At 70.9% G+C, this 41,146-nt stretch carries 37 protein-coding genes and 2 pseudogenes; 26 read left to right on the forward strand and 13 right to left on the reverse strand.

Annotation, left to right across the window (positions count from 1 at the left end; all coding sequences use genetic code 11):
- Positions 1-197: 197 nt before the first annotated feature.
- Positions 198-2,906, reverse strand: coding sequence for an AAA family ATPase (locus I8N68_RS33755; protein WP_200216003.1), 2,709 nt, complete (start codon positions 2,904-2,906; stop codon positions 198-200).
- A gap of 227 nt (positions 2,907-3,133) precedes the next feature.
- On the opposite strand from I8N68_RS33755, the gene I8N68_RS29375 reads away from it, so the two are divergent.
- The 7 genes from I8N68_RS29375 (at position 3,134) to I8N68_RS34385 (ending at position 6,732) form a co-directional block, all read left to right on the forward strand.
- The gene (locus tag I8N68_RS29375; RefSeq protein ID WP_200216004.1) at positions 3,134-3,376 is read left to right on the forward strand and encodes a hypothetical protein; all 243 of its coding nucleotides are present in this window, start codon (positions 3,134-3,136) and stop codon (positions 3,374-3,376) included.
- A gap of 33 nt (positions 3,377-3,409) precedes the next feature.
- Positions 3,410-3,631 carry a heavy-metal-associated domain-containing protein gene (locus I8N68_RS29380; protein ID WP_234040829.1) on the forward strand — a complete coding sequence of 74 codons (222 nt, stop codon included), beginning with the start codon at positions 3,410-3,412 and terminating at the stop codon, positions 3,629-3,631.
- 35 nt (positions 3,632-3,666) lie between these two features.
- The gene (locus tag I8N68_RS29385) at positions 3,667-4,419 is read left to right on the forward strand and encodes a DUF4386 family protein (RefSeq protein WP_200216005.1); all 753 of its coding nucleotides are present in this window, start codon (positions 3,667-3,669) and stop codon (positions 4,417-4,419) included.
- A gap of 528 nt (positions 4,420-4,947) precedes the next feature.
- A complete protein-coding gene (locus tag I8N68_RS29390; RefSeq protein WP_200216006.1) occupies positions 4,948-5,181 on the forward strand; it encodes a heavy-metal-associated domain-containing protein in 234 nt (77 codons plus the stop codon).
- Between the two features lie 26 nt (positions 5,182-5,207).
- Positions 5,208-5,663 carry a hypothetical protein gene (locus tag I8N68_RS29395; RefSeq protein WP_200216007.1) on the forward strand — a complete coding sequence of 152 codons (456 nt, stop codon included), beginning with the start codon at positions 5,208-5,210 and terminating at the stop codon, positions 5,661-5,663.
- Between the two features lie 126 nt (positions 5,664-5,789).
- Complete coding sequence (locus I8N68_RS29400) at positions 5,790-6,263, forward strand: GNAT family N-acetyltransferase (RefSeq protein WP_200216008.1); 474 nt, start codon at positions 5,790-5,792, stop codon at positions 6,261-6,263.
- 160 nt (positions 6,264-6,423) lie between these two features.
- Positions 6,424-6,732 (forward strand): heavy-metal-associated domain-containing protein, encoded by a 309-nt coding sequence (locus I8N68_RS34385; protein WP_200216009.1) that lies wholly within the window; start codon positions 6,424-6,426, stop codon positions 6,730-6,732.
- Here the strand turns inward: I8N68_RS34385 and I8N68_RS29410 are convergent.
- Entirely contained in the window at positions 6,669-7,016 is a 348-nt protein-coding gene (locus tag I8N68_RS29410) for a histone-like nucleoid-structuring protein Lsr2 (protein WP_200216011.1), read from the reverse strand. The two genes, I8N68_RS34385 and I8N68_RS29410, sit on opposite strands and share 64 nt — an antisense overlap.
- A 128-nt stretch (positions 7,017-7,144) precedes the next feature.
- On the opposite strand from I8N68_RS29410, the gene I8N68_RS29415 reads away from it, so the two are divergent.
- Positions 7,145-8,113, forward strand: coding sequence for a leucine-rich repeat domain-containing protein (locus I8N68_RS29415; RefSeq protein WP_200216013.1), 969 nt, complete (start codon positions 7,145-7,147; stop codon positions 8,111-8,113).
- Positions 8,114-8,253: 140 nt separating this feature from the next.
- Here I8N68_RS29415 and I8N68_RS29420 read toward each other — a convergent pair whose 3' ends face one another.
- Positions 8,254-8,907, reverse strand: a complete 654-nt coding sequence (locus I8N68_RS29420) for a hypothetical protein (RefSeq protein WP_200216015.1) — start codon at positions 8,905-8,907, stop codon at positions 8,254-8,256.
- Positions 8,908-9,026: 119 nt separating this feature from the next.
- Between I8N68_RS29420 and I8N68_RS29425 the strand changes: the two genes are divergently transcribed.
- Positions 9,027-9,494, forward strand: coding sequence for a hypothetical protein (locus I8N68_RS29425; RefSeq protein ID WP_200216017.1), 468 nt, complete (start codon positions 9,027-9,029; stop codon positions 9,492-9,494).
- A gap of 50 nt (positions 9,495-9,544) precedes the next feature.
- Here the strand turns inward: I8N68_RS29425 and I8N68_RS29430 are convergent, their stop codons facing one another.
- Positions 9,545-9,742 (reverse strand): hypothetical protein, encoded by a 198-nt coding sequence (locus I8N68_RS29430; RefSeq protein ID WP_200216019.1) that lies wholly within the window; start codon positions 9,740-9,742, stop codon positions 9,545-9,547.
- A gap of 712 nt (positions 9,743-10,454) precedes the next feature.
- Between I8N68_RS29430 and I8N68_RS29435 the strand changes: the two genes are divergently transcribed.
- Positions 10,455-11,534: an ATP-dependent DNA ligase gene (locus I8N68_RS29435; protein ID WP_307813022.1), complete on the forward strand. Its 1,080-nt coding sequence runs from the start codon at positions 10,455-10,457 to the stop codon at positions 11,532-11,534.
- Positions 11,535-11,636: 102 nt separating this feature from the next.
- On the opposite strand, the gene I8N68_RS29440 is transcribed toward I8N68_RS29435, so the two are convergent.
- The gene (locus tag I8N68_RS29440) at positions 11,637-12,584 is read right to left on the reverse strand and encodes an endonuclease/exonuclease/phosphatase family protein (protein WP_200216021.1); all 948 of its coding nucleotides are present in this window, start codon (positions 12,582-12,584) and stop codon (positions 11,637-11,639) included.
- A gap of 270 nt (positions 12,585-12,854) precedes the next feature.
- Here I8N68_RS29440 and I8N68_RS29445 point away from each other — a divergent pair, with 270 nt between their 5' ends.
- Positions 12,855-13,526 carry an HNH endonuclease family protein gene (locus I8N68_RS29445; protein ID WP_200216023.1) on the forward strand — a complete coding sequence of 224 codons (672 nt, stop codon included), beginning with the start codon at positions 12,855-12,857 and terminating at the stop codon, positions 13,524-13,526.
- Between the two features lie 64 nt (positions 13,527-13,590).
- Here the strand turns inward: I8N68_RS29445 and I8N68_RS29450 are convergent, their stop codons facing one another.
- Complete coding sequence (locus I8N68_RS29450) at positions 13,591-13,842, reverse strand: hypothetical protein (protein ID WP_307813023.1); 252 nt, start codon at positions 13,840-13,842, stop codon at positions 13,591-13,593.
- 33 nt (positions 13,843-13,875) lie between these two features.
- On the reverse strand, positions 13,876-16,080 hold the full coding sequence (recD2, locus tag I8N68_RS29455) for an SF1B family DNA helicase RecD2 (protein WP_372433900.1): 2,205 nt from the start codon (positions 16,078-16,080) through the stop codon (positions 13,876-13,878).
- Positions 16,081-16,486: 406 nt separating this feature from the next.
- On the opposite strand from recD2, the gene I8N68_RS29460 reads away from it, so the two are divergent.
- Complete coding sequence (locus I8N68_RS29460) at positions 16,487-17,131, forward strand: IS5 family transposase (RefSeq protein ID WP_307813024.1); 645 nt, start codon at positions 16,487-16,489, stop codon at positions 17,129-17,131.
- Between the two features lie 193 nt (positions 17,132-17,324).
- Here the strand turns inward: I8N68_RS29460 and I8N68_RS29465 are convergent, their stop codons facing one another.
- The gene (locus I8N68_RS29465; protein WP_200216027.1) at positions 17,325-18,038 is read right to left on the reverse strand and encodes a GntR family transcriptional regulator; all 714 of its coding nucleotides are present in this window, start codon (positions 18,036-18,038) and stop codon (positions 17,325-17,327) included.
- A 290-nt stretch (positions 18,039-18,328) separates the two neighbouring features.
- On the opposite strand from I8N68_RS29465, the gene I8N68_RS29470 reads away from it, so the two are divergent.
- From I8N68_RS29470 to I8N68_RS34095, 9 genes are read left to right on the forward strand one after another with little or no spacing between them, the layout of a single operon-like run.
- A complete protein-coding gene (locus I8N68_RS29470) occupies positions 18,329-19,444 on the forward strand; it encodes a mandelate racemase/muconate lactonizing enzyme family protein (RefSeq protein WP_200216029.1) in 1,116 nt (371 codons plus the stop codon).
- Positions 19,445-19,499: 55 nt separating this feature from the next.
- Positions 19,500-21,059 carry an ABC transporter substrate-binding protein gene (locus I8N68_RS29475; RefSeq protein ID WP_200216031.1) on the forward strand — a complete coding sequence of 520 codons (1,560 nt, stop codon included), beginning with the start codon at positions 19,500-19,502 and terminating at the stop codon, positions 21,057-21,059.
- 3 nt (positions 21,060-21,062) lie between these two features.
- On the forward strand, positions 21,063-22,064 hold the full coding sequence (locus I8N68_RS29480) for an ABC transporter permease (protein ID WP_200216033.1): 1,002 nt from the start codon (positions 21,063-21,065) through the stop codon (positions 22,062-22,064).
- Positions 22,061-22,951, forward strand: a complete 891-nt coding sequence (locus tag I8N68_RS29485; RefSeq protein ID WP_200216035.1) for an ABC transporter permease — start codon at positions 22,061-22,063, stop codon at positions 22,949-22,951. Before I8N68_RS29480 ends, I8N68_RS29485 begins: the two co-directional genes overlap by 4 nt.
- The gene (locus I8N68_RS29490; RefSeq protein WP_200216037.1) at positions 22,948-24,819 is read left to right on the forward strand and encodes a dipeptide ABC transporter ATP-binding protein; all 1,872 of its coding nucleotides are present in this window, start codon (positions 22,948-22,950) and stop codon (positions 24,817-24,819) included. Before I8N68_RS29485 ends, I8N68_RS29490 begins: the two co-directional genes overlap by 4 nt.
- A 2-nt stretch (positions 24,820-24,821) precedes the next feature.
- Entirely contained in the window at positions 24,822-25,937 is a 1,116-nt protein-coding gene (locus I8N68_RS29495) for an aminotransferase class V-fold PLP-dependent enzyme (protein WP_200216039.1), read from the forward strand.
- Positions 25,934-26,926, forward strand: a complete 993-nt coding sequence (locus I8N68_RS29500; protein WP_200216041.1) for a C-terminal binding protein — start codon at positions 25,934-25,936, stop codon at positions 26,924-26,926. The genes I8N68_RS29495 and I8N68_RS29500 overlap by 4 nt, the downstream gene beginning before the upstream one ends.
- Positions 26,926-28,038: a zinc-binding dehydrogenase gene (locus I8N68_RS29505; RefSeq protein ID WP_200216043.1), complete on the forward strand. Its 1,113-nt coding sequence runs from the start codon at positions 26,926-26,928 to the stop codon at positions 28,036-28,038. Before I8N68_RS29500 ends, I8N68_RS29505 begins: the two co-directional genes overlap by 1 nt.
- Positions 28,031-29,869 carry a S9 family peptidase gene (locus I8N68_RS34095; protein WP_200216045.1) on the forward strand — a complete coding sequence of 613 codons (1,839 nt, stop codon included), beginning with the start codon at positions 28,031-28,033 and terminating at the stop codon, positions 29,867-29,869. The genes I8N68_RS29505 and I8N68_RS34095 overlap by 8 nt, the downstream gene beginning before the upstream one ends.
- Positions 29,870-29,880: 11 nt before the next feature.
- Here the strand turns inward: I8N68_RS34095 and I8N68_RS29515 are convergent, their stop codons facing one another.
- On the reverse strand, positions 29,881-30,753 hold the full coding sequence (locus I8N68_RS29515; RefSeq protein ID WP_200216047.1) for a fumarylacetoacetate hydrolase family protein: 873 nt from the start codon (positions 30,751-30,753) through the stop codon (positions 29,881-29,883).
- A gap of 260 nt (positions 30,754-31,013) precedes the next feature.
- Here I8N68_RS29515 and I8N68_RS29520 point away from each other — a divergent pair, with 260 nt between their 5' ends.
- Entirely contained in the window at positions 31,014-32,144 is a 1,131-nt protein-coding gene (locus I8N68_RS29520) for a zinc-binding dehydrogenase (RefSeq protein ID WP_200216050.1), read from the forward strand.
- Positions 32,145-32,334: 190 nt separating this feature from the next.
- Here the strand turns inward: I8N68_RS29520 and I8N68_RS29525 are convergent, their stop codons facing one another.
- Positions 32,335-32,607 (reverse strand): hypothetical protein, encoded by a 273-nt coding sequence (locus tag I8N68_RS29525; RefSeq protein WP_200216052.1) that lies wholly within the window; start codon positions 32,605-32,607, stop codon positions 32,335-32,337.
- A gap of 154 nt (positions 32,608-32,761) precedes the next feature.
- Positions 32,762-33,370 carry a TetR/AcrR family transcriptional regulator gene (locus I8N68_RS29530; RefSeq protein ID WP_200216054.1) on the reverse strand — a complete coding sequence of 203 codons (609 nt, stop codon included), beginning with the start codon at positions 33,368-33,370 and terminating at the stop codon, positions 32,762-32,764.
- Positions 33,371-33,493: 123 nt separating this feature from the next.
- Between I8N68_RS29530 and I8N68_RS29535 the strand changes: the two genes are divergently transcribed.
- A complete protein-coding gene (locus I8N68_RS29535) occupies positions 33,494-34,240 on the forward strand; it encodes an SDR family oxidoreductase (protein WP_200216057.1) in 747 nt (248 codons plus the stop codon).
- A 55-nt stretch (positions 34,241-34,295) separates the two neighbouring features.
- On the forward strand, positions 34,296-35,195 hold the full coding sequence (locus I8N68_RS29540; protein WP_200216059.1) for an SDR family oxidoreductase: 900 nt from the start codon (positions 34,296-34,298) through the stop codon (positions 35,193-35,195).
- A 490-nt stretch (positions 35,196-35,685) separates the two neighbouring features.
- On the opposite strand, the pseudogene I8N68_RS29545 reads toward I8N68_RS29540, so the two are convergent.
- A pseudogene (locus I8N68_RS29545) lies at positions 35,686-36,476 on the reverse strand (sugar nucleotide-binding protein).
- Positions 36,477-36,486: 10 nt separating this feature from the next.
- Between I8N68_RS29545 and I8N68_RS29550 the strand changes: the two are divergent.
- Positions 36,487-36,651, forward strand: a pseudogene (locus I8N68_RS29550) (oxidoreductase); the annotation flags it as partial.
- A gap of 392 nt (positions 36,652-37,043) precedes the next feature.
- Here the strand turns inward: I8N68_RS29550 and I8N68_RS29555 are convergent.
- Positions 37,044-38,132, reverse strand: coding sequence for an MBL fold metallo-hydrolase (locus I8N68_RS29555; protein WP_200216061.1), 1,089 nt, complete (start codon positions 38,130-38,132; stop codon positions 37,044-37,046).
- A gap of 225 nt (positions 38,133-38,357) precedes the next feature.
- On the opposite strand from I8N68_RS29555, the gene I8N68_RS29560 reads away from it, so the two are divergent.
- Positions 38,358-41,051, forward strand: coding sequence for a helix-turn-helix transcriptional regulator (locus I8N68_RS29560; protein WP_200216063.1), 2,694 nt, complete (start codon positions 38,358-38,360; stop codon positions 41,049-41,051).
- Positions 41,052-41,146 lie beyond the last annotated feature (95 nt).

The raw sequence follows: 41,146 nt of genomic DNA on the forward strand, positions 1-41,146 counted from the left end.
TAACGCCCTGATCATGCTCGGACGTGCTAGCGACTCGCCGCCGCCGCCGCCGCCGCCGCTGCTGCAGCATCGGCTCGCCACCCGCCACACCAAGATCACCGAGTTTCTGGCCCATCACACCCAAGCCGAGCCCTCATGAAATACCGCGACCCGTTACCCAGCATCGACACCGCCAGGCGGCGGTCTTCACGTGTCGGTCACAGGTCGAGCGGGAGAGCGGTGAGCTCGGCGCGGGAGCTGACGCCCAGTTTGGAGTAGCAGTTTCTCAAGTGAAAGTCGACGGTGCGTGGACTGACGAACAGCTGCGCGGCCACGTTCCGGTTCGACAGGCCCTGCCGGACCAGGGCGGCGACCTGGCGTTCCTGCGGGGTCAGCTCGTTTGCGGTGGTGACGTCGCGGCGGCGGGCGGTTTCCCCGGAGGCGCGTAGCTCCTGCGCGGCCCGCTCTGCCCACGGGGTGGCGCCGAGGTCCTCGAACAGCGCCAGCGCGGTGCGCAGGTGCTCGCGGGCGTCGACCCGGCGGCGGGCGCGGCGCAGGTGTTCGCCGAAGGCCAGGTGGGTGCGGGCCCGGTCGGGCAGCCGCGGCGAGTCGGCGTGCGCGGCGAGTGCCCTCTGGAAGTGGGTCTCGGCGCCGTCGCCGGTGAGCAGGGCGCGGCCGTGCTCGACGATAGCGATCGCGGCCGGCAGACCGGTGCCAGCGGCGAAATGCTCCAGCTCGGCCAGCCAGGTGCGGGCGAGGTCGGGGCGGTCGCCGCGGACGGCGGCGTCGAACAGGTCGAGGGAGGCCAGGCGGCGCCACGCCGGCCCTTCGATCTGCTCGAGGTGGTGCAGCGCGGTCGCTGGCTGCGCGGCCGCGCGCAGTCCGCGGGCCCAGTGCGTCAGGTCGGCGACGAGTCCGTCGGTGATGCCGATCGGGTGTTTGTCCCGGATCTCGGTGACCCGATCCAGGTGGCAGTCGGCGGCGTCGTCTCCGCGCAGCGCCGCGACCAGGGCGAGTTGCGCGGTGGGCAGCGCGGTCAGCCCCGGGTGGCCGGTGTCGGCGGTCAGCGGCAGCGCTTCGGCGGCGGCACTGGCGGCCTTCGACCAGGCGCCGGTCGCGATCTGGAAGTGGACACCGCGGGTGAGGGCGTGCTCAACCATGTTCAGCGCGCCGGCGCGGCGGGCGGCGGTCAGCTGCTGTTCGTGCAGCCGCAGTCCGCGCTCGTCGTCGTCTATCAGCATCGCGGCGATGCCCAGGTTGGGCTGCAGCATGTGGTCGTCGACCGGGTCGGCGTCGGTGAGGAGGAACGCGCACCCGAAGGATTCCGCGGCGGCCGCCCAGTCGCTGCGGGCGGCGGCGCCGAACCCTTGCAGCAGGGCCCAGGCGGCCTGCACCCGGGGCGGCGCGTCCGGTGCCGGCTCGGCCACCAGCGCGGTCGGGTTCACCGGGCGCGGGGATCGGGCGCCGAACGCCGCCAGCGACGCGGCGAGCATCGCCAGCTGGGCCGTCAGCGCCGCGTCCACGGCGGCGGCGACCTCGGCGGCCTGCAGGATGAGGTCGTAGCCGTCGTGCAGCGAGCGGGTGTTCCATTCGATCTGTCCCTGCAGCGCGAGCAGCTGCGCCCGCAGCAGCGGATGGGTCACGTCTGCCGCGGCGGCCTGGGCGAGTGCCGAGGCGCGCGACGGGTGCGCGCCCAGCCAGGCCGAGGACGCGGCCAGGTACATCCGCCGGCCGCGGGCCTCACCGCCGGCGGTGAGCTCGGCGGCGCGGGCCCACGCGGCGGCCGCCGCCTCGTGGCCACCGCGGGTCGCGGCGCGCTCGGCGACCCCGTCGAGGGCGGCGACGACGTCCTCGTCGGGACGGTCGGCGGCGGCGGCCATGTGCCAGGCCCGCCGCTCGGGGTCGCCGGTCAGCACGTCGGCGAGCACACGGTGCGCGGCGCGGCGCTGCGCACTGGTGGCCGCCCGGTAGACCGCCGAGCGCACCAGCGGGTGGTAGAGGGCGACCGCCTCGCCGTCCACGCGCAGCAACCCGGACCGCTCCACCGCATCCAGGGCGGTTTCAGCGGCGTCGAGGCGCTCGGCGGCGTCGCGGACCACGGTCAGGCGGGCGGTGTCGTCGGTCGCGGCGACCAGCAGGAACCGCTGCGCGGGCTCGTCGAGGCGGCGGTAGCGGTCGAGGAAAGCTCGCTCGACGCCGCCGGTCAGCGGCAGCGGGGTGGGCAGCGACGCCCGGCCGGCCAGCTGGTCGGCGGTGAGCACCCCGGCCAGCTCGACCAGCGCGAGCGGGTTGCCGCCGGTGCCTGCGACCAGCTGGTCGCAGACCCTCGGGTCGATGTCGATCCCGGCGCGGGCGGACAGCAGCGCGTCGGCGTCGGCGCCGGTCACCCCGCCGAGCACGACGGTGGGCAGGTCCCCGGCGTCGAAGCGGCGGGCATCGCCGTCGCGGGCGGCAAACAGCAGCGCCACGCGCTCGGCCTGCAGCCGGCGGGCGGCGAACAGCAGCGCCGCAGCCGATGCGTCGTCGAGCCAGTGCGCGTCGTCGACGACGACCAGCAGCGGCGCCTGTTCGGCGGCGTCGGCGAGCAGGCTCAGCGTGCCGAGGAACGCTAGGAAGCGGTCGCCCTCGCCCTCGGCCTCTCCCATCGCGCGCAGCGCCGCGGCCTGCGGCACCGGCAGGGCGTCGATGCGGGTGCGCAGCGGCCACAGCAGCCGTTGCAGCGCGGCGAAGGCCAGCGGCGATTCGGACTCCACGCCGGAGGTGCGTAGCACCCGCAGGTCCGACGCGGTTGCCAGCGCGTCGGCCAGCAGCGTCGACTTGCCGACCCCGGCGACGCCGCGCACCACCAGCGCGCCGCCGCTGCCGGTGCGGGCGGCGTCGAGCAGGGCGGCGGTCGCCGCGCGTTCGGGGTCCCGTCCGGCCAACATGAGTCCGACGGTACCGAGCGCGCGGGGCAGGTCCCGGATCAGGACCCGGCGAAATCACCGGCGTGAGTGATCATGCCGGCGGCGAACGTGGCAGCCGGCCACCACCCCCGCTTCCGAGTGGGAGCCATGTCGGCCGACCTCGCCGCCGAACCGGCGGCCCCCGCCCACGGGCACCAGTCGCCGCATGCGCCCGTGGCGCACAGCTCGGTTGCTACGGCGCCCGCACCGTGATCCTCGGCGGCCTGGTCGCCATGGCCGTACGCGTCCTTGCCGCCCTGTTCGTCCTCACCGCGCTCGCCGTGCCCGGTGGCAAGCCCAGTGCCGCCGTCACCGGCCACGGCACGGGCACGGGGCGCACCGTCACTGACCGAGCCGATCCCGGGACGGTGCGCCCCGTGCCCGTGCCGTCGGAAAACCCGGCGATTTTCCCGGTGAGACGCACCCACCCCCGCGCCGACCCTTGTACCTGACCGCACCAGCATCAGCACCTCAAGGAGTTGCCCTTGCAGCCCAGCACCTTCATCGGTTCGACCACCTTCGAGGTCGAGGGCATGACCTGCGCGCATTGCCAGCGTCCGGTCACCGAGCAGATCGCCGCCGTCGACAGCGTCGGCTCCGTCAACGTCGATCTGGCCGCCGGGACCGTCACCGTCACCGCCTCTCGCCCCGTCGACCGCGCCGACATCGCCGCCGTCGACGAGGCGGGCTACGTCCTCGCCCCGTGACACCGTCCATCCCTCACGCAACCTGGAGGCCTGCCGTGTCCAGCACATTTCCCGCCCTCAGCGCCACCCCCGCGCACACCGAACCCCTGGCGCGTCGCACGTCGCTGCGCCTGTCCGCCACGCTGCTGCTCGTGGGACAACTCCTGTACATCGTGGTCACCCAGTTCCACGCCGCTGGGGACGCTAATAACCACTCCGCCGTGTTCGCCGAGTACGCCGGCAGCGGGATCTGGACAACCGTGCACCTCGGCCAGTTCGCGGGCATGGCGATCTTCCTCGCAGGGTTGCTCGCCCTGTTCTTCGCCCTGGACGTTCAGGCTGGAACGGCGAGATGGGCGGGTCGATTCGGTGCCGCTTCGGCGGTGGCGACGCTGGCGCTGTACGGCGTCCTCCAGGCGGTTGACGGGGTCGCCCTCAAGCAGGCCGTGAACGCGTGGGCGAGCGCCCCGGACGCCGAGAAGGCGGCGCACTTCGCGAGCGCCGAGGCAATCCGCTGGCTCGAGTGGGGGGTGAGAAGCTACCAAAACTTCGCACTGGGCCTCGCTTTGCTCCTGCTCGCAGCCGCAGTCATGCAGACGGCATGGCTCCCGCGGCCGTTAGCCCACCTGATGGGGCTTTCCGGCCTCACCTACCTGGTGCAGGGCTGGGTAGTCGGCTCCGCAGGTTTCTCGCAAACGGAGACGATCGCAATCGTGCTGGCCTTCGTCCTGGACGTAGCGTGGATGATCTGGCTGGTCGTGGTCGCCTGGCGGATTCAGGATTCGCAGGCCCCGTCGCCTGGCCGATGAAGCCAGGGCCCGCGCGGCGCTGGTCACCTTCGGCATCGCCGGCGATCGCGCCGACACGAAGGCGACGATCGGCCCCATCGAGGACATGGCATCCGTGGGCTGAGCCCCCACCCAGCCTTCGACCAGCCGCGGACCGCGGTGGCCGCCCCACCTGGGCGGCCACCGCGACGCCGGACCCCCCGGCTCAGCACCTGCGAACGCTCAGAACGACCATGCCCGAGGCAGCTCGGTTGCCTCGCCACCCCTTCCATGAGAAGCCGAGCACGTCCATGCCCATCGCTGCCCGACCCCCGCGCCCGGCCAACCCGACCAAGTCAGCGGTCGAAGGCCAGCCGCCCCCCATCCTCACCCCGCTCGCCGTGCTCGCTGGCAAGCCCGGCACCGGCGCCAGCGGCCACGGTCCCGGCGGGCAGGGCCACTGACCTGGCCGATCCCGGCGAAAACCCGGCCATTTCCCCGGTGAGACGCACCCACCCCCGCGCCGACTCTTCTACCTGACCGCACCACCAGCACCTCGAGGAGTTCCCCATGCTCTCCGGCACGCCCCGCACCTTCATCGGCTCGACCACGTTCGAAGTCACCGGCATGACCTGCGCGCATTGCGTCCGCTCCGTCACCGAGAAGATCTCGAGTGTCTCCGGCGTCGAGTCCGTCACCGTCGACCTGGCCACCGGCAACGTCACCGTCACCGCCTCCCAGCCAGTCGACCGCGCCGACATCGCCGCCGCAGTCGACGAGGCCGGATACCCCCTCGTCCCGTAACCCACGCCCATCCCTGGAGACATGCCATGCACAGCCAACCCGGCACCCCAAGCACAGCCCCCGCGCCCACCGACGCCATGGCGCACAACGACCACCGCCTGAGCGCCAAGAAGTTCGCCCGGCACTTCGCCGAGATGGTCGTGGCGATGGCCGTCGGCATGGTGGTCCTGCACCCGGTGTGGATGTTCGTCCTCGACGCCCTCGGCGCCGCCGCACTGATGCACAACCCGTACACCGGCGCGCTGATCATGGCGACGAACATGACGGTGGCCATGTCCGCGTGGATGAAGTTCCGCGGCCACCGCTGGCGGCCCATCGCTGAGATGGGCGCGGCCATGTACGTGCCCTTCCTGGTGCTGTTCGTGCCACTGACACTCGAGCTCATCGACACCGGCACCCTGATGCTGTGGGGCCATCTGCTCATGCTCCCGGCGATGGCCGCGGCCATGCTGCTACGCCCGCACGACTACGCCCACTGCTGACGCCCCCGCCCGGCGACGTCGGTGACACCTGCAGCGTCGCGTAAACCCGACCGCGGCGGCGGTAGCCGTCCTGCCCGCTCCCGCCGACGTGTCCGCCCCCACCCCACCCCACGACAGGAGCCCGCGATGACCGAGGTCACGATCCGTCGGGCCACGCCGGATGACGCCGCCGACGTGGCCACGATGGTCCGCGAGATCGCCGCCCACGAGGGCCAGGCGGCGCAGGTACACGTTACCGATGAGCAGTGGCGCGCCCTGCTCGCACGCCCCGAGGTGATCGTCCTGCTGGCCGAGCGCTGCGGCCGGGCGGTCGGCTACGTCTCCTCCGTCCGCCAACTGCACCTGTGGACCGGCGGTGAGATGCTCAACCTCGACGACCTCTACGTCCGCCCCGGGCACCGCGACGCCGGCGTCGGCCGGCAGCTCATGGCCGCCCTCGCCGCACTGGCCGCACCCGCGCAACTACTCATCCGCTGGGGCATGGAGGTCGACAACGTCGACGCGCAGCGCTTCTACCACCGCCTCGGCGCCACCCTGCGACCCAAGATCCTCGCGGTCTGGCCCCCGAGCGCGTACGCCGACCTGGCCACCGGCCACTGACCCCGGCCGCGAACCTGGCGAAATCGCCGGTTCGGGGCCGGTCCCCGCCCCCGAACAATCAGCCATAGCCCCCGTACCCGGCCCGAACAGGAGACCGCAATGACCATCACCGCGTCGACCGCCGCCGCGGCGACCGCCAGCTGCACCCTCGATCGGCAGCATGACATGCACCTCATGTGTCGGCCGGGTGGAGAAGACGCTTCGCCGCGTCGGCGGGATGACAGCCGCGGAGGTCGACCTGGCCACCGAGGTCGCCACCGTCCGCTCTGACCCGGCACAGGCGGCGGCGACAGAACGGGCGTGTGAACAGTTCGGCCGGTGCGGTACACCCCCAAGTGGCCGGCCCTATGCCGTAGACGTCAACGCCTGGTTGGCTACATCCCAGGCGCGTGAGCGGGCGACGGCTCAGCGATTGTTGTATGCCTCGATCACGGAGACGGGGATCCGGCCCCGCTCAGACACCTCGTAGCCGTTCTTCGCTGCCCACTCCCGGACTGCCTGATTGTGGCTGCGGGCGACGCGAGTAGTCGCGGGAGGCGCAGCCCGACGGTTGGTGCTGCCCGTCGCAATGCCTCCTCGTCCGACGCGCCGAGCGGCGCCGATGTAGGCGTCCAACGCCTTGCGGAGTTTCCCCGCGTTCTGATCGGAGAGGTCGATCGCGTACGACGCGCCGTCGAGGCTGAACTCCACGGTCCGGTCTGCGGTGCTGCCGTCGAGGTCGTCGGTCAGCATCGTGATTACCTTACGAGCCATGGCGGTAACTCCTTGCTCGTGTATGTCCGGCTGTCGTCATTGACGTTGAAGAGGATATGCATCGACGCCCGAGGCGTGATGCTGCCGCCCTATGAACGAATGACGGTCGTGCGGGACGATGGTCAGCGATGAAGGGTTTGGTGGAGGTGTCGAGCGCGGTTGACCTGCGCCGGCTTGGCGTCGGGCTCCGTGATGACGCGGTGGTGCAGTTCAGCCGGCCGCTCGCCGAGCCGGACTACAGATCACTTGCCGCGTTCCTGACCGACCACCCAACGGTCACCCTCCGCGTGTACGGCTCCGACGAGGACCTGGCCGGGCTGCGGTTCCTGCGCTGGTTCCCCCGCCTGCGTCGCTTCAGCGTCGCCGGCCTCTATCACCTGGCGGACCTGGCCCCGCTGCACCAGCTGAGCCCTGATGTGGAGGCCCTTGACGTTGGAGAGAGCCGGAAGCTTCTCGACCTCACGCCCGTGGCCGCGTTCCGCGGTCTTCGCCGGCTGCGGGTCGTCGCTCACCGGCGCGGCCTTGCGGACCTCCTCGCCGCCAATCCCGGCCTACAGGGACTCGCGTTGTGGCGGCTTGCCGTCGACCGCGTCGTTCCCGATGTCGTTCTGCCTCGACTGCAGTCATTGGCGTTGACTCTCGGCTCGCTCACGGCCGCTGAGTGGCTCACCCGGATTCCCTCCCTCCGGTACCTCGCGCTCCGCACGGTGCGCAAGCTGACCGATCTCGCCGTGGTGACGCGTCTGCCGGCGCTGCAGTGGCTGTGGTTGGACGCCCTCCCTGTTGATCGGCTTCCCGACCTCAGCTCCTGCGCCGCGCTCCTGCGCGTCGACTGCACGGCCATGCGGCACCTTCGCCACCCGGCCGCTGTCCGCGGCCTCGCGGCCGCGCCACGGCTGCAGGATTTGATGGTCACCGAGTCGCTGCTGCCGGTAGAGGCGTTCACACCCTTCGTCGGCCACCCCACCCTCGAACACGTCGGCGTGGGTTTGGACAGTGAGCGCCGCAACCGCGAGGCCGGGCGCCTGTTGGCGCGGACACCGCCTCGCTCCGACACGGCAATCGCCGCAGCGTACGGCCTTCTCCGCATGCTCTAGCCTCAGCCGCTGGATGGACGGGCGTGCGGGTGGAGACCACGCTGATCATGGGACAGCTGCGGTCATCGGATTCGTACCGGTCGGCACCGGGTTGTGCGCCCGCGTGCGTCTGGGCCTCGGACAGTAGGCGGCCCGGCAGGTTAGGTTGGCGGTTCGACCTCGGTGATGCGGGTGCGGAGTTGTTGTTCGGCCGCATCCAGGGCGGTCCAGAGGTCGAACCATGCCCGGCTGCGGGCACGCGCGCCGGATTCAAGACCGACGACGGCGATGCTGTGGACGCCCCACAGGATGTCGTAGCGACCGGACGGTGAGTCGACACCAATGGCGAAAGACGCGGCCAGGGCGGCACGAGTAACGATCAGGCTGTTCGGGTCATCGGGGGCAGGCCGTCCAGCGGTGAGGTGCCGCGGCTCCTCGGTGATCTTCATCCACCGCACGGTTGCTCCCGGTACCTGCTGATCGATGATCTCGGCCACGGATCCTCGGATCGTCGCAGCCGGATCGTGTCCGAGCCAGTCGAGCCAATGATCGGTGGCGATGAGCTTGGTGAAGTCGTCCCGGGCAGGCCCGTAGCTCGGGTTGGGCTGGAACTCACCGGTGAGCTGGCCGGTGGCGTCGACCTTCCACATGCCTCGAACGGCTTCGCCGGGGATGTAACCGTTTGGGTCACTGATCAGCGTGCGGTCGATCTCGGCAACTGAACCTCCCGGGTGCCGCGCTGCCTCCGCGATGAGCCCGGTTGGCGGCGTCGCGCGTCGCCCGGGTTCGTCGCCGGGTTCTGTGGGTGTAGTCATGATCACCATCCTGTGAGTCTTGCCGTCGACGCCGTCACCAGCGCAGAGTCGCCAGCTGCTCGGCGCGGCAGGTGAGCCTGTGGGGTATCGAGGCGTGTCGCGGCAGTACCGTGCGCGCCATGATCCGCAACGCCATGATCGTAATGCCTCTTCTCGCTCTGCCTCTGACCGCTTGCGCGGGCAACGCCGACAAGCCAGACGCCGCTGCGTCCTCGACATCCGCGGCTCCTTCCGCGACCGCGTCGTCAAGTGCCGCTGCCAACCCGACCGCTCAAGCGCCTGCCGGGCAGGAGGAGCTTCGCCAGGCGGTGGTGGCGTACTCGGACGCCTTCCTCGACGCGAAGCCCACGGTCGGGTACGACCTGTTCTCGGCTAGGTGCAAGGAGCGCGTGACCCTCAGCGAGTTCACCGGCATGTTGACTGCGGCCAAGCAGATGTATGGCAAGGCGATGCCGCTCAAGACCTTTGATGCAGAGGTTTCGGGTGATCTCGCTCGAGTGACCTACACGTACGACGTGCCTGCGCTGAACCAGACCAAGGAGCCGTGGGTGCGGGAAGACGGCAAGTGGAAGCAGGACGACTGCTAGGAAAACGAGCGGCGAGCGCTCCACCTGGGGTGCCCCAGGAGGTCTATGAGCTACTCGCAGCGGTCTTCGGAGCCTCGCCCGTATGGCTCGCAGCAGTCGGGTCGGTGGTGGTACACGCGCAGGTCCCGTCCGTGCCGGTGTTCCACCGCCGGCGTGATCTCGTACAGGCAGGCTCTCCACACAACAGTCTCCCCGCCTCCCGGGGCGACCTGACCGTCGCCTGGCCCGCCCCGCAGCAGCACATCCACCCGCTTGAGGGTATGTGGCCTTCGGGCAGGGAGTGTGCAGTACGAGCGCTCGCCTCCCGGGTGGGAAAGGCTGTGAGGCAGGTTCGGCCTCATCGGCTCCGGCCCCTGCGGGGTCCAGGAGGCAGCCGGTCCCCAAGCCGTGTCATTGGCGCGGGGACCGGTTGTCGGTGGCCTGCGGCAGCAGCTGCTCCACCTGCGCGTGGCCGTGGCCAGCAGCCGGGCGGGGGCCTCGCCGACTGGATCACCTTCGTCGTCGAGCCCGTGGACGCGCCACACTGCGGGCCCGAGCTGTGGACAACGTGGGCGGCTGGGGAAAACGCCCTGATCATGGTCGAATCTGCTAGCGCCCCTGGGATGCCCGGTTGTCGCCGAGCTTGCGGACGAGGTTCCACGAGCGGGTAGCGCCCGAACTACCAGGCGGTCCGTCGCGGCCTGCTGCTGACGTCACGGCGGGGGAGTGGCTGACCGTGGGCGGTCCACGCAGGTTGCCGATCCTCTGAGGTGGGTGGGGGTGAGGGCGGGGTGCAGGTGGCCCGAGGCGCTGCAGGCGGCGACGTGATCAGCGTCCTTCCTCGCTGGCTGGTTCGAGCGCCATTTGATGCCACGAGCCCGGGGTTGGATTCGTTGTCGCGGATCTCCGCACGAGACGGCCTCTTTCGTACCCAAGATGACGTGGGGGGCGAATGATGAGAGTCGTTCACGGTCAGCGTGGGTGGGACTGGAGGTGAGCGCCGCCCGTCCGCGGGCCAGCGCGGCGGCACCGGTGTTGCGTCGGCCGGTCGCGCCGATGCTCGCGGCGCCGGTCGACGCGGTGCCGGAGGGCCCCGGCCTGGTGCACGAGCCGAAGTGGGACGGGTGGCGGGGGATCGCTTTCCGCGAGACCGGCGGGGTGTATCTCCAGTCGCGGGCTGGCCGGAATCTGACTACCTACTTCCCGGACATCACCCGCGCGATCCGGGCGGCCATTCCGCCGGGCGTGGTCCTCGACGGTGAGCTGATCGTCTGGGAGCGTGGCCGAACCAACTTCGCGCAGCTGCAGCGACGTGTCACCGCCGGCCGCGGCCTGCTGCGTATGGCACGGGAGTGCCCCGCCCACTACGTGCTGTTCGATCTGCTTGCGGACGCCGGCGGACAGGTGATCCTGGACCTGCCGCTGTCGCAGCGCCGGGCCCGGCTGGAGCAGCTGCTCGTCGACGCGCCGGCGCAGCTCACGCTGACTCCGCAGACGGCCGACATGCGGCAGGTGTCGGACTGGTTGGTGAACTGGACTGTGGCGGTGGGCATCGAGGGTGTGGTGAGCAAGCGCGTGGGCGGTCGGTACGAGCCCGGCCGGCGAGGCTGGTCGAAGTTCCGGACCCGGATCGTCACGGAGGCCATCGTCGGTGGGGTGACCGGCAGCATCAGCCGTCCGGAAACGGTGCTGCTCGGCCGATTCGACCGGCGGGGACGGCTGCGATACACCGGCCGCACCCACTCGCTGACCGCCCACCAGGCCGTGGAGCTGGCGTCGCTGCTCGTGCCGCCGCGGATGCCGCGCCGCGGCGCGGTTGCCCACCCGTGGCCGGAGCCGCTGCCCGCGTCGTGGTCCGGGCAGCTGGACCGGCCCGAGCCGCTGCGGTACGTGCAGGTGGAGCCGACCATGGTGGCGGAAATCGACGCCGACGTGGCGTTCGAGCACCAGCGGTGGCGCCACCGGGTGCGGTACGCCAGGGCCCGGCCGGACATGTCGGTCTACGACGTGCCGCTGCTCCTCGGCGACGGCGAAGACCCGTTCGGGACGCCGATCGGCTGACGGGCGGAACCGGCAACGGTCCAGGGCTTGCAGGCTCCACACCCTCAGTCACCCAGGTTGAGGACAGCCGTCTATGCCCTCGGCGACCGCCGGCCGTCCGTTCTACGGCCCGGTGAAGCGAGCGATGACCGGTGCGTGGTCCGGAACGATCGCGGCCTGGCGGCTTCGGGTGGACGCGCCGATCGAGGTGATGTCGTCGACCAGGGAGTCGATGCTGATCAGGCGCAGTTGGAGGTCGCGGGTGGCGAGGATGTGGTCGATGAGCTCTCCCCGGCCTTGGTAGATGCGTGAGTAGGCGCGGGCGGGGGGCAGGCGGCGTCCGAGGTTGTACAACCGGACCGCGTCGCCCTTGTCGGGGCGGTGAACATCCCCGTCGGCGGGTCCCTCGAGCAGGACGGTGGTGACGGCGTCGGGTCCGTCGTTGAGGTCCCCGCACAGGATCGTCGGCGTACCAGGCTGTCCGTTGACAGCGGCTTCGGCGAGGACGTCGTTGAGGTGGACGCGCAGGGCGACGGCTTCGGCGGTGCGGCGCAGCAGGGCGTAGCCGGCGCCGCGGGCGCGTTCGTTTTCGTTGCGGGGGTAGCGTCGTCCGCCCGGGTAGGTGAGCAGCTTGCTCTTGAGGTGAGCAGTCAGCAGCCGCAGGCCGGGGCGGCCGCAGTCGACGTGGACCTGAACCGCTCCGCGGCCCAGGTGCGTGAGCGTGTCGCCGTCGATGTCGGGGACCGCCGGCATGCCGGACTGGGGCAGCGCGGTGATCTGCGCTTCCTCGGTGAGGGCGTGCCGGGCGAGGACGGCGACCCGGATTCCACGGCGGTCCGGGTGGGTGGACACGACCGCCTGCCAGGGATCGCCGAGGGCGGCCCGGAGATCGTCAGCGGCCGCCGGTGAGCCGACCTCTTGCAGCGCGACGACGTCGGCGCCGGTGCCGGAGATGAGCCCGGCGAGATAGGCGAGCTTCGCGGCGTAGGTGTCCGCGGCTGAGGGGTCGGTGTCGTGGGGCCGGAACAGGTTTTCCACGTTCCAGGTCATGACGATCAGGTCGTTGGCCACCGTCGCTCCCTGCATACAGGTCCGCTACCAGCCTCAACGCCGCACTGTAGGCCGCCGGGAGAGCCTGGACTGCCGCTACGTCGCCATGCCGACAGCCACGAACAGGCCGGCTACGTGAGGGCCGTCCTGGTCCTGACGGCGTGGTGCGGGGGACCGGTGTATGGAAATCAGTCTTCGCGGAAGCGTCTCCACCCCTTCACAAGGACGACCTTCGATGGACATGATCGTTGGAGATGGTCGCTGTCCACCACGGTTGCCCAGGAGGCCCCCATGCGAGACACCCAACTCTCCACCCGATCCCCATGGCGGGGACGTATCGCCGCGACGGTCGTCGCCGCGCTGGCCGGCGCGTGCCTGGTGGCCGTGAACGCGCAACCAGCCATGGCCACGCCTCCGGGAATCCCCTCCAAGTCGACCGCCCAGTCGCAGCTCAACGCCCTGACGGTGGCGGCGCAGGGTTCGACCACCGGCTACTCCCGCGACCTGTTCCCGCACTGGATCACCATCAGCGGCACCTGCAACACCCGCGAGACCGTCCTCAAGCGCGACGGCACCTCCGTCGTGGTCGACAGCTCCTGCGCGGCCACCTCCGGCCGCTGGTACAGCCCCTACGACGGCGCCACCTGGTACGCCGCCTCCGACGTCGACATCGACCACGTCGTGCCCCTGGCCGAGGCATGGCGCTCCGGCGCCAACTCCTGGACCACCAGCCGCCGGCAGAGCTTCGCCAACGACCTCACCCGCCCCCAGCTGATCGCCGTCACCGACAACGTCAACCAGGCCAAGGGCGACCAGGACCCGTCGACCTGGCAGCCGCCGCTGTCGTCGTACCGGTGCACCTACAGCAAGATGTGGATCACCGTGAAGTACAGCTGGGCCCTGACCCTGCAGTCGTCCGAGAAGTCCGCGCTGCAGAGCATGCTCAACACCTGCAGCTCCTGAAATGCGTGGATCCGGCCGGCGGCACCGCCCTATGGGACGGGACCGCCGGCCGGGTCGTGAGCCGTCACTGAGGCGGGGACGAGGTGGCGTCGCCGGCTTGCTTGCGCCAACTGCCGCCAGCGTCGGCGGCGAGGAGACGCTGGACCAACGCGAGGGCCTCGGGCTCGGTGTCGAACTCCCACCGCAGCACCCGGCCCGTCTCGGCGTCCCCGGCGCGGGCGACGACCTTCCATCGGACCTCGCGGGCCAGCCACACGTCGCGGCGGCCCAGGCGCCCCCAGATGCCGTTCCACCATCTTGCCGCCACGTCCTCCACCACGACATCGTACAAGTGTTCGATTGGCCTGTGTCAGCTAAGTCGGTGGTCGAGGGCGGTGTGGCGGCGGCCGGCGCCGACGGTGCGCACGGCGGCGGCGAGGGCGCGGCGGGAGCCGACGAGGACGACGAGTTTCTTGGCGCGGGTGACGGCGGTGTAGAGCAGGTTGCGTTGCAGCATCATCCACGCGCTGGTGGTCAGGGGGATGACGACGGCGGGGTATTCGGAGCCTTGGGAGCGGTGGATGGTCATGGCGTAGGCGTGGGAGAGCTCGTCGAGCTCGTCGAAGTCGTAGTCGATGCTTTCGTCCTCGTCGGTGCGTACCGTCAGGGTCTGTTCGTCTGGAGAGAGGGCGGTGACGATGCCGAGGGTGCCGTTGAAGACTCCGGCTTGGCCCTTGTCGTAGTTGTTGCGGATCTGGGTGACCTTGTCGCCGATGCGGAACACCCGCCCGCCCATGCGCCGCTCGGGCTGGCCCTCGCGGTGGGGGGTGAGGCGCTGCTGGAGCAGGGTGTTGAGGGCGCCGGCGCCGGCGGGGCCGCGGTGCATGGGGGTGAGGACCTGCACGTCGCGGCGGGGGTCGAGCCCGAAGCGCGCCGGGATGCGGGTGCAGGCGACGTCGACGGTGAGCGCGGCGGTGGCGTCGGTGTCGTCGCAGGCGAACAGGAAGAAGTCCGGCAGGCCTTGCAGGAGGGGTGGGCGGCCGGCGTTGATGCGGTGGGCGTTGGTGACGACGCCGGACTGGGCGGCCTGGCGGAAGATCTGGGTCAGCCGTACCCGGGGGATCGCCGGGGCGGTGAGCAGGTCGCGCAGGACCTCGCCGGCGCCGACGGAGGGGAGTTGGTCGACGTCGCCGACGAGGAGCAGGTGCGCGCCGGGTGGGACGGCTTTGACGAGTTTGTTGGCCAGGATCAGGTCGAGCATGGAGGCCTCGTCGACCACGAGCAGGTCCACGTCGAGGGGGTTGTCCCGGTCGTAGGAGGCGTCCCCGCCGGGGCGTAGCTGCAGCAGCCGGTGCACGGTGGCCGCGGGGTGGCCGGTGAGCTCGGACAGGCGTTTGGCGGCGCGTCCGGTCGGGGCGACGAGGGTGACCTTGGCTTTCTTGGCGGCGGCGAGTTCGACGATCGAGCGGACGGTGAAGCTCTTGCCGCAGCCCGGCCCCCCGGTGAGCACCGCCACCTTCGAGGTGACCGCGAGGCGCACGGCCTGTTCCTGTTCGGGGGCCAGGTCCGCGCCGGTGCGCGCCTTCAACCAGGCCAGGGCCTTGCCCCAGTCGACGCCTGCGAAGTGGGGCAGCCGGTCGGCCCGGTCGTTGAGCAGGCGCAGCAGGGAGCCGGCGAGGGACTGCTCGGCGCGGTGGAACGGCACCAGATACACCGCCTGCACCGGCTCTCCGTCGCCGCCGGGCAGCGTCTCGCGGACGACGCCCTCGTCGGCGACCAGGCTGTCGAGGCAGCCGGTGACGAGGTCGCCGGGCACGTCGAGGATCTTCGTGGCGTCGGCGACGAGCTGCGCGGCGGGCAAGTAGCAGTGGCCGCTGTCGGTGGCCTCGGACAGGGTGTACTGCAGGCCGGCCATGACCCGCTGCGGACTGTCCTGCGGGATGCCGACGGCCTGGGCGATGGTGTCGGCGGTCTTGAACCCGATACCCCACACGTCCGCCGCCAGCCGGTACGGCTCCTTCGTGACCACGCCGATGGACGCGTCGCCGTACTGCTTGAAGATCCGCACGGCGAGGGACGTCGACACCCCGACACCTTGCAGGAAGACCATCACCTCCTTGATGGCCTTCTGCTCCTCCCACGCCGCGGTGATCTTCGCGGTGCGCTTCGGCCCCAACCCGGGCACCTCCACCAGGCGGGCCGGCTCCTCCTCGATCACCCGCAGGGTGTCCAGGCCGAAATGCGCCACGATCCGCTCGGCGAACACCGGACCGATGCCCTTCACGAGGCCGGAGCCGAGGTAGCGCTGGATGCCCTGGATCGTGGCCGGCAGGACCGTGGTGTAGGAGTCGACCTCGAACTGCCTGCCGTACTGCGGATGCGACGACCACCGCCCCGACAGGCGCAGGCTCTCCCCGGGCTGCGCACCCAACAGCGCACCCACCACGGTCAACAGGTCACTGCCGCGGTCGGTAGCCACCCGGGCGACGGTGTAGCCGGTCTCCTCGTTGACGTACGTCAACCGCTCCAACACCGCATCCAGGGTGGCCAGCGGGGAACGGGTGAGAGCAGACACGGCCACCATCTTGCCGTCCCCCGCTGACACCGCTACGGGCAGACGATCAGTTAGTGAGCGTCTGGGAACTCGGTAGGGTGCATGGTCACAAGGCGGTGAAGCTCGGCGTGTAGTGGATCGATGGGAAGCGAGCTCCTGGTAGATCGGCGGTTGTCTAGGCCAGCCGTTCACCAGGAGCTCGTTGTGTCATTGTCGCCTGCGTGTGTGTGCTCGTCGTGCCCAGCCCATCCGGCGGGCGTGTCAGCGCCGCCGACCTGCGGGTTCTACCCGTCTTCCTCGCTGACTGACGCCCAGTGGGCGATCATCGAGCCCCCGCGCCGGGCAACACCGGCGGGCGGGGTGGCCGGCCGGAGAAACATCCTCGCCGCCTGGTCCTGGACGCGATCTTCTACCTGGTGCGGGCGGGATCGCGTGGCGGCAGCTGCCGGTCGGGTTCCCGCCACCGACCACCGTCTACGACCGGTTCCGCGCCTGGGCCAAGACCGGCGTGTGGCAGGCCGTCCATGACGCGCTCCGCGACCTGGTCCGCGTGTATGAGGGCCGTGACCCGCAACCGACCGCCGCGATCATCGACTCCCAGTCGGTGCGCGGCGCGGACACCGTGCCCCGTACCGGCCGAGGATACGACGCCGGCAAGAAGATCAACGGAACGAAACGGCACCTCGCCGTGGACACCGGGGGCCTGCTGCTGGCCGTGGTCGTCACGATGGCCGGACTGCAAGACCGCGACGCCGCCCGCCGACTCCTGGCCGGACTCCGCGAACGCTTCACCACCATTACCCTGGTCTGGGCCGACGCCGGATACGCCGGACGACTCCTCGTCTGGGCCCGCGACGTCCTGCAGGTGACTGTCCAGATCGTCAAACGCACCGAGCCGGGCTTCGTCGTCCTGCCCCGCCGGTGGGTGGTGGAGAGAACGTTCGCCTGGATCAGCAAGCATCGCCGCTGCGTACGCGACTATGAGACCAAGCCCGACCACCACGAAGCCATGATCCACATCGCCATGATCATGACAATGTCACGCCGACTCGCCCGCACCGGCAACTGGTGACCGAAGTTCCCGGACGCTCACTCAGAGATCAGCCGGGGATCCCCTCGCCGGCACCACAAGGGCTACCAGCCTCCCGGACGCGGTCCTTTCGTAATGCCGTCGATGCCTTGGACCGGAGCGGCGGCATTCTCCGACGAGGCGCAGATAGCCCCAGCGCGGGTTTTTTACGGCAAGCCGTTGGACGGCACCCGATTCAGGCGGGTGAGGTGCCGGCCGGCTCGGCGTCGTGGGCAGTCATCAGGTTGTCGGGTGCCGAGAGGAGCAGCGCCTGGGTCGTGTAGGAGATGTGCTGGGTCAGTGCGGCCTCGGCCTTCTCGACGTCGCGGGCGAGGACCGCGTCGCGCAGGGCCTGGTGCTCGCCCGCGATGTCACGGGTGTCTTCGCTGCCGAGGTGGCGCGACCAGCGGCGGTAGATCTCGGAGGCGTCGCGCAACGACGCCGCGATGTCGCGCAGCCGCCGGCTCGGGCAGCCCTCGAGCACAGCCGCGTGGAACGCGGCGTGCGCCGATGCCCAGTCTTCGTTGACGGTCGGCGGCTGGGTCGACGCGAGCTCGGGGGTGCGGTCGAGGGTGTGGTAGGCCGCGACGAGTCGGGACTCCCACGCCAGGTCGCCATGGGCGATGGCGTGCCGCAGACAGAGCGTCTCGATGTCGATGCGGGTGCTGGTCAGGTCGCGCAGGTCTTCTTCGGACACCGGGGTGACCCGGAAGCCGAGCTGCGGCTCCGACAGCACGAGGCCCTGCTCGACCAGGCGCGACAGCGCCTCGCGGAGGACACCAACGCTAGTGCTGTAGCGCGCGCCGAGGTCGGCGAACGGCAGCCGCTGACCAGGAAGCAGGCGCCCGGTCAGGATGTCGCCGCGGAGGTTGGCATAGACGCGCTCCGCGCGGGTTTCACTGCGTGCCATGGTTGACAGTCTAGGAGAATCTTGAGACATCGGCACATTGTCGAAAACGGCGTCTGGTGTCGAAGCTTGCCTTCGGCGCCCACACTGGCGACCATGACAAAGCGGGCCAAGACGACAAACCGGACGGTACATACGCTTCCTCGCGAGCCATTGCCCGCGAATGTGACCCCTGATGTAACAGATCCCGCCCGAGATTCGAAAATATATTGACACCTCGAAGAGGCGTGAACATACTCGGCGATCAAAGGCGCCTCCGAGACAGGCGCCTTGACCGACGAGGAGCGTGGCGCATGGCGATCCAGCGGGTCGAGGTGTTCCGGCTCAGCCAGCCCATTGCCACGCCGACGGGTCCCTCCGGCGCCACCTACCGCGAGCGCCGCTGCGTCCTCGTCCGGCTGCGCGACAGCGACGGGCTCGACGGGTGGGGTGAGACCTACGCCCGCGCGGGGGTCGCCGCCACCATCGAGGAGATCGGTGAGCTCCTCCTCGGCCGTGACGCCGCCGACGCCCGCCCGCTCCTGGACGAGCTGCGCATCGCCACCGCCGACCAGCTCGCGGTCAGCGCGCTCGCGATCGCGCTCGACGACCTGCGGGCCCGCCGGCTCGGCGTCCCGGTCTCCGCGCTCTACGGCGGCCGCCGGCGCGACAGCGTGCGCGGCTACGCCTCCAGCGGCGGCTACGTGGAGGGTGTCGACCCCGAGCGCAGCTGGCCCGGCGAGATCTCCGCCGCCATCCACGACGGCTTCACCGCCTGCAAGATCCGCATCGGGCGGTTCGCGCCGTCCCGCGAGCTGCCGATCCTGGCGAAGCTCCGCCACGAGGTCGGCGAGGACGTCGACCTGATGGTCGACGCGAACGGCGCCTACTCGGTCCCCCGCGCGCGGGAGGTCGCCCGATGTTTGGCCGAGCTGCGCTTCCGGTGGTTCGAGGAGCCACTCATCCGGCACCGTGGCGGCCTCACCTACCCGGGCTACGAGCACCTCGGCGGCCTCGACATCGCGATCGCCGCCGCCGAAGGGCTGGAGACGCGGGGCGCGTTCGACGCGTTCCTGCGCGACACACCGGTCGACATCGTCCAGCCGGACGCGGCGGTCTGCGGCGGGGTCGGCGAGCTGGCATTCGTCGCCGACCTCGCGGCCCTGCGCGGCCGGCAGTGCGTGCCGCACGCCTGGGGAGGCGCGGTCCTCCTCGCCGCCACCCTCCAGGCGGTCAGCCTCATCCCCGAACCGTCCGAACTAGTCGGACCGGACTCACCCCTGCTCGAGGTGGACCGGTTCGACAACCCAATGCGCACCAGGCTCGCACCCGAGCCTTTCGCCCTCGCGGACGGCTATATGTCCATTCCGGACGGCCCCGGCCTCGGCATCACGGTTGACGAGGACTTCGTCCGGCACGCCACCGGATGACTCGCACCGCACCACCACCACCAACGCACAGACTGATGGCGATCGGAGACCCCCCATGACGAGTCTGATCAATCGGCGGACGATGTTGAAAACGGGCGCCGGGGCGGCGCTCGGCGTAGGACTCTTCGGGCTGGCGGCATGCGGTGACGACGGCACACCGGCAGCCTCCTCCAGCGGCGCCGCCGGCGCGCCGAAGCGGGGTGGCACGCTGCGCTGGGCCGTCGCGGCCGGCAACGCGACCCAGGTGGCCGACCCGGCCAAGGCCGGCGGCACGATGCCGTTGCTGATCGCGACCAACTGCTACGACACCCTGGTGCGGGCCGACGAGAACTACAACCTCACGCCCGGCCTCGCGACCGAGTGGGAGTCCACCCCCGACGCGCTGACCTGGACCTTCAAGCTCCGTCAGGGCGTGAAGTTCCACGACGGCAGCCCGCTCACGGCGAAGGACGTCGTCTACTCGTTCAAGCGGATCCTCGACCCGGCGCTCGCGGCGGTCGGTCTGGCGCAGATCGGCCCCTACCTGCAGGCCTCCGGCGTCGCGGCGGCCGACCCGAGCACGGTCAAGTTGACCCTCACCAAGCCCAACGCGTTCATCCCGGTGCTGGTGTCGGCCGCGGGCTTCAGCATCGTCAAGGACGGCACCACCGACTTCAGCACCGGCAACGGCACGGGCCCGTTCACGCTGTCCGGATTCGACGCCGCCGCCCGGACCTCCCTCGCCCGCTTCGACGGCTACTGGCAGGACGGCAAGCCGTACCTCGACGCGGTGCAGATCGTCGTCATCGCCGAGGACGCAACCCGGCTCCAGGCTGTCACCTCCGGCAGCCAGGACGTCGTCGACAACATCACCGGCGCCAACACGCTCCTGCTCAAGGGCAACGTCGAGCCCTACATGCTCAAGAACGGCGGCTGGGTCGGCCTGACGATGTTCGGCGACACGGCGCCGTTCAACAGCCAGAAGATCATCCAGGCCATGCAGCACGCCGCCGACCGTAAGAAGATCATGTCGGTCGTGGCGCCGGGCATCGACATCATCTCGCCCGACATCCCGATCCCGCCGGAGGACCCCTTCTTTCCCTCCGGCCTCCAGCCGCGCGCCTACGACCCCGACCGTGCCAAGGCACTCCTCAAGGAGGCCGGCGTCAACGGGACGTTCAGGTTCGACGTCTACGCCTACGAGGGCGACAAGCTTGACACCGCGGTCAGCTTCAAGAGCACCGCTGAGGCGGCCGGCATCAACGCCAACGTGATCACCTGGCCGCATGCCACCTTCTTCACCGACATCTTCAAGAAGAAGCCGGCGATCGGCATCAGCGTCGCCCGGCTGCACGTTTCGCAGGCGCTGCCCCGGCTCTACGGCAAGGGTGGCGACCTCAACATCACCCACTTCGTCAACCCGCAGTTCGACGACCTGGTCGCCCAGGCGACCGCGACCACCGACGAGGCGCAGCAGAAGAAGCTCTTCGGCGACGCGCTCGCGATGGTCAACGATGGCGCGGCGAACGTGATCCCGGGCTGGGAGGGCCAGGTCTACGGCAAGAGCCGCAAGGTGCAGGGGCTATCCGCGTCCAACGGAGCGCACATGTACCTGGCCGGCGCCTACCTCAGCTAGCCCATGACGCAGACCGTCGAGCAGGTCGGGCGCCCTCCCGTGCGGAGGGCGCCCCGCCGCCTGCCCTACCTCGTCCGCCAGCTGATCACGCTGCTCGTCACGCTCTTCGCGATCACCATCGTGATCTTCGGGCTGACCGCGATCGCCGGCGACCCGGCCCGCGACATCCTCGGCCAGTACGCCACCGACGCCCAGGTGACCGCCTTCCAGCAGATCCACGGCCTCGACCAGCCCATCGTAGTCCGCTACCTTGAATGGCTCGGCGGGATCTTCCGCGGGGACCTCGGCATCTCCTACCAGTCGAACGGGCCGGTCTGGGACGTCATCTCCCCGCGCCTCGGGCCGTCGATCGTGCTGGTGCTGTTCTCCTGGCTGCTCACCGTCGTCATCTCCGTGCCGATCGGCCTCTACTCCGGCGTCCGGCTGCGCGGCCACCGCGACGCGGCCGTCACGTTCGTGACCCTGATCGTGGCCGCGTTCCCGGAGTTCGTGCTGGGCCTGATCCTCGCCATCGTGCTGGGCGTCTGGCTCGCCTGGCTGCCGGTCGACTCGACCGCGGTCAGCATGGGCGGCCTCTTCGACAGCCCCTCGGCGTACGTGCTGCCCGGCATCACGATCGCGCTCGGCACGATTCCGTACATCATCCGGCTCATGCGGGCCAACGCCCGCGAGGTGGCCTCCGAGACGTACGTGCGGGCGGCCGTGCTGCGCGGCGTCACCGAGCCCTCGCTGTCCCTGCGGCACATCCTGCCCAACGCGGCCCCGCCGGTGGTCACCGCGCTGGGCCTGCAGTTCGCCGGTCTGATCGGCGGTGTGGTGGTGGCGGAGACTCTCTTCGGCTTCCCCGGCATGGGTCAGCTGCTCGCCCAGTCCGCCGCGTCGCGCGACGCGCCGGTGGTCGAGGCGCTCGCGCTGATGATCGGCGCGGTGTTCGTGGTCGCCAACCTCGCCGCCGACGCGATCGTCGTCTACGTGACCCCGAAGCTGCGGGACGCGGTGCGATGACCGCCGACGTGCTCAACACCGTCACCGCGGCAGACGTCGCGGCGCCTCGGCAGCGCCGGTGGCGTGGCTTCCTCGCCATCCCACAGGGCGGCTTCGGTGTCGCCCTGCTCCTGCTGCTGCTCCTGCTGGTCGTCATCGGGCCGTTCATCGCACCCGACTCGCCCAACGAGATCAGCGACCAGCCCATCCTGGGTCCGTCCGCCCAGCACTGGCTCGGCACCGACGCGTACGGGCGCGACATCCTCAGCCGCGTCCTGCACGGCGGCGCCTCGGTGATCCTGTTGCCGCTGCTCGCGGTCTCGCTGGCGATGGTGGTCGCCACCCTCGTCGGGCTGCTCTCCGGCTATCTCGGCGGCAAGGTCGACTCCGTCGTCACCTGGGTCATCAACATCGCCCTGGCCATCCCGTCCTACCTCGCCGTTCTGGTCGTCGTGGCGGCGTTCGGCGGCGGCGGGGCGGTGGTGGTCACCGCGGTCGCGGTGGTCTACGCGCCCTACATCACGCGGGTGATCCGCTCGGCCACGCAGGCCATCGCGCCGCGCGAGTTCGTGCTCGCCGCCCGCGCGCGGGGCGAGTCGCTGGGCTGGATCCTCTTCCGGGAGATCACCCCGAACATCGGCCCGACCCTGCTCGTCGAGATCGCGCTGCGGTTTACCTACGCCATCATGTTCATCGCGTCGCTGAGCTTCCTCGGGCTCGGCGTGCAGCCGCCCAGCTCCAACTGGGGCGTGATGGTCGCCCAGAACCGCGCGCTGCTGCTGGTCAGCCCGGTCGGCGTGCTCGTGCCCGCGCTGCTGATCGGCGTCCTGGCGATCGCCGTCAACCTCATCGCCGACGCGCTCACCCAGTTCTTCGGCGATCGAATCCACGAACGGCTGATGGTATGACGACGCAAGCCACGCGCGTTCCCGCGCAACGCGACGGCGACCTGGCGGCCGAGGGCCTCTCGGTCGGCTACCGATCGCGCGACGGCCTGACCCAGGTGCTCGCCGACGTCTCGGTCCGGCTGCGCTCCGGCCGGATCCTCGGCCTGGCCGGGGAGTCCGGCTCCGGAAAGAGCACGCTCGCCCTGTCGATGCTCGGCTATCGCGTCTCCGGCCAGGAGACGCTCGCCGGTCGAATAGACTTCGACGGCCGCGACCTCGACCGCGCGTCCATCAAGGACCTCCGCAAGGTCTGGGGTGCCCGGCTGGCCTACCTGCCGCAGGACACCGCGACCTCGCTCAATCCGGCGCTCACGATTCGGCGTCACTTCATCGAAGGGCTGCGGCGTCACCAGGGCCTCGACACCGAAGAAGCCGTACGACGCAGCGTCGAGTGGCTCGGCCGGGTCGAGATCCCCGAGCCGGAGACCGCGCTGCACAAATACCCCCACCAGTTCAGCGGCGGGCAGCAGCAGCGCATCGCGCTCGCGCTGGCGCTGTCGGTCGAGCCGGAGGTGCTGATCCTCGACGAGCCGACGACCGGCCTTGACGTGGTCACCCAGGCACACGTCAACCGGCTGATCGTCGCGCTCGCGCGCGACGCCGGCATCGCCGCGCTCTACGTGAGCCACAACCTCGCGCTGCTCGCGACCGTCTGCGACGAGCTGGCCATCATGTACGCCGGCCAGATCGTCGAACAGGGCGTCGCCGCGGAGGTGTACGCGGCGCCGCGGCACCCGTACACCGCCGCGCTCATCGGCGCGGTGCCGACGATCGCGTCCGACCGGGCGCTGCACGGGATCCCCGGCATCCCGCGGCCGTCGGTGCCGGTGCATGTCTGTGGCTTCGCCGACCGGTGCGGCTTCCGCACGGAGGCCTGCGACACCGACATCCCGCTGGTCACGCTCGCCGAGGTCCGGTCCGCGCGGTGCGTCCGGCTCGACGAGCTCCCTCCGTTCGACCCGGCCGCCGAGCCGGCCCCGGCCACGGCCGTGGCGCGGTCTTCGGCGACCGTCGACAAGGACGCCGACACAATCCTCACCGTCCACCGGGTGGGTGTCGTGTTCTCCCGACCCGGCTCGGGCGAGCCGTTCGTCGCCGTCGACGACGTCTCCGTGCGGGTGCCGGCGGGCCGCGCGCTGGGCATCGCGGGGGAGAGCGGCAGCGGCAAGTCGACGCTGCTGCGGTCGATCGCCGGACTGGTGCGGCCGGCGACGGGCACGATCACCTACCGCGGCAAGGAGTTGGCGGGGCTCGCCGGCGACCGGCCGGTCGCGCTGCGCCGGTCGATCCAGATCGTGTTCCAGAACCCGGACGCCACGCTCAACCCGCGGCACACCGTCTACCAGTCGCTCGAACGGCCGCTCAAGCTCTTCCGGCCCGACATCGCGCGGCGGGACCGGCGCGACGCGGTCGCCGCGATGATGCGGCAGGTGCGCCTCTCTCCGGACCTGCTCGACCGCTTCCCGCGCCACCTGTCGGGTGGGCAGCGTCAGCGGGTCGCGATCGGCCGGGCTCTGCTCGCCGAGCCGGAGGTGCTGCTCTGTGACGAGGTCACCTCGGCGCTCGACGTGTCGGTGCAGGCGTCGATCCTCGAGCTGCTCGTCGGGCTGCAGGCCGACCGTGAGCTGACCGTGGTCTTCGTGACGCACGACCTCGGGGTGCTGCGGGCGGTCGCCGACGAGGCGATCATCCTGCAGAACGGGGTGATCCGGGAGTCCGGACCGACCGCGCGGCTGCTGCGAACGCCGCAGCACCCGTACACGATGGAACTGATCGCCGCGGTCCCGAGCCCGGAGCGTTCCGCGGAGTTCCTGGGCGGAGGGTCCTGACCGTGCATCCCACCGCGCGCGCCGAATACGACCCGCTGCCTCGCACCTACCTCAACACCGCCGGATACGGGCTGCCGACCGCCGCCACGGTCGCCGCGCTCGAGGAGGCCCTCGCTGCCTGGCGAGCCGGGTCGGCGGACTGGGTCAACGACTGGGACGTGCTCGGCGAGCGCTGCCGGGCCGCGGCCGGGCCGCTGCTCGGCGCCCCGGTCGACGAGATCGCCCTGCTGCCGGCCGTCTCGGTCGGCGCCAGCGTCGCCCTCGGCGGGCTCGCGCCGGGCGACGAGATCCTGACGGCCGAGGGCGAGTTCGCCTCGATCCTGCTGCCCGCGCTGGTCGCCGCCCGATACCGGGGTGCCACCGTGCGCCAGGTGCCGTTCGACGCGCTCGCCGACCACGTCGGCCCGCGGACGGCGCTGGTGGCGACCAGCCAGGTGCGGTCCAACGACGGCCGGATGCAGGACATCCCCGCGGTCGCCGCAGCGGCCCGGTCGGTGGGCGCGGCCGTGCTCGTCGACGCGACCCACGCCGCCGGCGTGCTGCCGGTCGACGCCGAGGCGCTCGGCCTCGACTTCGTCCTCGTCGCGGCCTACAAGCACCTGCTCTGCCCGCGCGGCGTGGCGCTGATGCGGATCGCCCGGGACCGGTGGGAGAGCGTGCCACCGGCCGTCGCCTCATGGCGTTCCGCCGGCGATGCCTACGCCCACTACTACGGTCCGACGCTCGCCGACCTCGCAGATTCGGCCGGTCGCTACGACGTGTCCCTCGCCTGGCACGCGTGGGTCGGCGCGGTGCCGGCGCTGGAGTTCCTCGGCGGCGTGCCGGCCGGGGAGCGCCGCGACTGGTGCGTGAGCCTCGCCGACGAGACGGCGACGCTGCTCGGCCTGCCGCCGACCGGCTCGTCGGTGCTCGCCGTGCCCGTCTCGCCACGCGACGAGGCGGCGGCCGCGCTGCGCACCGCCGGGATCGTCACCTCGGTGCCACCGCCGGCCGGCACCGGCGCCGACGCGCAGGTCCGCCTCTCGTTCCACCTCTACAACGACATGTCCCAGGCGCGGCACGTCGCCGACGTGCTCGCGCCGTTCGTCCCGCAGAACCCCGGAGGTCGTCCGCGATGAGCTCGGTCGTGCAGGTCGAATACGTCGGTGATCTCGCCCCCTACGACGAGGAGAAAGCCGCATTGGCCGAGGTCGGCGCCGACCTGACCGTGGTCCGCGCCGCGGACGCCGACGCGCTTGTCGAGGCGGCGCACGACGCCGACGTGATCTGGCTCGAGTGGACCCCGCACCTGACCCGCGACGTGATGGCCCGGCTGCCCCGGCTCGGCCTTGGCATCCGCTGGGGCGTCGGCTACGACCAGTTCGACGTCGCGGCGGCGACGGAGCTGGGCATCGCGATCGCGAACGCGCCGTCCTACTGCACCGAAGACGTCGCCGAGCACGCGCTCGCGCTGATGCTCGCGCTCTCCCGTCAGGTGGTGCTCCGCGACCGCCAGGGTCAGCAGGGGCTGTGGCGGCACGGGCCGGTCCCACAGCGACGGCTCGCGGGCAGCACCGTCGGCGTCGTGGGGCTTGGCCGCATCGGCAGCCGGGTCGCGCGGATCGCATCTGCCTTCGGCGCCGACGTGCTCGGTCACGACCCGATCGCCACCACCACGGAAGCGCCAGTGCGCCGCGTCGGCTTCGAAGAACTGCTGCGCGAGGCCGACTTCATCAGCGTCCACGTGCCGCTGTCCGACAGCACCCGCCACCTCTTCGACACCGACACGCTCGCGCTGCTCAAGCCGCACGCCGCGCTGGTCAACACCAGCCGTGGCGCGGTGGTCTCGCAGGCGGCGCTGGTCGCGGCGCTCGAAGCGGGCCGGATCGGCGGCGTGGCGCTGGATGTCTTCGAGCAGGAACCGCTGCCCGCGGACAACCCGCTGCGCGGACGCGACAACGTCATCCTCACGCCGCACGAGGGCGCCAACTCCCCGCAGGCGATGCGCGACCTGCGGCGCGAGGTCTGCGGCGCCACCGTCGAATGGCTGCGTACCGGCTGGACCGGCTCGATCGTCAACCCGCAGGTCCGGCCGCACGCCCGCGGCCTCGCCAGGCAGGCCGGCTGATGGCGCGGCGGGTCCTCGCCCAGGGCGGCGAGATCATCCTGCGCGAGGTGCCGGACCCCAAGCCCGGCCCGGGCGACGTGGTCGTCCGCCCTCGTTACTCGGTGATCAGCCCGGGCACCGAACGGTCGATCGTCCGGGCCACCCGGACCAGCGTGGCCGCGGCGCACGAATACCCCAACGAGGCGTACGAGTGGCGCACCGTCCGCTCGACCGCGGTGCGCGGGCAGACCCGGATGCCGGAGATGCCACCCACCGACGCCGCCTCCCTCGGCTACAGCCTCGCCGGCACCGTCGTCGAGGTCGGCGACGACGTGCTCGACCTGCGTCCCGGCGACCGGGTGGCGTGCAGCGGCAGCCAGTGCGCCTACCACTGCGAGCTGGTCGCCGTCCCGCGCAACCTCACCGTGCCGGTGCCCGACGCGGTATCGCTGGAGGCGGCCGCGCACGTGACGCTCGGCGCGGTCTCGGTCGAGGCGCTGCGCCGCACCGGATGCCGCTTCGGCGAGACCGTCGCCGTGTTCGGCTCGGGCATGCTCGGTCTGCTCATCGCGCAGCTCGCGGCGTCGGCCGGCGTCTACGTCGTCGCGCTGGACACCAACACCGAGCGGCTCACGCTGGCCACCGACCTCGGTGCGGTCGCGACGCTCTCCGACACCGGCGAAGAAGGCCTTTCACGGGTACGCGCGTTGACCGGCGGCTTCGGCGTCGACGCGGTGATCGTGGCGGCCGCCGCCCCGGGCAGCACGCTGGTCAACTTCGCGTTCGACCTGCTGCGTCCGGGTGGCCGGGTCGTAGCGCTCGGCGACTTCGGCATGGACCTCGACCGCAAGCGCTTCTTCTCGGCCCAGGCCACATTCGTGCCCTCGGTCGCCTACGGACCCGGCCGCTACGACCCCGTCTACGAGGAGAACAACGTCGACCTGCCGGTCAATGTGGTGCGCTGGACCGAGAACCGCAACATGGGCCACTTCGTGCGCCTGCTCGCCGAGGAGCGGATCGACCTCGGTGCGATGCGGGCGGTGCGAGTGCCGTTCGCCGACGCGCCGCAGGCCTACCAGGCCCTCTTCGCGCAGGACTCCCCACTGACGGCGGTGCTCGACTTCGGTGAGTGACCAGCGGCCCACCCTGCGCTGGCTGGCCGACCCCCAGGTGTCGCCGGCCGGTGATCGGGTGGCCTACGTCGAGCGGTCGCTCGACCACGCCGCCGACGCGGTGGCGTCCCGGGTCGGCGTGGTCGCGACCGGGGGAGGGCCAACGATCTGGCTCGGGGAGGGCGAGGCGCCGCGCTGGTCGCCGGACGGGAGCCGGCTCGCGGTGTGCCGCGCCGGCGAGCTCTGGGTGCTCGATGCCGCGTCGGGTGCGGGGCGACCGTTGCACGGCGCAACCGCGGCAGAGCCGACCTGGTCGCCGGACGGCACGCGGCTGGCGTACACCCGGGTCGTGCTCGTGGAGTCGCCCGACGGGTCGCGGGTGGATGCCCTGCCCGGCCTTTATCTGCGCCACCGCCAGGTCGAGGTCGTCGGCCACAACGGCCGTCCTCTGTGGACCTCCGAGAATGGTTACGGTCCGCGGTGGTCGCCCGACGGCACGCGGCTGGGATTCCTCACCACCCGGTTCGGTCCGCGACCCGACCTGTGCTGGGTCGACGCGGCCGGCTCGGGCCCGGTCACCCGGGTAACCGACGGCGCGGGCCCGGTCCGCGGCTTCGCGTGGAGCCCAGATGGGCGCCGGCTGGCCTACCTGAGTCACCGGCACGGCGATGCCGGCGACGTCAACCTGCGCCTCTGGCTGGCCGACGTCGGCGGCGGCCCACCGGTCGACCTGACCGCCTCCTGGACGCTCGGGCTGGGCAACCCGGTCCGGGGCGACGACCCGCGTGGCGCGGGCGAGGCGCCGGTGGCCTGGTCCACGGCGACCGGACGGATCTACGTCGAGGTCGCGGCCGGCGGACGCGGTCCGCTGGCCTGGTTCGCGCCGACGACAGGCACCGACGGCCTCGTCTTCGACGGCGAGCACGCCTGCCTCGCCCCGTCGGTCGGCGGCGGCCGGCTCGCCTTCGTGCGGACCGACGCCGCCAACGCGGGCGACGTCCACGTAGTCGACGAGCTCGACGGCCGGTCGCGCGCCTTGACCGACGCCAACCCCGAGGCAGTCCGCCGGGCGTTACCGACGACCGCGTTGCCGGTGCGGACCGCCGACGGCGTGACGATCGACGCGTGGCTGACCGTGTCGCCCGGTGACTACGCGCGACCGCTCCTGGTCAACGTGCACGGCGGCCCGCACAGTGCGGTCGGCTGGCGGTTCACCGCCGAGGTCCAGCGGCTGGCCGCCCGCGGCTATGCGGTGCTGACCCTCAACCCGCGCGGCAGCCAGGGATACGGCGAGGCCTTCGCGACAGCGATCCGCGGCGACTGGGGCGGCAGGGACTGGTCCGACATACAGGCGGCGGTCGACGTCGCAGCTCAGCTGTCCACCGTGGCCCCCGAGCGGATCGCGATCTGGGGCGTCAGCTACGGCGGGTTCATGACCCAGTGGGCGGTCGCGCACAGCGACCGGTTCGCGGCCGCCGTCAGCGAGAACGGCATCAGCGACTTCGTCGCGTCCTGGGGTACGGGGGCCGCCGACCTGTCGTCGTGGGACTTGCCGATGGGCGGGACACCGTGGTCGTCACCGCGGTTTGTCGAGCGCTCACCGCTCATGCACGCCGACCGGATCTCCACCCCGCTCCTGCTCGTTCACGCCGAGCACGACCAGGTGTGCCCCGTGGCGCAGAGCGAGCAGATGTACGCCGCGCTACGGGCCCTGGGCCGCGACGTCGAGCTCGTCCGAATCCCGGGCGAGGGACACCTGATGAACCTGCACGGCCGCCCGTCGAGCCGGGCCCGCAGGGCCGCCGCGATCGACCGGTTCCTCGAACGCCACCTCCGGCCGGACGTCCGCTGAGCCGGTCCAGGTTAGACGGCACCGAGCGCCGGGCTGCCCTCGGCGGCGACACAGCGCTGGCGGATAGCACCGATCCGCTCGATCGTGCTGACCACCTCGTCGCCCGGGCGCAGGAAGACCGGTGGGGTCCGGCCTGAGCCGACGCCTTCGGGGGTGCCGGTGAAGATGAGGTCGCCGGGCAGCAGCGTGCACACCGCCGAGAGCCGCGAGACGATGCCCGGCACCGACACGATCATGTCGCGCGTGCGCCCGGACTGCATCAGCTCGCCGTTGACCGTGCATTCCAGCGCCAGGTCGTCGAGGTTGTCGAACTCGTCAATGGTGACCAGCCACGGGCCGGTCGGTCCGAACCTCGGGAACGACTTGCCGAGGCTGAATTGCGGCGACTGACCGAGGCTCTGGACCCGGCGCTCGGAGTAGTCCTGGCCCACTGTGAGGCCCGCGATGTGCCGCCAGGCGTCGTCGACGGAGACATGGGTGGCGGTGGTGCCGACCACGGCGACCAGCTCCACCTCCCAGTCGACCGAGTTGCCGGGGATCGGCAGGTCGCCGTGCGGGCCGGTGATGCAGGTCGGGAACTTGGTGAACGTGATTGGCACCTCGGGGATGTCGTAACCGGCCTCGAGGGCGTGCGCGCCGTAGTTGAGGCCGATCGCGAAGACCTGCGCGGGCCGTGGCGACGGGGCGCCGAGCGTGGCCTCGTCGATCGGTACACCGGGCGTAGTAGCGGGGTCGACAGTCCGGGCCCACTCGCGGAACTCGGCCCACCGTGCGTAGATGGCAGCCGGGTCGGCCGGGAAGCGGCCCCCGCTGGTCCGCTCGACGTCGATGCCGCCGGCCTCCGTGACGATGGTCGGCCGACCGTCGACGTTCGCGATCCGCATGGTGCCGCTCCTTGCTCGCCGGTTCGTCGGGCGCCTGGACCAGTACAGGATCACGCCGAGGCGTTCGACTGGTCAATAGAGTTTCGAAATCCCGCTGCCTTTTCCCTTGAATCGGCTGGAGAGCGAAAGCTAGTGTCAGGCTCGAACAGGAAGATCGGCCGGACTTCACCGGGGAGGAAACTGATGGTGACCGAATCCGCGCAGGAGGCCGCCGAGCGGGACGTGCTCAAGAGCATGCGCGTGGACGGGATCGTCTGATCATGATCCGTACGCGCGCGGCCATCCTCGAACGGAGCGGGCTGCCCGCCCCGTACGCGGTGAGCAGACCGCTGACGGTGGCCGAGGTCGACCTCGCGCCTCCCGGCCTCGGCGAGGTACTGGTCCGGGTCGCCGCCGCCGGGCTCTGCCATTCCGACCTGTCCGTCATCGACGGCTCCCGCGCCCGGCCGCTGCCGATGGTGCTCGGCCACGAGGCGGCCGGCGTGGTGGTCGAGGTGGGTCCTGGCGTACGCGGTCTGCGTCCGGACGACCCGGTTGTCTTCTCCTTTGTCCCCGCGTGCGGCGGTTGCGTGCCCTGCCAGTCCGGTCGCCCCGCGCTTTGCGAACCGGGTGCGGCAGCCAACACGGCGGGCACCCTGGTCTCCGGGCGGCGACCGTTCAGTCGTGCCGGCGTCGAGTTGAACCAGCATCTGGGGGTCTCCGGCTTCAGCGAGTACACGGTGGTGGCCGCCGACTCGCTCGTCGCCGTCGACCGCACCCTCCCGTTGGACCGGGCGGCCCTGTTCGGGTGCGCCCTGCTCACCGGCGTCGGAGCGGTGGTGAACACGGCGCGGGCGAAGCCGGGAACATCGACGGTCGTGTTCGGGCTCGGTGGGGTTGGGCTGGCCGCCGTCATGGGGGCCCGGGCGGCTGGTTGCCACCCCGTCCTGGCCGTCGACCCGGTGACCGCCAAGCACCAGCTCGCCCGGGAGATCGGCGCGAGCCACGTGCTCGATGGCGGACCGGACACCGTGGGCGGAATCCGTGATCTGACCGGCGGTGGCGCCGACACCGCGATCGAGGCGGTCGGAAGTGCCACCGTGCTCGCCCAGGCGTACGCGGCGACCCGTCGCGGCGGTACGACCGTCGCCGTCGGGCTTCCACACCCGCAGCAGATGCTCACCATCCCGGCGGTGTCGCTGGTGAGTGAGGAGCGGACGCTGATGGGCTCGTACCTTGGCGGTGCGGTTCCCCGTCGCGACATCCCGCGCTATATCGCCCTCTACCAGGCGGGCCTGCTGCCGGCTGATCGTCTGCTCGGCGGCACCCTGCGTCTCGACCAGATCAACGACGGGTTCGATGTCCTCGCCTCGGCCACCACCACCCGTCAGGTCGTCGTCTTCGACTGGTGACCCGATCCGATTCCACGTCGCCCATTCATGTCAGCGGTGGCGCAACCGCTGCACGAGCTCTTGATGCCCCACCGCAACGTCGTCCTTGCCCGCGGACGGGTGCCACGACCAACGGGCCCGGTCCAGTGCATGGTGCGCTGGCCCGGGCCCATCGAACGCTGGGCGGCTGTCGGCAGTTGTTCAGCGGACGTCAGTCAAGGCTGAGGTAGTCGCCGACGCTCGTGTACACCCCGACGACCGAGGCGATGTGCGGGTCGGAGCTGATCGTGAAGTAACGGCCCGGCGAAATTTCCACGCTGGAGGGATTGGCCTGGTCCGCGGTCGCGGGGCCGTGCACGGCCGCGTCGTAGATCAGCACGTCCTTCTTCGCGTCGACGCCGCGCTCCGGGTGCTGCAGGATTCGGCCCACGGTCGGACGCCCGGGTCCGAACTGCTGGAAAAGGTCGCCGTACGTCAGCAGCATGTCACCGTTGCGCGGTGGCCGGGCAAACGTATCGATGTGGCTGTAGTCGATTTCGCCGGCCGCGTCGACGGCTGGCGGGAGTGAGGACCTCCGGCACTATGACACGGCTTGGACGTCGGCCGTCGGCGGCGTGTTCAGCGTGTGCGAGCTGGCGCTAGGGTCGCAGGCCGCGCATGAGGTTGGTGACGAGCCCGGTCACGAACTCCTCGGTGATCGGCTCGTCCGGGATCAGCAGCCTGTGATAGCACGCGCCCCAGAGCTGATCGACCAGGATGCGGGGGTCCACGTCGGCCCGTAGCTGCCCGCGCCGCTGGGCCCGCTCTATGACCTCGACGGCCAGCCGGCGGCGGGGTGCCGAGTAGTGCTCGCGGTAGGCGGCGGCTAGGTCGGGGTCGGTTTGCGACTCGCCGATCAGCTCGGCGATGACCCGCCCGGCTCGGCTGTCGACGATGAGGTGGACGAAGGCGCGCAACTGGGTGAGCAGGTCGGCCTCGATGTCGCCGGTATCGGGAAACGCCAGCGTCTGCTCGACGGCCGCGAAGTATCCGTCGAGCGCGAGCGCGCCCTTCGACGGCCACCACTTGTAGATCGTCATCTTGCTCACGCCCGCGGTGGCGGCGACCCGCTCGATGGTGAAGGTCGCCATGCCCTCGGCGAGCAGGAGCGTGCCCGCCGCGGACAGGATGTCGTGGCGCACCTCGCCTGCTGGGCGGCGGCCCCGGCCGCGGCGTGCGGGCCGGGCCGCATCGGGTGTGGTCGTCATGCCTTGCTCCGTTCGCTCGACGTGATGCTCAGATTGTATATGGACGCGCCGTCTACATCTTGTTAATATGGACTCTGCGTCCATATACGGCCCTGATGGAGACCAACGAACGGAGTCCCTCCCATGACCAGCTCCCCCGACACCGCCCGCCGCGTCGCGATCGTCACCGGCGGGTCCGGCGGCATCGGCCGAGTCGCGGCCGAGCGTCTGGCCGCCGACGGCATGGCCGTCGTCGTCAGCTACGCCGGTAACCGCACCCGAGCCGACCAGGCCGTGCAGGCGATCGAGAACAGTGGCGGCACCGCGATCGCCGTCAAGGCCGACGTGGCCGACGAGGCCGAGACCGCTGCGTTGTTCGACGAGGCCGAGCGGCGTTTCGGCGGCGTCGACGTGGCCGTGAACACGGCCGGGATCATGTTGCTGGCCCCGCTGGTCGAACTCGACTTCGCCGACTTCGACCGGATGCACCGCATCAACGTGCGTGGCACGTTCGTGGTCGGGCAGCTGGCCGCGCGCCGGGTCCGCGCCGGCGGGGCGATCATCAACTTCTCCAGTTCGGTGACGAAGCTCGCGCTGACGGGCTACACCGCCTACGCCGCGACCAAGGGCGCGGTCGACGCGATGACCCTCATCCTCGCCAAAGAGCTGCGCGGCCGTGACATCACCGTCAACGCCGTCGCCCCCGGCCCGACCGCGACCCCGCTGTTTCTGGACGGCAAGCCCGACGCCGTCGTCGAGCGGCTCGCGAGCATGTCGCCGCTGGAACGCCTGGGCACCCCGGCCGACATCGCCGAGGTCGTCTCCTTCCTGGCCGGCCCGGCCCGCTGGGTCAACGGCCAGGTCCTCTACGCCAACGGCGGCGTCATCTGAGCGAGCGCCGCCTCACCGTCAGCCCTCACAAACATCCGAAAGGAACATGATCAGCATGTCGAAGGTCATTCTCGTCACCGGCGCATCCAGCGGATTCGGCGCCATGACCGTGCGCGCGCTGGCCGACGCCGGCCACCGCGTCTACGCCGGGATACGCCAAACCACCGGCCGCAACCAGGCCGCCGTCGCCGAGACCGTCGAGTACGCCCGCACCCACGGCGTCGACCTGCGCAGCGTGGAACTCGACGTCGCCGACCAGCCGTCAGTCGACACCGCGGTCGCCACGATCGTCGCCGAGTCCGGCCGGATCGACGTGGTCGTGCACAACGCCGGCCACATGGTGCTCGGCCCGCTGGAAGCATTCACACCGGAACAGCTGCACGAGATCTACGACGTCAACGCGGTCTCCACCCAGCGGGTCAACCGAGCCGTTCTGCCACACCTGCGCGAACAGGGCGATGGTCTGCTCGTCTGGGTCGGCTCGACCAGCACCCGCGGCGGCACCCCGCCATATCTGGGCCCGTACTTCGCGGCCAAGGCCGCCGAGGACTCGCTGGCCGTCACCTACGCCGCCGAGCTGACCCGCTTCGGCATCGACACCACCATCGTCGTCCCCGGCGCCTTCACCTCCGGCACCAACCACTTCACGCACGCCGGCCGCGCCGCCGACGCCGACGTCGCCCACGCCTACGAGGCGCACTACGCGGGCCTGTCCGAGCAGGTCGGCGCCCGGCTAGCCGAGATCACCCCGCCGGACGCGGACCCCAGCGAAGTAGCCGCCGCCATCGCCCGCGTCGTCGACACCCCCAAGGGGCGGCGGCCATTCCGCGTGCACATCGACCCCGCGGACGACGGCGCCGAAACCGTCAACCGCGTCGGCGACCTCGTACGCACCACCTTCTACCACCGCATCGGCCTCGACGACCTACTCACCCCGCGCACCAACGCCGCATAAGTCACCGCGAAAAGCTGCAGTGTGGGCCAGCTTCAGCCTGATGAAGCTGGCCCGCGCTGTGTGCCCGTGGCGGCGGGTGGGGCGAGGACGATGTGCTGGAAGCCAGCCGCCCGACTGCTTCGCCGATCGCTTCACTGGTGATGGCAGGCCGGTCAGAGGAGACGATTCCAACCTCGTACGCGCTACGCGCTGTCAGCAAGACTTTGGCAGGGATCGACCCTCGCTGTTGACGGTATCGTCATCTGCCGCGTAGCGGGCGGGGAAACGGCGTCCGCCCTGCGGGTGGTGCTCGCTGCGCTCACACTCGCCCCTCCGGTGCCTGAATTCGGTGCTGGCGCCCGGCGTCCTAAACTGCCGCGATCCGCGCGCTACCCAACGTCACGCCGCGCTGGCCCGGTTGCCGTCCGGACGTGCCGAAGAGCGGATGTGTATGAGTTGATCACTGCACCTCGCTGCAACGTCCGTCGTTGGCGCGGGCCGGCCGTCCTGGTCAGGTCGGCGTGGGTGCGAGGAACTCGCGGGCGCCTCGTAGGCGGGTGTTCAACCGCGCTTGGGTGTTGGTGCTGTCCAACCGCACGTCGATGGGTCCGGGGAGGCCGGTGCCGGCGCGGAGCCCGGTAGGAAGGGTGGCTGTGTCGAGGCCGTCCCGGCGTGCGATTAGCACTTTGAGTTCGTAGCGGCTGATGGCATCCGTGCCGGCGACGTGGTGGATCCCGGAGTATGGCGACGCGCCCAGTTCGAGTCAGGCGGCGGCGAGGTCGGTGACATGCACCGGGCATCGCACGTCATCGGTGAAGAGGGCACCGGTCACGGCACCGGTTGCCAGTGCGTGCACGTATCTCTCGTGCTGGGAATCGCCCCGACCGACGATCAGCGAGGTCCGGGCGATGACGGCAGTTGGCGTTATTCCCTTGATCGCGGTCTCGGCGGCGGCTTTGGCGGCACCGTATGGTGTCGTGGGATCCGGGACGTGCGTCTCGTCGTAGCGGGCCGTCGTACCGGAGAAGACCGCATCGCTGGACACGTGCACAAGGCGAGCGCCTTCGGCTGCCGCTGCGAGGGCGACGTGCATGCCGCCCTCGGCTGTGTTGCCCAGTCAGATTGCCGGTAGGCGGCATTGACGATCACTTCAGGCCGCGCTGCGAGGACCAAGGCCATGACTTCGTCGCGGTGGCGAATATCCAGCTTCCTCCACTCAACGTCAGCGACGGCGGGAACGCGACTGTGGAAGGTCGCCGCGACGCTATGACCCGCGCGCCGCGCCTGACGGGTGATTTCCAGTCCGAGGAAACCAGCCCGGCGGCGACTGCGCTACGAGGCGTGGCACCTGCTGCACCTGTACGCCTACCTCGGCGTCGGCCTGGCGCTGCCGCACCAGCTCTGGACCGGGGCCGACTTCACCAGCTCCCGAGCCGCGACGCTGTACTGGTGGACCGAGTACGCCGGGCAGGCGGGCCTGCGCAAACTGGTCCGCCGCCTGACCGCCTAGATCCTTGGTCGCCAGATTCTCGACGTTTGTGTCAAGTTTTTGAGCGGGCGTAACGTTGTGTTGCCCGCTCCACATTTTGCAGACATAGGTTCTGACCAGCCACTTTGGGTGGCACAGCCGGTCGCCACGGCGGCCGGACATCGGCGCAGCGGGTGGCGGCGGCCGGCCAAGATCGGGCCGCAGGTCCCTGCGTGAGTTCGGCCCGAGGTGGGCCACAGGCTATTTGTCCAGCTCAACTGGCCTGCTCGGCGGTCCGAGGCGGAGCCTCTCTGGTACTGCAACGGCAGATGGTCGTGCCGCTCGTACCAGGTCTGCGGGTAGCCGTGGACCTGGTACGAGCGTCTGACCGTGTCCGCCCTCTACTGATGAACGCCGAAGGGGCCGAGGAGTCCGCCGTCGATCCGCTGGGACTCCAGCAGTGCGAAGGCGTTGTCGACGGTGAAGACATCGGCGGCGGCCAGGATGCCCGTGTACTTGGCGACCACCGGCTCGGCGGCCTGGCGGGCGACGGCGTCGAGGTAGGTTTTGAAGATCGCCCAGGAGTTACCGCTCGGCCCGTATTTCTGGAAGTAGGGCGTGGGGTCCACCGTCGCCGAGGCGTTTCGGACCGCTGCGTCGAGGTCGGCCACGTACTGCTTCTGGATGTCGCCGTCCGCACGGACACCCAAGCGCCCGAGGTGGCCGCCGACCAGGACCTGCCACGGGTACTCCATCACCACGTCGTGCGCCTTCACCCAGGCAGGGATGTCCTGGGAGACGGCGAGGTTCTTGAACGGCACCCAGCCCGGAAAGAGCACGTCCACGACCATGAGGGTCCGCTGCGCGGGTGCGTAGATGAAGATGTTGTCGGGCGAGTGGTTCGGGCCGTGGTAGGCCAACTCCAGCCGCTCACCGCCCACGTTCAGAACGTATCGGTGGTCGAACGTCTCCGTCGGCGCCGGCCTGTTGGGGTCCCCATCGAGGAGGAGCAGTCGGCGGGTCTCCGTATGCCCGATGCGCACCACGTTCTTGCCGAAGATGGCGGACGCGCCGACGTGGTCGGCGTGCGAGTGGGAGTAGACCAGGTGTGTGACCTTGTTGGGCATGCCGTTGGCGCGGGTGACGTCGTCGATCGCCCGCAGCAGGTTGTGCCCGATCGTGGGCGGTGCGTCGACGAGCACGACGCCTTCCGTTGTCGTCAGGAACATCGCCTGGTAATAGGCGTCGGTCACCCAGTAGAGGTTTCCGCGAATCCGGCCCACGTAGTACCCGTCGGCGTTCAGCGCCGGCCCGACCGAGGCCGCGGGCACCGGCGCGTACTCCGGCAGCGTGTCCGCCGCACTCGCGCTACCGGAGAAAGCCAGACCTCCACCGAGCAGCCCCGTCACCACGGGCACGGCACCAACCACCGCCCCTTTCAGTAAAGTTCGTCGCCTCGCGGACGTGAAGTGTTCGCGCTCGGTCGTCATGACAGGTCCTTCCACAGACAGGGGGCCGCCACGCGCCAGGTCGCCGCAGCTCTCACATCCCCCAACCCTGAGGAGGCTACGAACCTGCCGAGCCGGCTTGCATACGTCGTCTGACGTAGCTGCGAAGCCTGGCCGGCATGACCTGCGTCACTCGACGTTGGTCGACGCGGCGGCACGCGCGGCGGAGAGGACGGGCCGGGTGGCAACCGACGTAGCCTGCTAAGGGTGCAACGGATCATGTGGGGACGGGAGCCGGAGCTCGCCGTCCTCCGACAGCTCGTGACGGGCCTGCCAGACCACGGCGGTGTACTCGTCGTTCGCGGCGGGGCGGGAATCGGCAAGTCCTCTCTGCTGACCGGAATCGGGGAGGAAGCGACCGGCCGCGGGATCGAGACGTTGACGCTGGAAGGAGTGCAGGCAGAGTGGCGCCTGCCGTTCGCCGCCGCGCACACGCTGCTCGGGCAGCTCGGCGTCGGCGAGCCGCCGGCCGTGGGAGGCAGCGTTGGCCACTACCAGTTCCAGCTCTCACTGGCACTGCTCGACGCGCTGACCACACGCTCCGCGCACAGACCGCTGCTGATCCTGGTGGACGACGCTCAGTGGCTGGACACCCCGAGCTGGGAAGCCCTCGCGTTCGTCGGCCGACGCCTGACCACCGACCCGGTCGCGCTGATCCTGGCGATGCGCGACGGCCCGGAGACCGAGGCCCGGCTGGCCCAGATGTCCGTGGCGGAACTACAGGTGGAGCCGTTGTCGGAGGAGCACTCGCTGGCCCTGCTGGACGAGTGGGCTCCGAACCTGGACCCTCGGCTGCGCGCACGGATCCTCGCCGAGGCGGCCGGCAACCCGCTCGCGCTCGGCGAGCTGGCCGCGGCCGTCACGCGCGCTGGCGAGACCGGGCTGCTGCCCTCCTCGTTGCCGCTGACCACCCGCCTGGAACGGACCTTCGGCTTGTCGATCGCCGAGATGCCGGTCCCGACCCGCGCGCTGCTGCTGGTCGCCGCGCTCGACGACAGCGACCGGCTCGGCGAAATCATGGCCGCCGCGACCCTGGTCGCTGGCGTTCCACTGACCGTCGAGGACGTGGAGCCGGCCATCGCCGCCCGCTTGGTGGACGTCAACGACAGCTTCCAGATCCGATTCCGCCACCCACTGGTGCGGTCCGCGATCCGGCAGGAGGCGACCGTCTCCCAGCGGCAGCAGGCGCATACCGCGCTCGCCCGGGTGACCAGCGACCCGGAACGCGCGGTCCGGCACCGCGCGGCGGCCACCGTAGGCACCGACGAACGGGTCGCCGACGAGGTGGACCAGCTCGCCGCCCGGCTGGGTCAGCGCGGCGCGGCCGGTGCGGCAGCGCCGCTGTGGGCCCGGGCCGCCCAGCTGACCGGCGACGTCCGTCGGCGCGCGAGCCTACTGCTGCGGGCCTTGGAGATGACACTGGAGGTCGCGGACCACGAGGGCGCAGCCCAGCTCCTGCGGGCAATCGTCCCCGAGGATCTGTCGGCCGAGGACCAGGTGGTGCTGCAGTTGCTCCGGGAGGTCGCCGACGGCGGTTGGTCGGGTTCCGCGCGGCTGCCCACCCATATCGCCGCCGCCGAAGGGCTGCGCCGGTCCGGTCACCACGACTGCGCCCTGGACGTCCTGTTCCGCGTCGCGCTGCGCGGGTACTTCTCCAACCTCGACCAGGAGCTGCGGGACGAGTGGCTCGCCCTGCTCGACCGCCTCGATCCGCCCGCGCTGGCTCCGCGGCTGGTCGCCACGCTCGGCTTGATCGCGCCGGTCGAACGGGGTGCCTTGGTCGTCGAGCGGTTGGCTGCCCTGCTGGAGCGGCCGAACCTGTCCGGGATCGATCTGACCGAGCTCGCGGCGGGTGCGACCGCGGTCGGCGCGCTCGGAGCGGCCACCCGGCTGGCCGCCGAGGCGGTCGCGCTGAACCGCCAGCAGGGGAACCTCATCTCGCTCACCTGGGCACTGACCTACCAGGCGTGGAACGCCGTCGCGCTCGGCGACGCCTCCCTCGCCCGCGCCGCGGCAGCCGAGGCCGACGCACTCGCGGGCGAGACCCGGCAGCGCAGCTACCTGGTGCCCAATACGCTCAACCACGGGCACGCGGAGGCGCTACGCGGCAACAGCGACAGGGCTCGCGCCATGGCCGACGAGTGCGAGCGGGTGCTGCTGTCCAACGGCGCACACACCATGCTCGCCCTGGTACGGGTCATCCGAGGCGTCGCCGCCCTGGCTGACGGACGGTACGCCGAAGCCCACGACGAGTTGGACGCTATTTTCGATCCGTCCTCGGCGTCCTACCATCCGTATGTCCGGTTCTCCGTCATCGCCCACCTCGCCGAGGCCGGCGCGCACTGCGACCGGCACGACCAGGTGGCGGCCAGGATCCGCGAGCTGGAGCCGATCGACGCGGCCGGCCCGTCGCCGCTGCTGCGGGTGGCCCTGCGCTGTGCTCGGGCCTTGGTGGCGCCGGACGACCAGGCCGAGGCGGCGCTGCGGGCGACCCTCGGGACCGATCTCACCGCATGGCCGTTCGAGCGATCCCGCCTCCAGCTCGCCTACGGCACCCGGCTCCGGCGGCGCCAGCCGGCCGCTGCCCGGTCGATGCTGCGCTCCGCCGCCGACACCTTCGACGCGCTCGGTGCCCGCCCCTGGGCCGACCGTGCCCAGCGGGAACTGCGGGCCTCGGGCGAGACCCGGCGCCGACCCGCCGACGGGATCGACCAGCTCACCCCGCAGGAGCTGCAGGTCGCCCGACTGGTGGCGCAGGGCCTGAGCAACCGGGACATCGCCGGGCGGCTCTTCGTGTCCCCCCGGACGGTCAGCACCCACCTATACCGGATCTACCCCAAGCTCGGCGTCGCCTCGCGCGCCTCCCTCGCCGCCGTGATGGCCCGTAGTCACGTCATCTGACCCAGGGTGTGCAACTGTTGGCTGATTAACTAAGCGAACCTATGTGGTACGTTCTTGATCATGTCGTTGCTGCGCCTGGGTCCGGCCGCTGAGTA

The sequence above is a fragment of the Micromonospora coerulea genome, assembly GCF_016598485.1.
Classification (GTDB): domain Bacteria; phylum Actinomycetota; class Actinomycetes; order Mycobacteriales; family Micromonosporaceae; genus Micromonospora; species Micromonospora coerulea.

What these genes read in the sequence shown, in the direction of transcription:
- I8N68_RS34385 (WP_200216009.1), top strand. Translation starts at nt 6,424, where the DNA reads ATGACATGCACCTCATGTGTCGGCCGGGTGGAGAAGACGCTTCGCCGC.
- I8N68_RS29525 (WP_200216052.1), bottom strand. Translation starts at nt 32,607, where the DNA reads ATGCTGCTGACGTACGGCGACCTTTTCCAGCAGTTCGGACCCGGGCGT.
- I8N68_RS29475 (WP_200216031.1), top strand. Translation starts at nt 19,500, where the DNA reads ATGACGAGTCTGATCAATCGGCGGACGATGTTGAAAACGGGCGCCGGG.
- I8N68_RS29555 (WP_200216061.1), bottom strand. Translation starts at nt 38,132, where the DNA reads ATGACGACCGAGCGCGAACACTTCACGTCCGCGAGGCGACGAACTTTA.
- I8N68_RS29420 (WP_200216015.1), bottom strand. Translation starts at nt 8,907, where the DNA reads ATGACTACACCCACAGAACCCGGCGACGAACCCGGGCGACGCGCGACG.
- I8N68_RS29395 (WP_200216007.1), top strand. Translation starts at nt 5,208, where the DNA reads ATGCACAGCCAACCCGGCACCCCAAGCACAGCCCCCGCGCCCACCGAC.
- I8N68_RS29505 (WP_200216043.1), top strand. Translation starts at nt 26,926, where the DNA reads ATGGCGCGGCGGGTCCTCGCCCAGGGCGGCGAGATCATCCTGCGCGAG.
- I8N68_RS29490 (WP_200216037.1), top strand. Translation starts at nt 22,948, where the DNA reads ATGACGACGCAAGCCACGCGCGTTCCCGCGCAACGCGACGGCGACCTG.
- I8N68_RS29465 (WP_200216027.1), bottom strand. Translation starts at nt 18,038, where the DNA reads ATGGCACGCAGTGAAACCCGCGCGGAGCGCGTCTATGCCAACCTCCGC.
- I8N68_RS29540 (WP_200216059.1), top strand. Translation starts at nt 34,296, where the DNA reads ATGTCGAAGGTCATTCTCGTCACCGGCGCATCCAGCGGATTCGGCGCC.
- I8N68_RS29445 (WP_200216023.1), top strand. Translation starts at nt 12,855, where the DNA reads ATGCGAGACACCCAACTCTCCACCCGATCCCCATGGCGGGGACGTATC.
- I8N68_RS29425 (WP_200216017.1), top strand. Translation starts at nt 9,027, where the DNA reads ATGATCCGCAACGCCATGATCGTAATGCCTCTTCTCGCTCTGCCTCTG.
- I8N68_RS29535 (WP_200216057.1), top strand. Translation starts at nt 33,494, where the DNA reads ATGACCAGCTCCCCCGACACCGCCCGCCGCGTCGCGATCGTCACCGGC.
- I8N68_RS29410 (WP_200216011.1), bottom strand. Translation starts at nt 7,016, where the DNA reads ATGGCTCGTAAGGTAATCACGATGCTGACCGACGACCTCGACGGCAGC.
- I8N68_RS29520 (WP_200216050.1), top strand. Translation starts at nt 31,014, where the DNA reads ATGATCCGTACGCGCGCGGCCATCCTCGAACGGAGCGGGCTGCCCGCC.
- I8N68_RS29515 (WP_200216047.1), bottom strand. Translation starts at nt 30,753, where the DNA reads ATGCGGATCGCGAACGTCGACGGTCGGCCGACCATCGTCACGGAGGCC.
- I8N68_RS29390 (WP_200216006.1), top strand. Translation starts at nt 4,948, where the DNA reads ATGCTCTCCGGCACGCCCCGCACCTTCATCGGCTCGACCACGTTCGAA.
- I8N68_RS29415 (WP_200216013.1), top strand. Translation starts at nt 7,145, where the DNA reads ATGAAGGGTTTGGTGGAGGTGTCGAGCGCGGTTGACCTGCGCCGGCTT.
- I8N68_RS29500 (WP_200216041.1), top strand. Translation starts at nt 25,934, where the DNA reads ATGAGCTCGGTCGTGCAGGTCGAATACGTCGGTGATCTCGCCCCCTAC.
- I8N68_RS29400 (WP_200216008.1), top strand. Translation starts at nt 5,790, where the DNA reads ATGACCGAGGTCACGATCCGTCGGGCCACGCCGGATGACGCCGCCGAC.
- I8N68_RS29530 (WP_200216054.1), bottom strand. Translation starts at nt 33,370, where the DNA reads ATGACGACCACACCCGATGCGGCCCGGCCCGCACGCCGCGGCCGGGGC.
- I8N68_RS29485 (WP_200216035.1), top strand. Translation starts at nt 22,061, where the DNA reads ATGACCGCCGACGTGCTCAACACCGTCACCGCGGCAGACGTCGCGGCG.
- I8N68_RS29480 (WP_200216033.1), top strand. Translation starts at nt 21,063, where the DNA reads ATGACGCAGACCGTCGAGCAGGTCGGGCGCCCTCCCGTGCGGAGGGCG.
- I8N68_RS33755 (WP_200216003.1), bottom strand. Translation starts at nt 2,906, where the DNA reads ATGTTGGCCGGACGGGACCCCGAACGCGCGGCGACCGCCGCCCTGCTC.
- I8N68_RS29470 (WP_200216029.1), top strand. Translation starts at nt 18,329, where the DNA reads ATGGCGATCCAGCGGGTCGAGGTGTTCCGGCTCAGCCAGCCCATTGCC.